Genomic DNA, 55,485 nt, shown 5'->3' with positions numbered 1-55,485 from the left:
CCGGAGACGAAGTCCCGGGAGTAGGCGCGCTGCCAGCGGAACGGGGGGTGCACGACGACGGTGCTCGCGCCGAGCTTCTCGGCGGCCGCCTGGGCGCGCTGGAGTTTGGTCCAGGGGTCGGTGGACCAGACGCGCTGGGTGATGAGGAGGCAGGGCGCGTGGATCGCGAGTATCGGGACGTGGTGGTCGTCGGACAGCCGGCGCAGGGCGTCGATGTCCTGGCTGACGGGATCCGTCCAGACCATCACCTCGACGCCGTCGTAGCCGAGGCGCGCGGCGATCTCGAAGGCGGTCGCCGTGGACTCCGGATAGACGGAGGCGGTGGACAGGGCGACCTTCGGGGTCGAGGCGCGGTGGGGCGGGGGCACGGGGGACAGGTTACCCACCCGCGCCGACCGCCCGCCGGGGGATGGCCCGGCCGAGCCCCCGGGCTGCGGGCCGGGGCCGTGGCGGGCGCGGCGGGTCCGGTCAGGTGGGGAGGTGGTCCAGGCGGCGCAGGATGACGCCCTCGCGCAGTGCCCAGGGGCAGATTTCGAGTTCCTCCACGCCGAGCAGGTCCATCGCGCCCTCCGCGACGAGCGCCCCGGCCAGGAGCTGTGACGCGCGCCCCTCCGAGACGCCCGGCAGCGCCGCCCGCTCGGCGGTCGTCATCGCCGCCAGGCGCGGGACCCATTCCTCCAGGGACTTGCGGGTCAGGTCCCGCTGGACGTACAGGCCGTCCGCCGACCGGGCCGCGCCCGCGATCCGGGCCAGCTGCTTGAACGTCTTCGACGTCGCCACCACGTGGTCCGGCGCCCCGAACCGGCTGAACTCGCCGACGGTGCGCGCGATCTGCGCCCGTACGTGCCGCCGCAGCGCCCGTACGTCCGAGGCCTGCGGCGGGTCGCCCGGCAGCCAGCCCGAGGTGAGGCGCCCGGCGCCCAGCGGCAGCGACGCGGCCGCGTACGGCTCCTCGTCGATGCCGTAGGCGATCTCCAGCGAGCCGCCGCCGATGTCCAGGACCAGCAGCTTCCCCGCCGACCACCCGAACCACCGGCGGACCGCGAGGAACGTGAGGCGGGCCTCGTCGGGGCCGCTCAGGATCGGCAGGTCGATGCCGGTCTCGGCGCGGACCCGCGCCAGCACCTCGTCCGCGTTGGTGGCCTCGCGCACGGCGCTGGTCGCGAAGGGGAGGACGTCCTCGCACCCCTTGTCCTCCGCGGCCTGCGCCGCGCCCGCGATGACCGCGACGAGACGGTCTATGCCCTCGGGGCTGACCGCGCCGTGCTCGTCGAGCAGCTCCGCCAGCCGCAGCTCCACCTTGTGCGAGTGCGCCGGCAGCGGGCGCGCGCCGGGGTGTGCGTCCACCACCAGCAGGTGGACCGTGTTCGAACCCACATCAAGGACACCGAGTCTCATACGGGGAAACGCTACTGTGCGCCGGGAGTATGGGTGACGTAAGGGGCGCTTAGGCTTGGGTTTGTGCCACATACGAAGAAGGCCAACAAGTCCAAGAGCCCGAAGAAGGTCAAGATCATGGCCGACGAGAAGGGGATCGACTTCCCGCGGGCCTGGGTGGAGTTCCCCGACCCCGCGGATGACGAACAGGTCTTCCGCTGCGACCTCACCTGGCTGACATCCCGCTGGACGTGCATCTTCGGCAGCGGCTGCCAGGGCATCCAGGCCGGCCGGGCGGACGACGGCTGCTGCACGCTCGGCGCGCACTTCTCCGACGAGGACGACGAGAAGCGCGTCGCGGAGAACGTGGCGCGGCTGACGCCCGAGCTGTGGCAGTTCCACGACGTGGGCACCGATTCGGGCTGGGTGCAGAAGGACGACGACGGCGAGCGGCAGACCCGCCGCTGGGAGGGGTCGTGCATCTTCCAGAACCGGCCCGGTTTCCCCGCCGGGGCCGGCTGCTCGCTGCACATCCTGGCGCTGCGCGAGGGCCGCGAGCCGCTGGAGACCAAGCCGGACGTCTGCTGGCAGCTGCCGGTGCGGCGCACGTACGAATGGATCGACCGGCCCGACGACACCCGGGTGCTCCAGGTGTCGATCGGCGAGTACGACCGCCGGGGCTGGGGTCCGGGCGGCCACGACCTGCACTGGTGGTGCACGTCGGCCACCTCGGCGCACGGCGCCGGTGACCCGGTGTACGTGACGTACCGCCCCGAGCTGACGGAGCTGATGGGCAAGGAGGGGTACGAGGCGCTGGTGAAGCTGTGCGAGGCGCGGCTGGCCTCCCTGCTGCCGATGGCCCCGCACCCGGCCGACCCGCCGGTGGCCTAGGCCCTGCCGGCCTCGGGGCGCTACGGGCCCGGAGCCGGTGCTCCGGTCGGCTGCTCCGGGGCCGGGGAAACCGTTCCTCCTGGCGGGTCCGGGGTCGGGGTGGGCGTGGGCGTGGGGGTCGGGTCGGGCGGCCGTGTCGGCGTGGGCGTCGGGTCGCCCGTGTCGGCCGGTGTGGGGGTCGGTGTCGGCGTGGGGGTCGGATCGGGCGTCGGCGCCGGGCGTCCGCGCCCCTTGACGGAGACCACGGCGGCGCCGGGGTCGACGCCGACGCGCGCGCTCCAGGCGCCCTCGGGCTGGCCGTCCGGGTCGACGGTGATGCGCAGGGTGACCGATTCTCCTGGGGCCAGCGTGCCCGCGGTGGCGCTGGCGCGCAGCCACGGGGCGTCGGACCAGAGCCGCCAGTCCACCGGGGCGCCGCCGGAGGCGATGAGGGTGAGCCAGGTGACGGCGCCGCGCGAGTACGCGGTGACGGTGAGCCGGCCGGGGGCGCCCGGGCCGCTGCTCTCGGGGGTGGCCGGCGGGCCGGCGCTGATCACCTCGACGGAGACGTCCGGTTCGGCGCTGCCCGTGACGAAGGCGGGCCGGCCGGGGGTGCGGACGGTGTTCCCGGCGTTCTCGTACGCGGCGAAGGGCCGCCCGGGGGCGGTCGGCGGGATCTGGGCGTCGCTCGCGGAGATCCGGGTCGCGGCGTCGACCCCGACGGATTCGCCGGTGGCGGGGGCGCCCCGGTAGGCCGCCCAGAGCGCGAGGACGGGCGCGGCGACGACGGTGGCGACGACGGTGGTGGTCACGGCCCGGGCCCGGAGCCGGTCGCGGCGGGCCGCGCGGTCCTTGGGGTCCATCGGGAAGCCAGTCCGGTCGAAGCGGGGGCCCGGCCCCCGGCCGCGGCCCCGCCCGGAGCGCAGCATCGCGGCGTGGACGGCGGTGCGCGGGGCGGGGACCAGTGGGAGCGCGGCGGTGTTGGTGCCGCCGGAGCCGGGCCACGGCGCGGCGGCCCCGACGCGCTCGGCGACGCGGCGGCAGCGCGGGCAGTCGTCGACGTGCCGGACGAGTTCGGCGCGCAGGGTGGCGGAGAGCAGGACCTGTCCGTCGCCGCCCTCGGCGGTGAGCCGGGACACGGTGGGGCAGCTGGCGGTCTCGACGACGGCGAGGGCGGCGCGGGTGCGCTCCACCTCGCAGGCGGCGCCGGACAGCAGTTCGCGGGCGGTGGTCTGGGGGGTGCCGAGGACGGCGGCGAGTTCGGGGACGCCGAGGCGGTGGCGGACGGCGAGTTCGAGGGCCTCGCGCTGTTCGGGGGTGGTTCCGGCGGCCTCGGGCCAGGCGAGGCGGGCGAGTTCGGTGCGGCGGTAGGCGTACGCGTCGGGGCCGTCGAGGTCAGCGGCCGCGGTGTGTGCGGCCTGTGTGGCGTGTGAGGAGTACGAGGCGTGCGAGTCCTGCGGGACCGTTGTGGCATGCTGCCCCGCCGCACGGGCCGGCTGGGCGGGTGTGCGCCCGCGCCCCTTGCGCTCCGGCGCGCGCCGGGCGGAATGCGCTCCCAGCCGGGTGCGCCGCTGTTCGGCGAGCCGGCGCAGGCAGGCCCAGCGGGCGAGGGCGTACAGCCAGGCCCGCCGGTCGCTCTCGTCGGGACACCGGCCGGGGTACCGCTCGGCCACGGCCAGGACGTCGCCGAGCACGTCCGTGGCGGTGTCGTGATCGCACAGGACCGACAGGCAGTACGTGAACAGGCCGTCCAGGTAGGGCTCGTGCCGGAACGGCGGCGGGGGCCGCTCCTCCGCGGCCGCCCCGGAGGAGGTGCGCCCGTGCGCCCGGTGTGCGCCGGTGCGCGGGGCGGGGTGTTGCTGGTTGCTGCTGCTCACGTGGGTGACCGTAGGGCGCACGCGCCTGACGGCCCGGAAGCCTTCAGCACTTTTAGCCCTTACGGGTGAACAGATCGGGCCCCCGCTGACACCCGCCCTGACGCCCCGCCCCCCGCCGGAGTCACGGCCCCGGCCGGGCTGTCGGTGGGGGCGGCTACGGTGGGCGCATGGCTGCCCGTACATCTCGTTCATCCGCCAAGGACCGGCCGTCCTACCGCTGTACCGAGTGCGGGTACACCACCGCCAAGTGGCTCGGGCGCTGCCCCGAGTGCCAGGCCTGGGGGACGGTGGAGGAGATGGGCGGCGCGCCCGCCGTACGGACCACCGCGGCCGGGCGGGTGTCCGCGCCCGCGCTCCCGATCGCGCAGGTCGACGGCCGGACCGCGACCGCGCGCAGCACCGGTGTGGACGAGCTGGACCGGGTGCTCGGCGGCGGGCTCGTGCCCGGGGCCGTCGTACTGCTCGCGGGCGAGCCCGGCGTCGGCAAGTCGACGCTGCTGCTGGACGTGGCGGCGAAGGCGGCCAGCGACGCGCACCGCACCCTGTACGTGACGGGTGAGGAGTCGGCGAGCCAGGTGCGGCTGCGGGCCGACCGGATCAACGCGCTGAGCGATCACCTCTACCTCGCCGCCGAGACCGACCTGTCGGCGGTGCTGGGACACCTCGACGCGGTGAAGCCCTCGCTGCTGATCCTGGACTCCGTACAGACGGTGGCCTCCCCCGAGATCGACGGGGCGCCGGGCGGCATGGCCCAGGTGCGGGAGGTCGCCGGGGCGCTGATCCGGGCCTCCAAGGAACGCGGGATGGCCACGCTGCTGGTCGGCCACGTCACCAAGGACGGGGCGATCGCCGGTCCCCGGCTGCTGGAGCACCTGGTGGATGTCGTGCTGAGCTTCGAGGGCGACCGGCACGCGCGGCTGCGCCTGGTGCGCGGCGTGAAGAACCGGTACGGCGCGACGGACGAGGTCGGCTGCTTCGAGCTCCACGACGAGGGGATCACCGGGCTCGCCGACCCGAGCGGGCTGTTCCTGACCCGGCGCGCCGAGGCGGTGCCGGGCACCTGTCTGACGGTGACGCTGGAGGGGAAGCGTCCGCTGGTCGCGGAGGTGCAGGCGCTGACGGTGGATTCGCAGATCCCCTCGCCCCGGCGGACCACCTCCGGGCTGGAGACCTCGCGGGTCTCGATGATGCTGGCGGTGCTGGAGCAGCGCGGCCGGATCACCGCGCTCGGCAAGCGGGACATCTACAGCGCGACCGTGGGCGGGGTGAAGCTGACCGAGCCGGCGGCCGACCTGGCGATCGCGCTCGCGCTGGCCTCGGCCGCGAGCGACGTCCCACTGCCGAAGAACCTGGTCGCGATCGGGGAGGTCGGCCTGGCGGGCGAGGTGCGGCGGGTGACGGGCGTACAGCGGCGGCTCGCGGAGGCGCACCGGCTGGGGTTCACGCACGCGCTGGTGCCGGTGGATCCGGGCAAGGTGCCGGCGGGGATGAAGGTGACCGAGGTCGCCGACATGGGTGACGCGCTACGGGCGCTGCCGCGCGGGCGTTCGCGTGCCAAGGCCCCCGAGCGGGACCCGAACTGAGGGCGCAGTCCCTGGTCAGAGGGGCCCTACGGGGTCCCGCCGGGGCCTTGCCGCCCAAGCCACGGCGGGGCCGCAGCGCGCGCCGGTAGACTTTGTGCTGGTCCGCCCGGCCGTACGCAGGCGGCGCAACCCGCGACCGGAGGAGTGCAGTGGCAGCCAAGGACGGGGCAGCAGCATCCGGCAAGTCGGGAGCGAGCTCCAAGCAGGAGGCCATGATGCGTGCCTCGCTGAGCGCGGTCGCACCTGGTCAGCCGCTGCGTGACGGCCTGGAACGGATCGTTCGCGGCAACACCGGCGGGCTGATCGTCCTCGGGATGGACAAGTCCGTCGAGGCGATGTGTACCGGCGGTTTCGTGCTGGACGTGGAGTTCACCGCGACGCGGCTGCGCGAGCTGTGCAAGCTCGACGGCGCGCTGATCATCGACAAGGACATCACCAAGATCCTGCGGGCGGGGGTGCAGCTCGTCCCCGACGCGTCGATCCCGACCGAGGAGACGGGCACGCGGCACCGGACCGCCGACCGGGTCTCGAAGCAGTGCGGGTTCCCCGTCGTCTCGGTCTCCCAGTCGATGCGGCTGATCGCGCTGTACGTGGACGGTGAGCGGCGCGTGCTGGAGGAGTCGGGGGCGATCCTGTCCCGGGCGAACCAGGCGCTCGCGACGCTGGAGCGGTACAAGCTGCGGCTCGACGAGGTCGCGGGGACGCTGTCCGCGCTGGAGATCGAGGACCTGGTCACGGTGCGCGACGTGACGGCGGTCGCGCAGCGGCTGGAAATGGTTCGCCGGATCGCAACGGAGATCGCGGAGTACGTGGTCGAGCTGGGCACGGACGGGCGACTGCTCTCCCTCCAGCTGGACGAGCTGACGGTGGGCATCGAGCAGGAACGCGAGCTGGTCATCCGCGACTACGTGCCGGAGCCGACGGCGAAGCGGTCGCGGACGGTGGACGAGGCGCTGCCGGCGCTGGACGCGCTGACGCATCCGGAGCTGCTGGAACTGGCCATCGTCGCGAAGGCGCTGGGGTACACGGGTTCACCGGAGACCCTGGACTCGGCGGTGTCCCCGCGGGGCTACCGGCTGCTGGCGAAGGTGCCGCGGCTGCCCGGGGCCATCATCGAGCGGCTGGTGGAGCACTTCGGGGGCCTGCAGAAGCTGCTGGCGGCGTCGGTGGACGACCTCCAGACCGTGGACGGCGTCGGCGAGGCCCGCGCGCGCAGCGTCCGCGAGGGCCTGTCCCGCCTGGCGGAATCCTCGATCCTGGAACGCTACGTCTGACCCTCCGGGGCGGGGTGGGGGCCGGAAGCCGGCCCCCGGGTCAGTCCTGCTTGAGGACGAACGAGGTGCGGGCCACCGGCATGCCGGGGGACTTGACCTCGACCACGTAGGTGTCGGGGGTCACCGCGTCCGCCGGAGGCGACTGGCACTGGGAGGCCGCGCTCGGCTTGCGGTCCCATTCCAGGGAGCGCTTCGTCTCGCCCTGCCCCGGTACCCGGAAGAAGACGTTCCCCGCGCCCGTCGGGCAGTCCGACGAGGACCAGACGGCCTTGCTGCCCGTCGCCTGGAGGATCGTCAGGACCGCCTGCTTCGGGCCGAGGTCGACCTTGCAGGTCGTGACCGAGGTGTTGCGGGCGATCAGTTCCAGCCGGGGCTTCTCGTTCGCCTCGTACTCGTTCTTCACGCTCTTGACCTCCCACTGCAGGGAGGCCGGCGCGCACGTCGGCAGCGGGGAGTCGGCCGGGAGCTGCCGGCCCGGTGACGAGGCGTCCCCGGAATCGGCGGCGCCGTCGCCGCCCGTGCCCGGGTCGATGGTCGAACCGCCGCCCGGTTCACCGTTCTTGCCGGAACCGGAACCGGAACCGGAGCCGGAGCCGGAGCCCGCGCCGGAGCCCGGGCTCGGCTCGCCGCGCCCGCCCGGGGCCTGGCTGATCGCCGGGCCCGTACCGGACGGCCCCGGGGTGATGGACTTGACCGGGTCGCGGCCGGCGCCGCCCTTGCCGTTCGTACTCGACCTGCCCCCGCCGGAACTGACGGTCCATACGGCGAGGAGCGCGAGCAGCGCGACGACGGAAGCCAGCACAGCCCTCCGTCGCCAGTAGATGGAGGAGGGGAGCGGCCCGACCGGATTGCGCAGAGATCCCACGAACGGAACCTTACGAGAGTCCGGGGCACGATCCGCGCCCCCCATGCCGCACATCCGGCTTGTTTTGCCGATGATCATCCTGCGGGAGGACACCGGACCGCCCGGAATCGGCCAAGAGCCGCATGCGGTACCTCATCGGACATCAGTACGCTCGGTGACCATGGACAGTTCCCGCCTTTATCTCGACATCACCGACTTCGCGCACTCCACACCCGGATGGGTGCAGTCGCTGTTCGAGGCGTGGACGACCTTCGGGCTGTTCGCCTTCGGTCTCCTCTTCATATCCGTGTGGTGGCGCTCCCGCCGGCAGGAGAGCCCCCGCGCCGTCGCACTCGCCGTCCTCGCGCCGCTGGCCACCGCCGTCGCGTACGTCGCCTCCGAGGCCCTGAAGTCCGTGGTGGACGAGGAGCGCCCCTGCCGGGCCGTCGCCGGGGCGGCCGTCCCGCTGGTGCCGTGCCCCGCCTTCGGGGACTGGTCGTTCCCCAGCAACCACTCCGCGATCGCCGGCGCCGCCGCCGTCGCGCTGGCCCTGGCCGTCCGCCGGCTCGCGCTGCTGACGGTGCCGCTCGCACTGCTGATGGCCTTCTCCCGCGTGTTCGTCGGGGTGCACTACCCGCACGACGTGACGCTCGGCCTGCTGCTGGGCGGGTCGCTGGCCGCGGTGTTCGTCCTCGGGCTCGCCGGTCCGATCAGTACGATCACCGCCGCCGCGCGGGCGGGCGGCGGCCGCGCCGCCGTCTGGTTCACCGGTCCGGGACCGGCGGCGAGGCCCCAAAACATGTCAGGATGCCGTCTGCCATGACTGCGACCCCCGTACCCCCCGCCCACGCCACCGTCCCCGTCACGACGGCCACCCCCGACGTCTCCCACGCGCTCCACTCCCCCGTGATCGCGTGGTTCGACGAGCACGCCCGCGACCTGCCCTGGCGCCGCCCCGAGGCCGGCCCCTGGGGGGTCATGGTCAGCGAGTTCATGCTCCAGCAGACCCCGGTCAGCCGGGTGCTCCCGGTGTACGAGCAGTGGCTCGCCCGGTGGCCCCGGCCCGCCGACCTGGCCACCGAGGCCCCCGGCGAGGCCGTACGGGCCTGGGGGCGGCTCGGCTACCCGCGCCGGGCGCTGCGCCTGCACGGGGCGGCCGTCGCGATAACGGAACGGCACGGCGGCGACGTCCCCCGGGACCACGCCCAGTTGCTCTCCCTGCCCGGCATCGGCGAGTACACGGCCGCCGCCGTGGCCTCCTTCGCCTACGGGCAGCGGCACGCGGTGCTCGACACCAACGTCCGGCGGGTGTTCGCCCGTACCGCCACCGGAGTCGAGTACCCGCCGAACGCCACCACGGCCGCCGAACGGCGCCTGGCCCGGGCGCTGCTGCCCGAGGACGAGGAGACCGCGGCGCGCTGGGCGGCGGCCTCCATGGAGCTGGGCGCCCTGGTGTGCACGGCCAAGTCCCCGGACTGCGCGCGCTGCCCGGTGGCCGGGCTGTGCGCGTGGCGGCTGGCGGGCAAGCCGGCTCACGACGGGCCGCCGCGGCGCGGTCAGACGTACGCGGGGACGGACCGGCAGGTGCGCGGGAAGCTGCTCGCCGTGTTGCGGGAAGCGGTCGGGCCGGTTCCGCAGGCGGTGCTCGACACCGTCTGGGACGAGCCCGTACAGCGGGCCCGGGCGCTGGACGGGCTGGTCTCGGACGGGCTGGTGGAGCCGCTGGCCCAGGGCATGTACCGGCTTCCGCAGAGCTGATACGTTCATGACTCAACCATTCCGGTTGTGTGGGTGAAACCCCAGCTCACGGCACTGTTACACAACCTATGGCTGTCCGTGCGTCCTCCGAAGGCTCACCCGCACAGCTCCGTGACAACGCCTCCGTAACTTCAAGTCCGCAAGACAGCGGATGAGCGGTTGGACGGAACGGAGGCGGTCTGATGATGGCGCACGGCGAGGTACTCGAATTCGAGGACTACGTACGCACTCGGCAGGATGCGCTGCTGCGCAGCGCACGGCGCCTCGTCCCGGACCCCACCGACGCCCAGGACCTCCTGCAGACGGCCCTGGTGCGCACCTACGGACGCTGGGACGGCATAGCCGACAAGTCCCTCGCCGACGCCTACCTGCGCCGGGTCATGATCAACACCCGGACCGAGTGGTGGCGCGCCCGCAAGCTCGAAGAGGTCCCCACCGAGCAGCTCCCGGACGCCTCCGTCGAGGACGGCTCCGACCAGCGCGCCGACCGCGCCCTGCTGATGGACATCCTCAAGGTTCTCGCGCCCAAGCAGCGCAGTGTGGTGGTGCTGCGACACTGGGAGCAGATGAGCACCGAGGAGACGGCCGCGGCGCTCGGCATGTCGGCGGGAACCGTGAAGAGCACCCTGCACCGCGCACTGGCCCGTCTCCGGCAGGAGCTGGAGAGCCGGGACCTGGACATGCGCGCGCTCGAACGCGGTGACCACACCAGCCGTTACGAGGGGCGGGAGCGGTGCGCGGCCTGACTGGCCAAAGTCTGAGCGGCAGAGGTTCGCTGGTGCTGATGTCGGCGGGGACGGTCGTCCTCGTCGGCACAGTGCTGTTCGCTGCCGGCTGTTCCACCGGCGGGACGGGACTGAAGGACGAGGGACCCGCCCACACCGACTCCGTGTCCAGGACGGGCCCGCCGCCCGCCCCCGAGCCCCACGCCTCCTCCGGCCAGTCCGCGCGGGCGGCTTCGCCCTCGGGGCGGCCCGTGACGAAGGTCGACCCGGTCGCGCTGCTCAAGGCCGACCCCAAGGTCAGCGCCGACATCAAACGGGAACTCAAGCCCTGCACGGGCAAGGAGTACCCGGTCGACGTCAGCTACGGGAAGGTCACCGGGAACGACGCCGTCGACATCGTCGTCAATGTGCTGTCCTGCGCCGACGCCCTCGGCCGCGGCTCGTACGTGTACAGGTCAGAGGGCGGCAGGTACGAGAATGTCTTCTCGGACGAGCAGCCGCCCGTCTACGCGGAGATCGACCGGGGTGACCTGGTCCTCACCAAACCCGTCTACGCGAAGACCGACGCGGTCGCCTACCCCTCCGGCGAGGACGTGATCACGTACCGCTGGAGCGGGGAGCGTTTCACCGAGCAGGACCGCGTATACACGGAATACAGCAACGTGGACGGCGGGGGCCAGCCCGCGCCGGCCGTCACGCACAAGAACTGACCGACACAGAACCGACGAGGAACCGAGGCGAGGCTGGGCATGGCCGAGACCCACGTGCTGTTTGTGGAGGACGACGACGTCATCCGCGAAGCCACGACCCTGGCGCTGGAGCGCGACGGGTTCGTCGTCACCGCCATGCCCGACGGACTGTCCGGACTGGAGTCCTTCCGCGCCGACCGGCCCGACATCGCGCTGCTCGACGTGATGGTCCCCGGCATGGACGGCGTCAGCCTGTGCCGCCGGATCCGCGACGAGTCCACCGTCCCGGTGATCATGCTGTCGGCGCGCGCCGACTCCATCGACGTCGTGCTCGGCCTGGAGGCCGGCGCCGACGACTACGTCACCAAGCCCTTCGACGGCTCCGTGCTCGTCGCCCGGATCCGCGCCGTGCTGCGCCGCTTCGGGCACGCGGGCGGCCCGAACGGCGGGGGCGGGGCCGACGACGACGCGGACGGCGAGCGCGGGGTGCTCACCTTCGGCGAGCTGGAGGTCGACACCGAGGGCATGGAGGTGCGCAAGGCCGGTGCCCCGGTCGCGCTGACGCCCACGGAGATGCGGCTGCTGCTGGAGTTCTCCTCCGCGCCCGGCACCGTCCTGTCGCGCGACCGCCTGCTGGAGCGGGTCTGGGACTACGACTGGGGCGGCGACACCCGTGTCGTGGACGTCCACGTCCAGCGGCTGCGCACCAAGATCGGACAGGACCGGATCGAAACGGTCCGAGGCTTCGGATACAAGCTCAAGGCATGAGGAGCGTCACCCTCCGTACCGGGATCCGCTGGAAGATCACGCTCGCCATCGCCGCCGTGGGCGCCCTCATCGCGGTCGCGCTGAGCCTGGTGGTGCACAGCGCTGCCCGGGTGTCGATGCTGGAGAGCGCCCGTGACTCCCAGCTGGAGAACGTGAAGTTCCTCTCCCGCTACGCCGAGGCCGGACGCAAGCTGCCCGCGACCGCCGCGATCAACGACCCCAAGGTGCCCGGCCAGCTGCGCAGGACGGCCGAGTCCGGACGCCTCGGCACCTACGTGCAGGACAACCCGAAGGGGCTGCCCGAGGTGTGGGCCGCCGTCCCCCTCGGCAACGGGCAGATCCTGACGCTGCACTCGAAGTTCGTCGAGAACGCGAAGGTGATGCGCGACCTCGACCGGGCCCTGGTGGTCGGCTCGCTCGCCGTCATCATCGGCGGCTCGGCGCTCGGCGTGCTCATCGGCGGGCAGATCTCGCGCCGGCTGCGCAAGGCCGCGGCCGCCGCGCAGCGGGTGGCGCACGGAGATCCCGACGTCCGGGTACGGGACGCGGTCGGCGGTGTCGTACGGGACGAGACCGACGACCTCGCGCGGGCCGTGGACGCCATGGCCGACGCCCTCCAGCAGCGCCTGGAGGCGGAGCGGCGGGTGACGGCGGACATCGCGCACGAGCTGCGGACCCCGGTGACGGGGCTGCTCACCGCGGCGGAACTGCTGCCTCCGGGGCGGCCGACCGAGCTGGTGCGCGACCGCGCGCAGGCGATGCGGGCGCTGGTCGAGGACGTCCTGGAAGTGGCTCGGCTGGACAGCGCTTCCGAGCGCGCGGAGCTCCAGGAGGTGGCGCTCGGCGAGTTCGTGACCCGCCGGGTGAGCTCGCTGATGCCGGAGGCGACGGTACGGGTGGTCGCGGACGAGATCGTCAGCACCGACCCGCGCCGGCTGGAGCGGATCCTCGGGAACCTGCTGGCCAACGCCGCCCGGTACGGTCGGGCGCCGGTCCAGGTCGACATCGAGGGCCGGGTCGTCCGCGTCCGGGACCACGGGCCGGGCTTCCCGGAGGCGCTGCTGCGCGAGGGGCCGAGCCGGTTCCGCACCGGGTCGACGGACCGCGCGGGCGTGGGTCACGGCCTCGGGCTGACCATCGCGGAGGGGCAGGCGCGGGTGCTGGGCGCCCGGCTGACGTTCCGCAACGTGGCGGCGCCCGGCGGCCGGGAGTCCCAGGGCCAGGCGGCGGGGGCGGTGGCGGTGCTGTGGCTGCCGGAGCACGCGCCGACGGCGACGGGGAGCTTCCCGGTCATCAAGCTGCCGGGATGACCGGCGGCGGCGCCGACGGCCGTCGTGGCGGTCGTCTTGGCGGTCGTCGTGGCAGCCGTCCCGGCGGCCGCGCGGCAGTGGCTGCCGGAAGCCCGGCTTCCCGCGTGATTTAGCATCCGGGCATGTCCTTTGGTACTCCTCCCCCGAGCAACGAGCAGCCCGAACCCGCCCCCGAGGGCGGCAGCGGCGGCTACGGCTACCCGCCCGGCCCGCCGGTACCCGGCTACGGGTACCCGCCCGGGCCTCCCATAGGCGCCGGCGGGTACGGCTACCCGCAGACGGCCGGGCCGAACCCGTACCAGGACCCGCCCCAGCAGGGCGTACCCAACCCCTACCAGGACCCGCCGGCCGCGGCGGCGGCTCCCGAGGCCTTCCCCGAGGCTTTCCCCGAGCCCTTCCCCCTGTCCGGCCCCTCGTCCACGGAGCCCGACTGGGAGGCCCTCAGCGAGCGCGCGGCGAAGGAACGCCGCCGCAAGCGGATGTGGGCGTGGGGCGGCGCGGTGACCGTACTGGCTCTGCTGGCCGGCGGCGGCGCGTTCCTGCTGGTCTCCGGATACGGCACGGAGGGGGAGGACGACAAGCCGGACACGACCGCCTCGGGCTCGCCGAAGCCGGGCACGTCGGGGACGGGGGAGAACTCCGCGCTGGTGGCGGGCGATCCGACGGTGATCCGCGACCTGAGCGGCAGCAGCGGCCTGCGGATGGGCGAGGACGCCTCGGTGGTGCCGCTCGGCGGGCGGCACGAGGTGAAGATGCGGGGGAACTCGAAGTCGTACGCCCAGGCCGCGGAGCGGGTCGTGGACACGACCAAGAGCTTCACGGTCACGGCCCGCCTGTACAACCTCGCCGAGAAGACCTCCCGCATCGCCGTCAGTCAGGGCGACGGGGAGTCCTTCACCTTCGAGCTGGGCGGGGACCAGGTGAACGGAAAGCTGACCTGGATGTTCCGCGTACAGACGGGCGACAAGGGGGCCGCGGCCACCGCGGTGACCGTCGCCGCCGGCCCGGCGCCGAAGAAGGACCGGACCACGCTGACGGCGACCTACGACGCCGAGAAGAAGACGATCGCGCTCTACGTGGACGGGAAGCCGGCCGGCAAGGCCGAGCAGGTTCCCGCGATCTGGCAGGGCCCCGGCCCGTTCCAGCTGGGGCGGGCCCGCCACCACGGGCTCTGGAGCGGCTCCTGGTCCGGGTCCATGGACCGGGTGCGGGTCTTCGACACCGCCCTGTCGGACGAGCAGGTGGCCGCGTACCAGGAGGGCAAGCTGGACTCGGCGGTGAAGCCGAGTCACTCGTGGCTGGTCAGCTGAGAGGCCGGTCAGACCGTGAGGCCGACGCCCCGCAGGAAGGAGACCGGGTTGACGGCCGAGCCGTAGTTGGCGGTGGTGCGGATCTCGAAGTGCAGGTGCGGACCGCTGGAGTTGCCGGTGTTGCCGGACAGGGCGATCAGCTGGTTCTTCGCGACCTTCTGGCCGATGTTGACCTTGATCTTCGAGAGGTGCGCGTACTGGGAGTACGTGTTGTTGGCGTGCTTGACCACGATGGCGTTGCCGTACGCCGGGCCGTCGCCGCCGCCGTTGGGGCCGGCCTTGACGATCACACCGGAGCTGGCGGCGTGGACCGGGGTGCCGACCGGAACGGCGAAGTCCTGGCCGGAGTGCTTGTGGGACCACATGGTGCCGCCCTTGCCGAAGGTGGCGGAGAGCGTGTAGCGGGCGACCGGCTTGGCCCACAGGGCCGACTTCTTGGCCTTCTCGGCCTTCTTCGCGGTGGCCGCAGCGGGAGCCTCGGCTGCGAAGGCGGCGGTCGTCCCCGCCCCGAGGGCCAGCGTGACACCGAGACCGGTGGCGACGAGGGCGGTACGGGTACGACGGGTGCTGACGCGCTTCGCGAACATGTGGTGACCTCCGGGGCCGGGGACAAGGACGTGTGGGGCAACAAGCGACCCGGCGCTCCGCCGATGCGGATGCCGGGCTTGCCCAACCTTGGTAACCCGTGTCCCCGGACTTCCCCAAACGTCCCGATTACTACGGGAGCTCGTAGCCGACGAAGGGCCGTCCACCCTGTTGACCCTTGCCCCGACTGGGTCCAGGGGTGGCACAAAACGGACACTTGATCTACGAAACGCCCTCGTAGGTCCGATTTGTCCTGTGCGGCTTGTCACCGGCGGAGGCCCCTGCGGAGGCCCCTTCGGGAGCCCGTGCGGCAGCCCCGGCGCCGCTGGAGCACAGCCCCGGGGCACACGAAAAGGGGCGGCCCCGGAGCCTTTCGGTTCCGGGGCCGCCCCTTCTGTACCGCTACGAGCGACCGGCGCTCAGCGCGCGCTCAGGCGCCCTTGGAGAGGTCCGGGCCGGAGCCCGTCGCCTCGATCGGGGGGAGGTCCGGCAGAGCCGACTTCTCCTCGCCGCGGAAGGTGAACTTGGCGGCCTCGCCCTCACCCTCCACACCGACGACCACGATGTGACCGGGGCGCAGCTCGCCGAAGAGGATCTTCTCCGACAGCATGTCCTCGATCTCGCGCTGGATGGTCCGGCGCAGCGGGCGCGCACCCATGATCGGGTCGTAGCCGCGCTTGGCCAGGAGCTGCTTCGCCTCACCGCTGAGCTCGATGCCCATGTCGCGGTCCTTGAGGCGCTCGTCCACCTTGGCGATCATCAGGTCGACGATCTGGATGATGTCTTCCTGCGTGAGCTGGTGGAAGACGACCGTGTCGTCGACACGGTTGAGGAACTCGGGCCGGAAGTGCTGCTTGAGCTCTTCGTTGACCTTCGCCTTCATCCGGTCGTATCCGGTCTTGGTGTCGCCCTGGGCCGCGAAGCCCAGGTTGAAGCCCTTCGAGATGTCCCGCGTACCCAGGTTGGTCGTCATGATGATGACCGTGTTCTTGAAGTCCACGACCCGGCCCTGGGAGTCGGTCAGGCGGCCGTCCTCCAGGATCTGGAGAAGGGAATTGAAGATATCCGGGTGCGCCTTCTCGACCTCGTCGAAGAGGACGACGGAGAACGGCTTCCGGCGGACCTTCTCGGTCAGCTGGCCGCCCTCTTCGTAGCCCACGTAACCGGGGGGCGAGCCGAAGAGGCGGGAAACCGTGTGCTTCTCGCTGAACTCCGACATGTCGAGGGAGATCAGCGCGTCCTCGTCGCCGAAGAGGAATTCGGCGAGCGTCTTGGAGAGCTCGGTCTTACCGACACCGGACGGACCGGCGAAGATGAACGAGCCACCGGGACGCTTCGGGTCCTTCAGACCCGCACGGGTACGGCGGATGGCCTGGGAGAGCGCCTTGATGGCGTCCTTCTGGCCGATGACGCGACGGTGGAGCTCGTCCTCCATGCGCAGGAGGCGGGAAGACTCCTCCTCCGTGAGCTTGAAGACGGGAATGCCGGTCGCGGTCGCGAGGACCTCGGCGATGAGCTCGCCGTCGACCTCGGCGACGACGTCCATGTCGCCGGCCTTCCATTCCTTCTCGCGCTTGGCCTTCGCCGCCAGCAGCTGCTTCTCCGAATCACGGAGGGAAGCCGCCTTCTCGAAGTCCTGGGAGTCGATGGCCGACTCCTTGTCGCGACGCACGTTCGCGATCTTCTCGTCGAACTCGCGGAGGTCCGGCGGCGCGGTCATCCGGCGGATGCGCATCCGGGAGCCGGCCTCGTCGATCAGGTCGATCGCCTTGTCCGGGAGGAAGCGGTCCGAGATGTACCGGTCGGCCAGGGTGGCCGCCTGCACGAGGGCCTCGTCCGTGATGGAGACGCGGTGGTGGGCCTCGTAGCGGTCGCGCAGGCCCTTGAGGATCTCGATCGTGTGGGGGAGGGAAGGCTCCGCCACCTGGATCGGCTGGAAGCGGCGCTCAAGGGCCGCGTCCTTCTCAAGGTGCTTGCGGTACTCGTCGAGCGTCGTGGCACCGATGGTCTGGAGCTCACCACGGGCCAGCATGGGCTTCAGAATGCTCGCGGCGTCGATCGCGCCCTCGGCGGCGCCCGCACCCACGAGGGTGTGGAGCTCGTCGATGAACAGGATGATGTCGCCGCGGGTGCGGATCTCCTTCAGCACCTTCTTGAGGCGCTCTTCGAAGTCACCGCGGTATCGGGAACCGGCGACCAGGGCACCGAGGTCAAGCGTGTAGAGGTGCTTGTCCTTGAGGGTCTCGGGGACCTCGCCCTTGACGATCGCCTGGGCCAGGCCCTCGACGACGGCGGTCTTGCCGACGCCGGGCTCGCCGATGAGGACCGGGTTGTTCTTGGTCCGGCGGGAGAGCACCTGCATGACCCGCTCGATCTCCTTCTCGCGCCCGATGACCGGGTCGAGCTTGGATTCGCGAGCGGCCTGCGTGAGGTTGCGGCCGAACTGGTCCAGGACGAGCGAGGTCGAGGGGGTTCCCTCGGCCGGGCCGCCGGCGGTGGCCGACTCCTTGCCGCCTCCGGAGTACCCGGAGAGCAGCTGGATGACCTGCTGCCTGACTCGGTTGAGATCGGCGCCCAGCTTCACGAGGACCTGGGCGGCGACGCCCTCGCCCTCGCGGATCAGGCCGAGCAGGATGTGCTCGGTGCCGATGTAGTTGTGGCCGAGCTGGAGGGCCTCTCGGAGCGAAAGCTCCAGGACCTTCTTCGCCCGCGGGGTGAAGGGGATGTGGCCGGACGGGGCCTGCTGCCCCTGACCGATGATCTCCTCAACCTGCTGGCGAACAGCCTCGAGCGAAATCCCGAGGCTCTCCAGGGCCTTAGCGGCGACACCCTCACCCTCGTGGATCAAGCCCAGGAGGATGTGCTCGGTGCCGATGTAGTTGTGGTTGAGCATCCGGGCTTCTTCCTGAGCCAGGACGACAACCCGCCGCGCGCGGTCGGTGAACCTCTCGAACATCGTTTATCGCTCCTCAGAGCGGTCGGGCAGTTCGGGGTCGGTCCCCGCCCTGTCCTTCCGCATGCTAGTCCCGCGGGGCGGGACAGCTCATTCCAACTGCCGACATCCGCTCGCGGCTCACCCCGACATCGGTAGGGAAAACCGGCTTGAAGAGCCGACAACTGCTCCAACCCGATGGTGCGAGACGATGTTCCCGCAGGCCAGGCAGATACCCGTCACAGGTGTACGCCGATGGCGAACGGAAGGCGCTCAAATCAGCGTGTCGCCCCGTACCACTAGGAATGTCTTACCCGTAAGCACTGACACTCCATGCTCTCAGCCCCGGTTCCCTCCGCTAAGGGCGAACACGCTTCCGTCTCGAATGTGGGACACCCGGCTCGCGGATGTTTACGTTCCGTATCGAGGACGGTGCGGTGCGTAACCCTGTGGCGTTTCGGGAGTTGCTCCGGACATGGCTGTCAACGTGCCGCCCCTCGCTCCCGTTCCCTCCGCCACCGTCCCGCCGCCGCGGAGCGCTCCCGGGGGGCCGCGCGGAGCGGCCGGGGCGCCGGACGGGGCCTACGCCCGCTGGTACGGGCGGGAGCTCGGCTGGAGCCTCCTGGGAGGGCCGCCCGGACAGCTGGCGACCGGGACGCGGTTCGACGTGCTGGAGCTGCCGTCCGACGCCGGAGGACAGCTGCTGCGCCGGCCGGTCGCCACGGGCCCGGTGGCCCTCATGGGCCGCCGGATGCGGTTCCTGGTGGCTCCGGGGAGCGCGGAGGAACTGGACGGGCTGCTCGACTGGCTGGAGTGGGGCGGGGTCGCCCTGGATCTCGCCGCCCTGGGGACGGGAGGCCGGATCACCGCCCCGGTGCCGCCGGGAAGCCCCGGGGCGCAGGGGAGTCCCCGGGGAGCCGCCGTGTGGCTGCGGCCCCCCGAGCAGGGGTGCGAGGCACTGCTGCCCGCCCTGGCCGGTCCCGGGCGCGCGAGCACCGGAGCCGATCTCGTCCGCCTGGTCGCCGCGGCGGCGACGGAATGCCACCGGGCGCGGCTGAGGCGCCGGACGCCCCCGCGGAGCGCCGTGGCCGGGCCCTTCACGGGCCGGCCGGGTCAGGCCCTGCCGGGTCAGGCCCGGTTCTCGTAGGCCTCGCGGATCTCCTGCGGGACGCGCCCGCGGTCGTTGACGCTCATGCCCTGGGACTTCGCCCAGGCGCGGATCTCGGCGGTGTCCGGGTTGCCGGACGCCGCGGCGGCCCGGCCCTTGGCACGGCCGGTGGAAGCGCGCCCACCGGTGCGGCGGCCGCCCTTGGTGTACGGGTCGAGCAGACCGCGGAGCTTTTCAGCGTTGGCGGTGGTGAGGTCGATCTCGTAGGTCTTGCCGTCCAGAGCGAACGTCACGGTCTCGTCCGCCTCGCCGCCGTCGAGGTCGTCGACAAGAAGGACCTGAACCTTCTGTGCCACCGGATTTCCTTTCATCGAAAATGCAGTACGCGGAAAGGAAACCGCTTTTGCCTGGAAAACACAAACCCCCGGCGAGAGGTTCAGGATCACAACAGGGCGGGAAACGTGCGCGATTCGGACATAGGTCACAGGTGCGCGGAGCCCGGGAAAAGCCCGTGCCATCGATCACAGGTGCAGAAGCATCCGGCTGTTGCCCAAGGTGTTCGGCTTCACTCGTTCGAGACCGAGGAACTCGGCGACGCCCTCGTCATAGGAACGCAGGAGCTCCATGTAGACATCGGTCTCGACCGGGGTCTCGCCGATCTCGACGAAGCCGTGCTTGGTGAAGAAGTCCACTTCGAAGGTCAGGCAGAAAACCCGGCTGACCCCGACGAGGCGGGCCGTCTCCAACAACTGAGCCAGCACCTGGTGGCCCACGCCGGCGCCCTTGCTCTCGCGGTCGACCGCGAGAGTGCGGACTTCGGCGAGGTCTTCCCACATCACGTGGAGAGCGCCGCAGCCGACCACTTGCCCGTCGGAGTCGCGTTCCGCGACCCAGAACTCCTGGATGTCCTCGTAAAGGACCACGGGGGCTTTGTCGAGCAGGATCCGCTGCTGTACGTACTGGTCGAGCAGGCGGCGCAGCGCGGGAACATCACCGGTGCGCGCGCGGCGGATCGTCACTGATTTTGCGTCTGGCGCGGAAATCTCACCCATGCCCGGACGCTATCGCCCCGGCTCGGGCCCGTGCCCGGCGGAGTCCTCTTCCGCCTCGGCGGCCGGCGGGGGGGCTTCGCCGTCATGGCCGACGATACGGATGGCGTCCCGTAGGGCTTCGCGCTGTTCCGCCGACATCATGCCGAAGAAGGCGACGAGAGCGGCCGCGGGGTTGTCGCTCCTCGACCACGCTTCGTTCATCAGTGCGGCCGAGTAGGCGGCGCGGGTGGAGACCGCCGTATATCGATAGGCGCGGCCTTCGGCTTCCCGGCGGACCCAGCCCTTCTGATGGAGATTGTCCATAACGGTCATGACCGTGGTGTACGCGATGGACCGTTCCTGCTGGAGGTCTTCCAGGACTTCACGAACAGTGACCGGGCGGTTCCACTGCCACACCCGCGTCATGACCGCGTCTTCGAGTTCTCCCAAGGGGCGAGGCACAACAGCACGATAGTGCGAGTTGTACGGAATTGCCCGGCCATTCGCGCGGCAAGGCGCAACAAAAACCGGGGGCGCCGCCCCCGATCAGGTCGGAGGGCGTGCGGCCCCGGCTTCAACCGCGGCTGCTGCCGCGGCTACTTCTGCGGCTGGCGGGCGGACTCGGCGCTCGCGAGCACGGCGTCCACCGCCGCGTCTTCCTTGGCCTTGTTGGCGCCGCCCTGGCTCTTCACGATCGTCATGACGAGGGCGATGAAGAACACGGCCATCACGACGGGGGGCACGAGCGCGGAGACGTAGTCCATGCCCCCCAGCCTAGCTACCCGGCGGCGCGCCCGGCCTTCGGGGGCGGGGTGGGCTTGCGGCGCGGCGGGAACACCTCGCCGGGCGTCGGAATGGGCTTCTCCGGGTGCGCCGGCTGCGGCGCGGGGCGCGGCGCGGGCTTCGGTTCGGGCTTGGGCTCCTCGGCCGGGCTCTCTTCCTTGCCGCCCGCCAGGGCCAGCAGTCTGGTCCGGGGCGCCGGGGTGGTCGAGAGCCTGCGGCGTACGGAGCGCTCCGCGACGATCTGGGCGCGCTCCAGCAGCGCGGCGGCGACCGCGTTGGCGCGGAGCGCGCGCAGGGCGGCGAGATCGTCGGGCACCGGCTCGTAGCCGGCCGCCAGGGCGTCCTGGAGGAGCTCCAGGTAGCCGGAGAGGCTGCCGGGCAGCGCACCCCGGTAGCGGGCCAGGTCCGCGAGGAGGAACTCTCTGAGCCGCCCCGCCTCCCGGACCGCCTCGTCCACCGTCTGCGCGAGGCGCAGGCAGTCCGAAACCTCGGCGGCCGCCAGGGGGGCCGTGGAGGACTGAAGGGCGTGGGCGAGCGAACGCCTGAGCACGTGCAGCTCAGCGGCGCTGAACGCCATGCCGCCGCGGGATCCGTAGGGCGTGGGCATGGGCCGAAGATACGCGCTAATCGGACAAAATCCCCCGAAGTGGGCTGCGCGCGGCGCGGCGGTACGCCCAGTCGGCCGCCGGGGCCGGCCCGCGGGCCGCCGCGCGCCGGGTCGCCGGCCGCCGCGTCAGCCGGCTTCCTTGACCGCCCGCAGGAAGTCGGTCCAGGCGGCCTGGGTGGTGGCCATCACGAGGTGCGCCGGGTCGACCCGGTCGGCGACCCGGACGAGGGAGCCGGGCGAGGAGGAGACGTACACACAGGCCTCCCCCTCGCCGCAGAACGAGGACTTCTGCCAGTCGGTCGCAGCGGTCATGGTGTTCTCTCCTCCGGTCGCGGGCGCGCGCGGGGTCGCGGTGGTTCCGTGGGCGACGGTAACCCCCGGACGGACCCGATCAGGTCATTTCCGCGGAAAATCACATGCTTCCCGGGCCGCCCTGCTAGACGGGAAAGGTGTACGCGATCTCGTAGCGGGCGTCGGGGACCACGAGGTCGGCGGTCTCCACCGGGCGTCCGTCGGCGTCGAAGTAGGTGCGCTCGATCTCCGTGATCAGGTCACCGACGCTGATGCCGAGCAGGTTGGCCTGAACCTGGGTGGCGCGGGACGGGCGGGGGACCTCCAGCACGTTGGTCACCGTGACGCCGATGGACCGCATGCGCGCGACGACGCCGGCGCCGCGCAGTTCGCCGACCTCGGGCAGGACGATCGCGGTGCCCTCGGTGACGGCCAGCGGCTCCCAGGACTCGGAGAGTTCGACGGGGCTGCCGTCGGCCATGAACTCGTAGCGCGTCAGGACGCAGGGGTCGCCGGGCGCGATCGCGAGGCGTTCGGCGATCCGCTCGGGCGCGGGAACCCGGGCGTCGGTCTTGGAGTCCCAGGTTCCGGCCAGGCCGTGCACGGTGCTCTCGGTACGGAAGGGGCTGCCGGCGCGCGGATCGCTGCGGCGGGTGCGGAGCATCCGCATCCGGCGGCGCGGGGTGCGGACGTAGGTGCCGGAACCGGCGCGCCCTTCGAGGAAGCCCTCGATGATCAGCCGCTCCATCGCGCGCTGGGTGACGCTCTGTCCGACGGCGTACTCGCGGGCGAAGCGCGCCCGGGACGGGAGTTTGTCGCCGACCGCCCACTCCCCCGCTTCGACGCGGGCCCGGATCGACTCGAACACCTGCAAGTACGAGGTTTCACGGGGCATTTGGGCCGTCCTGTACACGTCTGTCCTACGTTGGCCGACGTTGACAAAGCTAACCCATCAGGTTAAAGCTGACTGTTCAGCATCACGACGGGTGACCGACCGCTCGCCCTGAGCTCGCCCTGAGGGGGACCCGTGTGTTCCGCCGAGACACAAGCAGCGGCCCTCGCCGCCCTGCTCAGCGCGGCGCTCGGCGGCGCCGAGACCCGTATCGAGGCGACGTGCGACCGCATCCGGATCGAGGCGGACCTGCCCGGCGAGCTGGCCGCGGCCGCGCACGCGGCGCTGCTCGGCGCGCTGGCCGCGGGGGCCCGGTTCGGCCACGAGCGCGTCGGCGGCGGCGCCGAGACGGTCTGGGTCGAGATCGACGTCGAGATCGACAAGGACGGCGCCCGGCAGCCGGATTCACCCCGCACGCCCCGCACCCCCCGCGCACCCCGAACCCCCCGAGCACCCCGGTCGAAGTGAGGTCGAGCGAGTGATCACAGCCGAGTTCGAGACCACCGTGACGGACGTCGTGACCTGCGAGGCCTGTTGGCGGGAGCCGGTACAGGCCGCCCGTACGGCGTCCCGCGGCGCCCGGCGCGACCTGCTGTGCGCCTCCTGCGCCGAGCAGGGCTACCCGGTGCGCGTCGAGCTGTTCCCGCCGCTGGGCGTCTACGGGCTCACCTGGGACAGGGTGACCATGGACAAGCACCGCAACCCCGGTTACCCGGAGCAGCCGCCCAACCCGGGCCCGCCGCTGCCCAGTCCCGCGCCGACGCCCACCCCGGGCAGGCCGCCCGTATGACGGACCGGCCCCGGCCCCCGCGGGGGCCGGGGCCGGGAGACGGGGCCGTCGGTCACTCGAAGTTGGGCACGTTGCGCTCGTAGACCAGCCGCAGCCCGATCAGCGTCAGCCAGGGCTCGTGGTCGTCGATGACCGAGGCCTCGCCGAGCACGATCGGCGCGAGGCCGCCGGTGGCGATGACGCGGACGTCGTCCGGGTCGCCCTGCGCGCCCGCCAGCTCCTTCGCCATCCGGGTCACGATCCCGTCGACCTGCCCGGCGAACCCGTAGACCACGCCCGCCTGCATCGCCTCGACCGTGGACTTGCCGATCACGTTGCGCGGCCGGGCCAGCTCGATCTTGCGCAGCTGGGCGCCCCGTACGCCGAGGGCCTCCATGGAGATCTCGATGCCCGGGGAGATCACCCCGCCCACGTATTCGCCCTTGGCGGAGACCGCGTCGAAGGTGGTCGCCGTGCCGAAGTCGACGACGATCGCGGGGCCGCCGTAGAGCTCGACGGCCGCGACCGCGTTGATGATGCGGTCCGCGCCGACCTCCTTCGGGTTGTCCATGAGGATCGGGACGCCCGTCTTGATGCCCGGCTCCACGAGCACCGCGGGGACGTCGCCGTAGTAGCGGCGGGTGACCTCGCGCAGCTCGTGCAGGACGGACGGCACCGTCGCGCAGATCGCGATGCCGTGGATGCCGTCGCCCAGCTCGTTGCCGAGCATCGGGTGCATGCCCATCAGGCCCTGCATCAGGACGGCCATCTCGTCGGCCGTCCTGCGCGGGTCGGTGGAGACGCGCCAGTGCTCGACGATCTCGTCACCGTCGAACAGGCCCAGGACCGTGTGGGTGTTGCCCACGTCGATGGTGAGGAGCACGGGTTACACCGCCTCGCGCAGATCGAGGCCGATGTCCAGGATCGGGGAGGAGTGGGTGAGCCCGCCCACCGCGAGGTAGTCGACGCCCGTCTCCGCGTAGGCGCGGGCGTTGGCCACGGTCAGGCGGCCCGAGGACTCCAGCACCGCGCGGCCGCGGACCAGGGCGACGGCCTCCTCGGTCTCGATCGGCGTGAAGTTGTCGAGCAGGATCAGGTCGGCGCCCGCCTCCAGGGCCTCGCGGACCTGCTGGAGGGTGTCCACCTCGACCTCGATGGCCAGGTCCGGGAACTGCTCGCGGACGGCCTGGAACGCCTCGCGGACGCCGCCCGCGGCGATCACGTGGTTGTCCTTGACCAGCGCCGCGTCCGAGAGCGACATCCGGTGGTTGACGCCGCCGCCGCAGCGGACCGCGTACTTCTCCAGGCAGCGCAGCCCGGGCGTGGTCTTGCGGGTGTCGCGGACCTTCGCCTTGGTGCCCTCCAGCTCGTCGGCCCACTTGCGCGTCGCCGTCGCGATGCCCGACATCAGGCACAGCAGGTTCAGCGCGCTGCGCTCGCCGGTCAGCAGGTCCCGGGTACGGGCCCGGACCGAGAGCAGCACCTGGCCGGCCTCGACGCGGGCGCCGTCCTCGACGTGCCGCTCGACCTCGAACGTGTCGGTGAAGACGACCGACAGGACGGCCTCGGCGACCCGCAGGCCGGCGACCGTGCCCGCCTCGCGCGCCGTGAAGTCGGCGGTGGCGACGGCGTCCTCGGGGACGGTGGCGACGGTGGTCACGTCGACCCCGCCGTCCAGGTCCTCGGAGATCGCCATGTGCGCGATGTCCTCGACCTCCACCGGGTCCAGGCCCGCGTCCGCGAGGAGCTGGGCCAGCGCCGGGTCGAGGCCGCTCTCCTCGCCCTCGCCGCAGGCGCAGTCGTCGCCGCAGCCGCCTGTGGACTCGTCGAGGAGGGGAAGCTCGGCGTGCTCGTGCGATTCGGGGGTGCTCACGATGACTGCTCCTGGCTCAGGGGGTGCCGTACGGACGGAAAGTCCGCGGTGTCGGTGGGGGTGACGACCAGGGCCCGCTTCTCGGTGGCGGACAGCCTGACGACGAGGTGGCGGCGCCAGTGCGCGTCGTCCCGGTCGGGATGGTCCTCGCGCCAGTGGCAGCCGCGGGTCTCCGCGCGCCGCTGGGCGGCGGCGACCAGGACCCGGGCCACGCACAGCAGGTTCGTGGCCTCCCAGGTCTCGGTGCCGGGCACCGCGGTCCTGCCCTGGGTCTCCAGCTCGGTCAGGGCCCGCGCGTAGAGGCCTTCGAGGGCCTCGGCCGCCGTGCGCAGGGACTCGGCGGAGCGCAGGACGCCCGCGCCGTCCGTCATGATGCGCTGGACCTCGTACCGCGCCTCGGCGGGCTGGAGCGGGCCGGTGGCGGGCACCGGGATGCCCGGACCGCTGCCGGCGGGCGCGCCCGAGGCGATGTCCTCGGCGATCCGCTCGGCGAAGACCAGGCCCTCCAGCAGGGAGTTGGAGGCGAGCCGGTTCGCGCCGTGCACGCCGGTGCAGGCGACCTCGCCGCACGCGTACAGGCCGGGCACGGTGGTGCGGCCGTGCAGGTCGGTGCGTACGCCGCCGGAGGCGTAGTGCGCGGCGGGCGCGACCGGGATGGGCTCGGTGACCGGGTCGATGCCGTGGGAGCGGCAGGCGGCCAGGATGGTCGGGAAGCGCTGCTCCCACATCCGGGCGCCGAAGTGCCGGGCGTCCAGGTACATGTGCCGCGCGCCCTGCTCCTGCATGCGGCGCATGATGCCCTTGGCGACGATGTCGCGGGGGGCGAGCTCGGCCAGCTCGTGCTGCCCCAGCATGAAGCGGACGCCGTCCGCGTCGACGAGGTGCGCGCCCTCGCCGCGGACCGCCTCCGACACCAGGGGCTGCTGCCCTTCGGCGTCGGGGCCGAGGAAGAGCACGGTCGGGTGGAACTGGACGAATTCGAGGTCGGAGACCTCGGCGCCGGCGCGCAGCGCGAGGGCGACGCCGTCGCCGGTGGACACCGACGGGTTGGTGGTCGCGGAGAAGACCTGGCCCATGCCGCCGGTCGCGAGGATCACGGCGGGCGCGTGGACGGCGCCGACGCCGCCCGGCTGGCCCTCGCCCATGACGTGCAGGGTGACGCCGGCCGTACGGCCCTCGGCGTCCTGGAGCAGGTCCAGGACGAGGGCGTTCTCGACGGTCTCGATGCCGGCCGCGTGGACGGCCTCGACGAGCGCCCGGGAGATCTCCGCGCCGGTGGCGTCGCCGCCGGCGTGCGCGATCCGGCGGCGGTGGTGGCCGCCCTCGCGGGTCAGCTCTATCTCGCCGGTCTCGGCGGAGGTGTCGAAGACCGCGCCGGTCGCCATGAGGCGGCGCACCGCGTCCGGGCCCTCGGTGACGAGGAGGCGCACGGCTTCCTCGTCGCACAGGCCGGCGCCCGCGACGAGGGTGTCGCCCTGGTGCTGCTCGGGGGTGTCGCCGTCGCCGAGGGCGGCGGCGATGCCGCCCTGGGCCCAGCGGGTGGAGCCGTCGTCGAGCCGGGCCTTGGTGACCACGACGGTACGACGGCCCGCGGCGGCGCAGCGCAGGGCGGCGGTCAGGCCCGCGACGCCCGAGCCGACGACCACGACGTCGGCGTCGACGGCCCAGCCGGGGGCGGGGGCGTGCAGCCGTATGCCGGTGCCGGGGGCGCCTGTGCCGGTGCCGGTGCCTGGGGTGCTCACGTGTGTGCTCCGAACTCCAATGGGATGTTGTCGATCAGCCGGGTCGCGCCGACCTTTGCGGCGACGGCCAGCACTGCCTGCCCGGTGAAACCGGGGCCGGCGTCGGTGAAGTCCTGGGGGTCGACCAGCGCGAGGTAGTCCAGTACGAGGGGCGGCTCGTAGCGGCCCGCCTCCTCCAGGACGTGCCGGGCGGCGGCCCGTACGGCGTCCGGCAGGCCGCAGCCGGGCAGTCCGGCGCCCGCGGCCGACACGGCGTGCGCGTCGGCGGAGGCGCGGATCTCGCCGAGCCGGGCCAGGGCGGTGGCCCGCTCGTCGCTCGCCGGGGCGGCCTCGGCGCGGGCGACGAGCGCGGCCTGGGCGGCGAGACGGTCCCGGCCCGCGAAGAGGGCGCGGGACAGGGCGAGGGCGGTGCGGCGCTCCGCGGCGGAGAGGTAGCGGTTGCGGGAGGACAGCGCGAGGCCGTCCTCCTCGCGGACGGTCGGTACGCCGACCACCTCGACGGGGAAGTTCAGGTCGGTCACCATCCGCCGGATCAGCGCGAGTTGCTGCGCGTCCTTCTGGCCGAAGAGGGCCAGGTCGGGGGCGGTGAGGTGGAGCAGCTTGGCGACGACGGTCAGCATGCCGTCGAAGTGGCCGGGGCGGGTGGCGCCTTCGAGGAGGCCGCCCATGGGGCCGGCGGCGAGCCGGACCTGGGGGTCGCCGCCCGGGTAGACCTCGTCGACGGACGGGGCGAACACGGCGTCGGCGCCGGCCGCCGCGGCGAGACGGAGGTCCGCGTCGAGGGTGCGGGGGTAGCGGTCGAGGTCCTCGTTCGCCCCGAACTGGAGGGGGTTGACGAAGACGGTGACGACGACCTGGCCCTCGGGGCCGGCCAGCTCGCGGGCGGCGCGGACCAGGCTGGCGTGGCCCTCGTGGAGGGCGCCCATGGTCATGACGACGGCGCGGCGGCCGGTGCGCGGGAGCGCGCGGAGCTCCTCGGCGGTGTGGAGCGGCAGCTCGGCGGTCATCGGTCGGTGCTCCCTTCGGCGCCGTCCGCGCCGTCCGCGCCGTCCGCGCCGCCCGGGCCGGTCGGGCCGTCGGCCCCGCCGTCCGCGAGTACGCCGAGCAGGTCCTCGGCGAGTTCGGGCTTGAGCAGGCCGTGGGCGAGGGCGCGGTCGGCGGTGGTGCGGGCCATGGCGAGGTATCCGGCGACGGTGGCGGGGGCGTGCTTGCGCAGTTCCGAGACATGGGCGGCGACGGTGCCGGCGTCGCCGCGGGCCACGGGGCCGGTCAGGGCGGCGTCGCCGGAGCGCAGCGCGTTGTCGAGGGCCGCGCCGAGCAGCGGGCCGAGCATCCGGTCGGGGCGTGCGACACCGGCCGTGTGGAGCAGCTCCATCGACTGGGCGACCAGGGTGACCAGGTGGTTCGCGCCGAGGGCGAGGGCCGCGTGGTAGAGCGGACGGTTCTCCTCCGCGATCCACTCGGGTTCCCCGCCCATCTCGATGACCAGGGCCTCGGCGGCGAGCCGCAGCTCGTCGGGGGCGGTCACGCCGAAGGAGCAGCCGGCCAGGCGCTGGACGTCGACCATGGTCCCGGTGAAGGTCATCGCGGGGTGCAGGGCCAGCGGGAGCGCGCCCGCGCGGCGGGCGGGGTCGAGCACGGCGGTCCCGTAGCGCCCGGAGGTGTGGACGAGGAGCTGCCCCGGCCGGATCGCGCCGGTCTCGGCGAGGCCCTCGGCGAGCGCGGGCAGCGCGTCGTCGGGGACGGTGAGCAGGACGAGGTCCGCGCGCTCCAGGACCTGCGCGGGCGATACGAGGGGTACGTCGGGCAGCATCTCGGCGGCGCGCCGGCGGGAGGCGTCGGAGACGCCGGACACGGCGACGGGCCGGTGCCCGGTCTGCTGCAGGGCGCGGGCCAGCGCGGGGCCGACCCGTCCGGCCCCGACGACGCCGACGTCGAGCCGGGCGGGTCGCGGTTGCTGGGATGAGTTCACGCGGGGAGTGCCTTCCGTTCCAGTCCGCGGGGGGTACCGGACGATACGCCGCCATGCTAGCTCCTGGGCGTGATGGCCGGTCGGCGATGATTTCGGGCATGACGGATGACCTGGAGCGCAAGAAGCGGCTGGTGGCGGCGTGGCGGGGGGCCGAGCGGGCGCTGTCCCGGAGCCTGCTGGAGCCGACCGTCGGGGAACTCCTGGCGGAGCTGACGGCCGCCGCGGGCGAGGGGCCGGACGAGCCGGCCGACCTCTACGGGGACGGGGTGGTGACCCGGCTGGAGCGGCGGGTCGCGGAGCTGCTGGGGATGGAGGACGCGGCGTTCTTCCCCTCGGGGACGATGGCGCAGCAGGTCGCGCTGCGGTGCTGGGCGGGCCGGACGGGCAACCCGGTGGTGGCGCTGCACCCGATGAGCCACCCGGAGCGGTGGGAGGGCGGCGCGGTGTCGCTGGTCTCGGGGCTGCGGACGGCGGCGGTGACGGACGAGCCCCGGCAGCCGACGGCCTCGGAGGTCCGGGAGCTGGCGGAGCCGTTCGGGACGCTGATGCTGGAGCTGCCGCTGCGGGACGCGGGGTTCCTGCTGCCGTCGTGGGAGGAGCTGGAGGAACTGGTCGCGGCCGGCCGGGAGCGCGACGCGGTGATCCACTTCGACGGGGCGCGGCTGTGGGAGTCGACGCGGTGGTTCGGGCGGGGCCTGCCGGAGATCGCGGGGCTGGCGGATTCGGTCTACGTGTCGCTGTACAAGTCGCTGGGCGGCATCAGCGGGGCCTGTCTGGCGGGGCCGGCGACGCTGATCGCGGAGGCGAGGGTGTGGCGGCACCGGTACGGGGGACAGGTCTTCCGGCAGTTCCCGCAGGCGCTGTCGGGGCTGGCGGGGCTGGAGCGGGAACTCCCGATGCTCCCGTCGTACGTGGCGCAGGCGGGGGTCGTCGCCGAAGCGCTGCGCTCGGCGTTCGCGGCGGCCGGGGTCCCGTGGTTCCGGATCAACCCGGAGGTGCCGCACACGCACCAGTTCCAGGTGTGGCTGCCGTACGAGGCGGAGCGCCTGACGGAGGCGGGGCTGCGGCAGGCGGAGGAGACGGGGACCGTCCTCTTCCGGCGCTGGCACCCGCAGGGCCCTGCGGGGCTGGCGATGACGGAACTGGAAGTGACCCGCCCGGGCCTGTCCTGGACCCCCGATGACGTCACGGAGGCGACCACGGCGTTCCTGGCCCGCCTGTAGCCGCCGGCGGTACTTCCGGCCCCCCTGTGCCCGTCTGCGACGGACGGCGGGGGCGGCCGGGGCCGCCGGTGGGTCGGGCGGCGCTCAGCAGGCTCCGGGGCGGGGTCGGCGCAGCAGCCGGCGCAGGGCGGCGGTCCAGGGGTGCCGGGCCGGGCGCCCGTCGAGGACGGCCCGGAACCGGACGTGGGCGCGGGCCGCGCGGAAGGCCGCCATGTCGTGCTCGCCGGGGAGCGGGGGCATGGGGGAGGCGTGCTGGGCCGCGCGGTAGGTGTCGATGAGGTACTGCTCGATCGCTGTCATGCGTCCACCCTCACCCCGTTGGCCGCCCCCGCCCCGACAATTGACGTTCCCCGTCAATCGACCCCCTCCCCCGCGCTGACCAGCCACCTTCCTCCTTCCAGCCTCGCCTGCGTTTGAGGCGAGGCTGGAGTTGCGCAGGTGGGGGCGGGAAGGACGCGCGGCCGGCGCAGCGGCAGAATGGGGCGATGAGCGTCACCATCGACATCGCCGGGCTCCCCGTCGAGCGGATCCGCTTCGCGCCGTCCCCGCTCTCAGAGCTCTGCATGACGCTGCACGCGCTCTCGCAGCCCGCCCATCACCCCCACCTCGCCTCCTGGGCCTCCGCCACCGCCGCCGGGCTGGACCCGAGCCTCGCGGACCGGCTGCTGGAGGGCGACTTCATGTGGCGGAGCTCCTTCTCCGACATCTTCATGGCCTTCGCCGGCATCCCCGGCGGCCCCGGGCTGCCCGCCGCGACGCTGGCCGAGGAGCTCGACGTACTCGACCGGATGGACGACGAGCGGTTCGTGATGGCCGCCCTGGAGCACTGCTGGCTCGCGCTCTACAACGAGGGCGGCGGCCCCTCCCCCCTCAAGAACCCGGCGGCCCGCGCCAAGGCGCTGGAGACCGCCGCCGCCCGCGGCCCCCGCCAGCTGGAGTTCTCGCTGCGGCTGCTGGACGACACCGCCGCCGTCCGCGTGTGGATGCGCCGGCTCCTGGAGGACTGCGAGGAGGCCTTCTTCGGCGAGACCTGGAAGCGGATCGGCCCCCAGCAGGCCGCCGACGCCCGCCACAAGGCGGAGGTGCTGCGCCGCAAGGGGCTGCCCGCCGCCCTCAAGGAGGTCTCCGCCGCGCTGAGCGTGGACGAGGCCGGAACGCTGATCACCGTCGACAAGATGGTCAACGGGTCCGCGACCGCCACCGATCCCCGGATCGGGACCGGGCTGGTCTTCGTACCGACCCATTTCGGCTGGCCGCACCTGCTCGTGCTGCACGCCCCCGGCTGGCGGCCGGTGGTCCACTACCCGCTGAACTCCCGCGAGCTGGCCGCCGAGCCCGCCTCCGTGGACACCGTGGTCCGCCGGATGGAGGCACTGGCCCATCCGATGCGGATGATGCTGTGCCGGAGCCTGGCCCGGGCCCCGTACACCACCAGTGAACTGGCCACCGTGCACGGGATAACCGCGCCGGAGGTGTCGCGGCACCTGGCCGTGCTGAAGCGGGCCGGACTGCTGCGCACCTGGCGCCAGGGCCGGTACGTCCAGCACCAGTTGGACCTGACCCTGGTCGCCCGGGTCGGCTCCGACTTCATAGAGGGCATCCTCCGCTAGCCGGGGCATGGCCTGAACCGAACGGCCGAATTCACCGATATCCGGAATTCACGAACCGGAAACAGTGAAAGCTCTGGCCAGAGTGGCGAGTTGCTGTTTAACGTGCCTCCACCACTCCCCCACGCAGTGCGCACGTCTCTTTCGCATGTCCGCATGTCCGCATGTCCGCCCGCACCTGCCGTGAAAGGACCTTCATGCCCTCTCGCCGTATAGCCGCCGTCGCCGCCCTGGCGGCCATGGCCCTCGCGTCGCCGCTGCTGCTCGCCGGACCCGCCGGAGCCACCGGCCCGCAGAGCGACGCCGCCCTGGGTGACGCCCTCGCCAAGAAGCTGGTCAAGGAGGCGACCGGCAAGGGCGCCAACAACCACCTGAAGGTCTTCCAGTCCCTCGCGGACTACAACAAGGGCACCCGCGTGGCCGGTTCGAAGGGCCACGTGCAGTCCGCGCAGTACGTCGAGTCCGTGCTGAAGGCGGCCGGCTACAAGGTCACGCGGAACGAGTTCGACTTCGTCTACGTGGAGACGGTCGCCGAGAAGCTGACGGTCAACGGCGCGGCCGGGCGGGACGTCCCGGTCAACCTGATGACGTACACCAAGAGCGGCCCGGAGGAGGGCGTGACGGCGCAGGTGGCCGTCGCCCCGGTCGACGCGGACGGGACGAACGGCTGCGAGCCCGGCGACTTCGCGGCCGGCGCCTTCACGGGCAAGATCGCGCTGGTCAAGCGCGGCGGCTGCACCTTCGCGGTGAAGCAGCAGAACGCGGCGGCGGCCGGCGCGGTCGGCGCGATCATCTACAACAACACCGCGGGCTCCCTGAACGGCACCCTGGGCGCCCCGGACGCGGGCAAGGTCCCGACGGGCGGCGTCTCCCAGGCCGACGGCGAGAAGCTCGCCGCCGAGGCCGCGGCGGGCCCGGTGGAGGTCACCCTCGACATCCGCGAGTTCCGGGAGAACCGCAAGACGTTCAACGTCATCGCGGAGACGAAGGGCGGCGACGAGAACAACACCGTCTTCCTCGGCGCGCACCTCGACTCGGTCGCGGCGGGCCCCGGCATCAACGACAACGGCTCCGGCTCGGCCGGCATCCTCCAGGTCGCGCAGCGCCTCGCGAGCAGCCAGACGAAGATCAAGAACAAGGTCAAGTTCGCCTGGTGGTCGGCGGAGGAGTTCGGCCTGCTCGGCTCCGAGGCGTACGTCGGCGGGCTGACGGACGCCCAGAAGAAGCAGATCAAGCTCTACCTGAACTTCGACATGATCGCCTCGCCGAACGCCGCGTACTTCGTCTACGACGGCGACGACTCCGACCACGTCGGCTCGGGCCCCGGCCCGGAGGGCTCGGCGCAGCTGGAGAAGGGCATCACCGACTTCCTCGACGCGCAGAAGATCCCGCACGAGGGCTCGGACTTCACCGGCCGCTCGGACTACGGCCCGTTCATCGAGGCGGGCATCCCGTCCGGTGGTACGGACACGGGCGCCGAGGGCATCAAGACGCCGGCGCAGGCCGCGAAGTTCGGCGGCACGGCGGGCATCGCCTACGACGTGAACTACCACGGCGCCGGTGACGACATCAACAACATCGACCAGAAGGCGCTCGACATCAACGTCGACGTCATCGCGAACGCGGTCGGCCACTACGCCTACGACCTGGCCCCGCTGGCGCAGCCGGTGACCTCCGCGCCGACCGGCGGTTCCGCCGGCAGCGGCGGCGGTCTGCGCGAGGGCCACGACCACGAGGCCGCCGAGTAACCGAAGGCCACCTGGCACCGGGAAGGGGCCGGCGTCCCGTGACGGGTCGCCGGCCCCTTCCCCGTGCCCGGCTACGGCAGCGACTGTGACTGCGACTGCGCCTTGGACCAGCCCGTCGTGACGACCGTGATCGCCTCGGCGGCCCCCGTCATGCGGCGGGGGCTGGCCCGGACGGAGCGGCTGAGCTCCACATGCAGGAAGCGCGTGTCCTGTTCGGCGGCCAGCCGGCCCTGCTTGTTGGTCTGGCCCGACAGCTTGCAGTGGTTCGTCCACGCCCGGCACACCTTGACGTTCCGGTCGCGCAGCTTCCCGGCGAGGAGTCCGGCGTCCTTGACGGCCGTCTCGCCCGCGCCGGTGGAGACGACCGAGTCGGTGCCGGGGATGGAGTCGTCCGCGAAGCCGTGCAGCTGGATGCCGGGCAGGCCCCGGCGGGTGAGTTCGGCGATCACGGAGTGGAACACCGAGTCGGTGCGGTGCGCCATGTCGGCCGCGTCACCGGCGCCCGGATCCTCGGACCCCTCGTCGACCGAGTCCTCGCCCGCCTTGCGGTGGGCTCCCGCGAGCACCATGACACCGCCCGGGGCGCCGCGCAGCACCTTGACCCCGAGCCGCTCCGTGTCCCGGTCGGCGACGGGGTGCGGGACCTGTACCGACCAGCGGGGCGGCGTACCGAGTTCCATGTAGACGCGCCCCCAGCCCCGGTTGGCCGAGCCGCGGCGGGCGGCCGCGTCGGAGACCTCGGCGAACCGGCGACCGCTGGCCTTGTCGGTGAAGGTGTCGAGGGCGTAGTCCAGCTCGGCGAGGCGGGTGCGCGCGTCTTCGGCGTTCCCGTCGAAAAGGGGCGAAACGGCGTCAACCAGGGCCGTCCGCTCGGCCGGACCGGGTGGGCGGTAGCCGCCCGTCGTTCCGAATTCCGACGTGAATCGGGTCACGCGCTGCAAAAGATCATCTTCCTCCGCAGCGGGCGGAACTGAAGATTCCGATTCCGGGGTCTTTACGGACGAATCCCCGGAACCCGGGGTGACGTATGCCACGGCTGCGAGGATCGCCGCACCGATCGCAGCCGCAATCGTTACGGTCCTTGTGAAATTCGGCCTCATCGTTGACAGAAAATAGCCCAGTGATGACCAGTCCCACCCGCCCGGCGTCCACCCGCACCCGCTTCCCCGCACTGCTGGCCCTCCCGCTGGGCCTCGCGCTCGCGGCGTGCGGCCCGTTCGGCGACCCGAAAGCGGCATCGGACGCGGAGGGCAAGGCGGGCGGCGCGGGCCGCTCGTTCACCGTGGCCGCGGCGGGCGACATCCTCATCCACCCCCAGCTGACCGACCAGGCCGCCCGGGACGCCAAGGCGGCCGGGCACAAGGGCTACGACTTCGACCGGATCATGGCCGGGGTCAAGCCGGTCATCAGCAAGGCGGACCTCGGCATCTGCCACATGGAACCCGTACTCGGCCAGCCGAACGGCCCGTTCCAGACCTACCCCAACTTCCTGGTGCCGCCCCAGATAGCCAAGACGATCAAGAACGTCGGCTACGACACCTGCTCGACGGCCTCCAACCACACCCTCGACCACGGCGAGGACGGGGTCCGCAACACCCTGGACACCCTGGACCGCGAAGGCCTGAAGCACACCGGCTCCGCCCGCAACCAGGCCGAGGCCGACAAGCCGCTGATCCTGGACGTGAAGGGCGTGAAGGTCGCCCAGATCTCCTTCGCCTTCGGCTTCAACGGGCGCGAGGTCCCCGCCGACAAGCCCTGGCTGGCCAACCTCACCAGCTTCCGGGCCATCGCCGACGCCGAGAAGAAGGCCCGCGCTGCCGGCGCCGAAGTGGTGATCCTCTCCATCCACTGGGGCCGCGAGCACCAGCCCAACCCGAGCAACCCGCAGCTGGACCTGGCCCGCCGGATCGCCAAGGAGACCGGGATCAACCTGGTCATCGGCCACCACGCGCACGTGGTCCAGCCGATGGAGAAGGTGGACGGCACCTGGGTCGCGTACGGACTCGGCAACCAGCTCGCCCGCCACGACGTGCCCACCGGTCTGACCGAGGAGGGCGCCATCGGGTGGTTCGACTTCACGGAGAAGAACGGCACCTGGGACGTCCGGGCCCGGTTCGTGCCCACCTTCACCGACATCCCGCCGGACCCCGGGGCCACCGCGGGCACCGCCGGCACGGAGACGCCCGGCACGGGCTCCCAGCCGGTCCGCGACCACCGCCTGGTCAACGTCGCCGAGGCCCTGCGCGACGACAAGAACCTGCTGCCCGAGCAGAAGGCCCGCTACCGGCTGGCCTTCGAGCGCACCCAGGGCACCATGCTCAACCGCGGCGCCGCGAAGGACGGACTGCGGCCCTTGCAGGACCTGCCCGACTGACACCGGCGAGCGCGCGCGTCCGCCCGTACGGCGGCCCGTACGCCGCCCGTACGCCCCTGCGCACCGCAGCGCGCCGCCCCTCGGCCCCCCATCTTCCCGCCCACCCCCCGCCTCCAGGAGAGGAGCCCCCGCTGTGGCCGCATCGCGCACGTCGCGGCGGCGCAAGGCCCGCCGCAGGGCCGACATGTCACTGCTCGGCGGGATCAGACCGCCGATCACCGTGCTGTCGGTACTGCTGCTGGCCCTCGCCGGGTTCACGGCCCTGAGCCTGGGCAGCGTCCGCGAGGACAAGCTGCCCGCGGCCGTGCTCACCTCGCAGCAGCACTTCGCCGAGGACGGTGCGATCGCGCTGCGCGCCTCGCTCGACGAGAGCGTCACCGACCTCGACCGGGTCGCCGCCCTGTTCTCGGCCGGGAAGCCCGTCGCCCCGGACGCCGTCCTCGACCGCATCGGCAGCGTCTACCAGAAGTGGCGCGGCACGGCCGTCGTCGAGATCGCCTCGGGCCGGCTGCTCGCCGCCCGCGGCGAGAACCTCCCGCTGACCGCCGTCGACCGCACCAAACTGGCCGGCGAGGGCGGCCTGGCCCCGCGCATGGTCAAGCTGGCCAACGGCGAGACCCGACTGCTCACACTCTCCCTGCTGTCCTGGAAGGACCAGCCGCAGCAGTTGCTGGTCGCCTCCAGCAGCCTGCGCTTCCCCGGCATCAGCCTCGGCAACTTCCGGTCCATCGCCGTGGTCGGCCCGGACGGCGACGTGCTCAGCAACGACGGCATCCCCGAGCCCGAGATGGTGCTCACCGACCTCCAGCGCGACGACGTCAAACGCGACACCAAGCAGCTCAAGTCCTTCGCGAAGACCGCCGCCAAGCGGGCCAGGGCGAACCCCCTGACCGCGAAGGAACCCGGCTCGGGCGGCTTCCTCGGCGTCAGCGGCAGCCTGATGGGCGGCGAGTTCGGCGGCGACCGCGCCGCCGCCGGCTACGCGCGCCTCGCCGGCCCCGAAGCGGGGGTCGGCACCGAGGCCACCAGCCTTCAGCTGACCGTCGTCGCGATGGTCAACGTCGCGCAGAGCGCCGGGCGCACCTCCGACGCCTTCGCCGGGCTGGTCCTGGCCGGCGCCCTGCTGCTGGTCGGCGCCCTCGTCATCGCCGTGCTGATCGGCACCGTGCAGCGCCCGCTGATCACCCTGTTCCTGGACAGCCGCCGGCTCACCCGCGGCGACCTGGCCCGGCCCGTCACCGTCCCCCGGGGCGGCGAGGCCGCCCGGATCGGGACCGCGCTGGAACGGCTGCGCCACCAGCTCCTGGAGGGGACGGACGAGGCGGACGGCGCGGACGGCGACACGGCCGGCTCCGGCTCCGGGCGCCGCGGCGGGCCGCTGCGGCGCACGGGCGCCCGTACGCTCGTCGCCGTGTGCGCCGTGCTGCTGCTGGCGTGGTGCGTCCCGCTGGGCCTGCTCGTCAACCGCGCCGGGGACGACGTCGTCGTACCGCAGCAGCTGGTCAGCGACCAGCGCGAGCGCACCGACACCCTCAACGACCGGATCCGGCGCGCCCTCAACGAGGGCCACGCCGACCTGCTGTCCGTGGCCTCCCTGATGGGCGAGGACACCGACTCCGCGCACATGCGCACCCTCCTGGACCGCACGCTCCAGGAGCACCTGCGCTACCAGTCCCTGTACGTCCTCGACCGCTCCGGGAAGGTCCTCGCCCAGGCGGGCGGCGGCCCCCAGGCCATCGAGGGCAAGGGCCCCCGCGAGGAACCGATCACCGTGCACTCCGGCGGCAAGGAGCCCGTCGTCGTCGGCACCGCCGAGATACCCGGCCGCGACGGCACCGCGGTGGTCGGCGAGTTCCGCATCGACTTCCTCAACTCCCTGCTGCGCCGGCCCGGCCTCGGCGAGATCCGGGTCGTCGACTCCAAGCACCGGATCATCGCCTCCAACAGCGGGTACCGGGCCTTCCAGAAGCTGGGCGACGACCGGCTCGACGCCCTCGTCGAGGGCTCCTCCCTGAAGGTCGGCATGTCCCCCCGGCCCGGCAGCGTCCTCTACCGCAGCGGCGGCGACCACGTCATCGCGGCCGCGGCCCCGTTCGTCGGCGGCGGCGCCGCGAAGGAGATGGACTGGACGGTCGTCAGCTGGCAGTCCGTCAAGGGGCTGGCCATCCACGAGTACAGCCTGCAGAACCGCACCGTCCTCGCCGGACTGCTCGGGCTCGCGGTCGGCGCCGCCAGCCTCGGCTGGCTCTGGATCGTCGTGATCGGCCCGCTCCGCGAGCTCGCCCGGCGCGCCGAGTCCCTCGCCGACGGCGACCGGCGCACCGTGCTCTACCCGCGCAACCACGACGAGGTGGGGGCCGTGACCCGCAGCCTGGAGATCATCCGCCAGCAGCTCCAGCAGCGACAGCAGCAGCGCAAGCAGGCCGGAGCGGGCGGGAAGCCGTCCTCCGCCCCGGCCGGAAGGAACTGATCCGCCGTGCTCTTCCTCTACTGCGTCCTGCTCGTCTGCTGCCTGGTCATGCTGATCGCCGGCATCCTGGAACAGCGGCGGCACTTCGCCAACCTCGACCACATACCCCACCGGGTCCTGGTCAACGGCATCCGCGGCAAGAGCTCCATCACCCGGCTGTGCGCGGGCGCCCTGCGCGGCGGCGGTCTGACGACGGTCGCGAAGACCACGGGCACGGCGGCCCGGTTCATCCACCCGGACGCCACCGAGGAGCCCGTCTACCGCAAGTTCGGCATCGCCAACGTCGTCGAGCAGATCGGCATCGTGCGGCGCGCCGCCGCCTACCGGCCGCACGCGCTGGTCATGGAGTGCATGGCGGTCATGCCGGCGCTCCAGGAGATCAACCAGTCCAAGCTGATCCAGTCGACGATCGGCGTGCTGTGCAACGTCCGTGAGGACCACGTCGCCGAGATGGGCCCGACCCTGGACGACATCGCGCGGTCCCTGTCGCGCTCGATGCCGCACGACGGCATCTGCGTGACCGCCGAGAAGGAACGGTTCGACGTCCTCCAGGAGGAGGCCGACGCGCGCAACTGCCGGCTCGTCTACGCCGATCCCGACACGGTCAGCGACGAGGAGCTGCGCGGCTTCAGCTGGTTCACCTTCAAGGAGAACGTGGCCATCGCGCTCACCGTCGCCGAACTGCTCGGCGTGGACCGCGAGACCGCCCTCCAGGGCATGTACGACGCCCCGCCGGACCCGGGCGTGCTGTCGGTCGAGCGGTACCTGGCCCCGGGCGGGAAGCGGCTGCGCTTCGCGAACGTCTTCGCGGCGAACGACCCCGAGTCGACGCTGATGAACATCAACCAGCTGCTCGACCTCGGGGCGGTGGACCGCCCGCTCAACGTGGTGATCAACTGCCGGCCCGACCGCGTCGAGCGCAACGGCCAGATGGGCTCGATCATCCCCGAGCTGCGGCCCGACCGGGTGTTCGTGATCGGGCACCCGGCGCGCAGCGCCATCGACGCGATCCCGGCCGAGTGGCGCGACCGCGCGGTGGACCTGGGCGGCGACCACCGCGACGGCGAGGAGTTCGTGCACGAGCTGCTCGGGCACCTGGACGCGAGCAGCTCGCTCGTGGCCATCGGCAACATCCACGGGCAGGGCGAGGTCCTGCTGGAGCACCTCGCGGAGCTCCCGGCGGACGAGACGGACGAGGCGGACGGCCCCGCCGCCGCAGCGCCGGCCGCGCCGGACCCGTACGCGGGCGCCCCGTACGAGAACGACCCGTACCAGGACGCGGCGTACGCGGACGCGGGGTACGAGGGCGGCGGCGGGTACGAGAACGCCGGGTACGAGAGCGCCCCGTACCAGAACGCCGCCCCGCAGGCCGGTGACCCGTACGCCGCCGGGCCGTACGCGGATCCCTACGCGCAGGTCCCGTACCCGGCCGGGCTGTACCAGGACGGCTCCCACCCGGACGGGCCCTCCCCGCAGGGGGCCGTCGGCATCGAGGCCGCGACGCCCGTACCGGCCTGGCCGCAACCGCAACCGCAGGTCCGTCCGTTCCCGGGGCAGGGGCACCAGCACCGGCAGAACCCAGGAGAACCCCGTTGATCCCCGCCGTCCTCACCCCCGAGATCGCCGCGATCGGCATCGCACTGGGCCTGATGTTCTCGCTCGTCTGCTACCTCACGACCAACCTCTCCCCCGGCGGCATGATCACCCCCGGCTGGCTGGCGCTGACGCTGCTGGAGGACCTCCAGCGCGCCGCCCTGGTCGTCGGCGTGACCGTGCTGACGTACGTGCTGACGCTGCTCCTCCAGCGGTTCGTGATCCTCTACGGCAAGCGCCTCTTCGCCGCCGTCGTCCTGCTCGGCGTGCTGCTCCAGGCCACCGTGGTGATCGTGCTCCAGGTGGAGTTCCCGCTCCTCTACACGAACCAGACCCTCGGCTTCATCGTGCCCGGCCTGATCGCCTACCAGCTGGTCCGCCAGCCCAAGGGCGCCACCCTCATGGCCACCGGCAGCGCCACGCTCATGACCTACGTCGTCCTGACCGCCGGCATCCTGCTCGGCGTCATGCCGGCCGCCTGACCGCACCCGCGCCCCTGCCCGTACCCCCTTCCACCGCCTCGGAGCATCCCGAATGACCGCCAAGTCGAAGAGCCGCCTCCGCCCCGTGCTGAACACGGTCACCGTGCTCTCCCTGCTGGGCGGCAGCGCGTACCTCACGTACGCCCTACGCGCGGAGGAGCAGGCCAAGGCGCCCGCCGTCCAGATGGTCGACGACAAGAACATCGCGGCGGGCCTGAAGGCGGGCGAGGCGGGCGCCCAGAAGTGGGAACGCCTCAAGGGCCCCGACCGGTCGGTGATGCGCGACGGCACCGGCCAGGTACTGGCCACCTTCACCGACGGCGCCCGCACGGCCACCCTCACCGGGCCCAGCCGCACCTTCACCGAGCCCGCCAACACCAAGACCCGGGTCGTGACCGAGAACTGGGTCCGGCTGATGCCCGAGGCGTGGAAGGAGGGCGCGGAGAACGAGCAGTGGTTCAAGGAGTGGTTCAAGAAGTACTTCGGGAGCCAGGAGGACGACGTCTTCGCGATGGCCTTCCAGTACGGCGACCAGGCCCCGGTGAAGAAGGACGCCCAGGGCGTCGCGTACGCGGGTGACGCCTCCTTCGGCCCCATCAACCCCAACGGCTCCGAGGGCAACGACCTGCGCCTGGAGCAGTCGGACTTCTACGACTACCTCGGCACCCCGTACACCTTCCGCAACGGCACGAAGAAGGCGGCCCAGAGCGCCCGCTACCGGTCGATGGACTGCTCGGGCTTCGTCCGCACCGTCTTCGGCTACCGGGCGCGCTACCCCCTGCTGCCCGACGACAAGCCCGGCGCCGGGCTGCCGCGCACCGCGAACGGGATGGCCCGCTCCTCCCTGGGCGCGGACGTGCTGGCGCTCAAGGGCGTCACCCCTGAGGACCGGCCCACCGCGATCGACGTGATCCAGCCGGGCGACCTGCTGTTCTTCAAGCTCGACGCCCGCACCAAGGACCGTCTGGACCACACCGGCATCTACCTCGGCACCGACACCGACGGCCACAAGATCTTCATCTCCAGCCGGGAAGAGGCCAACGGGCCGACCATCGGCGACAAGGGCGGCACCTCGCGGCTCGACGGCAACGGCTACTACGCGACGACGCTGCGCAGCGCCAAGCGGCTGTAGCCGCCCGCGCTACGGCCGCCAGGCCGGGATGCCGACCGGCTGCACCAGCCAGCCGAAGTCGCCGAGCCCGCCCCGCGCCGTCAGCTCGGCCGCCTCGCCCGCGCCCGCCAGGGCCCGGACGTACGCCGCCGGGTCCGTCCGGGCCAGGGCCAGCGGGGGCCGGCCGCCGCTGACGCCGAGGGCGGTGAGCGCCTCGCGCTGGCTCAGCAGCACCGCGCCCGGCCCGGCGCAGGCGTCCAGGGCCACGTGGGCGGTGACGTCGCAGCTCCCGTCCGGGACCGGCGGGACCTCCCGGCCCGCCCGGAAGCCGGTGAGCGTGCCGAACGGGGGCCGGGCCGCGCGGGTGTGGGCGTAGTCCACGGCCACGGCGAGCCCCCGCTCCAGGCACGCCACGGCCGAGGCCCAGGCCTCGTCGCGCGGGCGGCCGATCTCCGCGCGGCCCGGGTCCGGCCACCACCGCTCCAGCCAGGCCAGGTCCTCGCCTTCGAGGGCGCCGCCGCCGCTCTCCGAACCGTCGGGCGCGACCAGGACGTAACGGCCGTCCTCGGCGATCTCCAGCGGTACGTTGTCGAGCCACTCGTTCGCGAACAGCAGTCCCGTCACCCCGCGGGGCGGCTCCGCGACCCACCGGATCCGCGGATCCAGCCCCTGCGGCGCCGCCGCGCGCTCCACGGCGTACGGGCGCACCCGGGCCGCCGTCCCCGACTCCAGCGCGGCCAGCACCCCGGCCAGCAGTTCGCCCCGCCCGGCCCCCACGTCGACGAGGTCCAGCCGGTCCGGGTGCCCGAGCCGCTCGTCGACCCAGCCCAGCAGCCGGGCCACGGCCCCCGCGTACAGGGCCGAGGCGTGCACCGAGGTGCGGAAGTGCCCCGCCGGGCCGGGGCCGCCGGGGCGCACGTAGAAGCCGCCGGGGCCGTACAGCGCGGCCTCCATCGCCGCCCGCCACCGGAGCGGACCTCGGGTTTCGTCCTGGATGCTCACCCACCAAAGGCTAAGCTCGGCCTCCACCTTGCGGAGTACTCCCCCGGGGGCAGGTTCGCCCCTGTGGTTGACTCCAGCACCTATTTCCTTTGCCTACTCTGGGTTACGTGCAGCGCCTTTACGACTTCCTCCGCAGACACCCGACGGGCGTCGACAGCTTCTGGGCTGTCCTCCTGTCCGGGATCGCGCTGCTGCAGGTCGCCGACAGCAGCTTCGGCGGCACCCGCGCGCAGTTGATCGCCGTACCCGCGGTCGTGGCGATGGGCGTCGTCGTCGCCCTGCGCCGCAAGTGGACCCCGCAGATGTTCTGGCTCGCCGTCGGCGCCGGCGTCTACCAGCTCGTGACCCACTCCGAGGCGAACACCTCCAACCTGGCCATGCTGGTCATCCTGTTCACGGTGGCGGCCTCGTCCGAGGTCTCGCGGCGGCTGTCCCGGCTGGCGCTCGCCATCGGGCTGACGGCCTCCCCGCTGTACGCGGTGCGCTTCACCGTGGACAAGGGCAGCCTCGCCGACAACGTGGGCTTCGTGCTGTTCGCCTGCGTCCCCTTCGCCCTCGCCTGGGTGACGGGCGACTCGCTGCGCACCCGCCGGGCCTACTACGCCCAGCTCGTCGAGCGGAACCAGCGCCTGGAGAAGGAGCGCGAGGCCCAGGCCAAGGTGGCCGTTGCCGCCGAGCGCGCCCGGATCGCCCGCGAGCTGCACGACGTCGTCGCGCACAACGTCTCGGTGATGGTGGTCCAGGCCGACGGCGCCGCGTACGTCATGGACGTGGCCCCGGAGCAGGCCAAGGAGGCCCTCCAGACCATCTCCGGCACGGGGCGCCAGGCGCTCGCCGAGATGCGGCGGCTGCTGGGCGTCCTGCGCACCGGAGAACCCCAGGAGTCCGAGGACTACGTGCCGCAGCCCGATGTCGAGCAGATCGAGGTCCTGGTCGAGCAGGTCCGGGCGGCCGGGCTCGACGTGGACTTCGAGGTCGAGGGCGCCCCGCGGCGGCTGCCCAGCGGCGTGGAGCTGACGGCGTACCGCATCGTGCAGGAGGCGCTGACGAACACCCGCAAGCACGGGGGGCCCGAGGCGAAGGCCAGCGTCCGGCTGGTCTACTTCGACGACGGGCTCGGCCTGCTCGTCGAGGACGACGGCCGCGGCTCGCCGCACGAGCTGTACGAGGACGGCGGCGTGGACGGCGCCGGGCACGGACTGATCGGGATGCGGGAGCGCATCGGCATGGTCGGCGGCACCCTGGACGCGGGCCCGCGGCCCGGCGGCGGCTTCCGCATCAGCGCACTGCTCCCGCTCAAAAAAAGATGATGATGACGAGTACGAGGACGAGGTAACAGGATGTCCATCCGAGTGATGCTGGTCGACGACCAGGTGCTCCTGCGCACCGGCTTCCGGATGGTGCTCGCCGCCCAGCCGGACATGGAGGTCGTCGCCGAGGCCGGCGACGGCCTGGAGGCACTGGAGGTGCTGCGGGCCACCAAGGTGGACGTGGTGCTGATGGACGTCCGCATGCCCAAGCTGGACGGGGTCGAGGCGACCCGGCGCATCTGCGAGCCCGAAGAGCACCCCAAGGTGATCATCCTGACCACCTTCGACCTGGACGAGTACGCGTTCTCGGGCCTGAAGGCGGGCGCGAGCGGGTTCATGCTGAAGGACGTCCCGCCGGCGGAGCTGCTGGCCGCGATCCGCTCGGTGCACAGCGGCGACGCGGTGGTCGCCCCGTCGACGACCCGGCGGCTGCTGGACCGCTTCGCCCCGATGCTGCCGACGACCACCTCCGAGCCGCAGAACAAGGAGATCGAGCGGCTGACGGAGCGCGAGCGCGAGGTCATGCTCCTCGTCGCCCAGGGCCTCTCGAACGGCGAGATCGCGGCCCGCCTGGTCCTGTCGGAAGCCACGGTCAAGACCCACGTGGGCCGCATCCTGACGAAGCTGGGCCTGCGCGACCGCGTCCAGGTGGTGGTCCTGGCCTACGAAACGGGCCTGGTCCGCGCCGGCGGCGGCGCCGGCTGACCCGCCCGGCTACGCGCCCTCGCGGCCGCCCCGGCCCTCCCTCCACACCACCAGCTCGGCCTCGACGTCGTACTCGGTGAGCCCCAGCGGCGGCCCGGGCGGCGGCATGCGCAGCGCCGCGCGGATCTTCTCGTTGACCGCGGTCAGCACCTCCCGCGCGGCGCGCTCGGTGCGCGCCGCCCGGGCGGCCTCCAGCGCGTCCTCGGCCTCCTTGCGGAGCGCGAGCGCGGGCGGCAGCACCGCGAACCCCTCGCGGTGCAGCTTGTCCTTGACCCACCACATCTCGTCGTACGGGGTGTCGAGCGAGGCCAGCGGCTTCCCCCACCCCGGCAGGTTCTCGAACTCCCCGCGCTCGGCGGCCTCCCGGATCTGCCGGTCCACCCAGGACTCGACACTGACCCCAGCCGGTTTCCGCTCGGTCACGACGCCTCCTCACCAGCCACCCCACTCCCTCCGAGCCTAGCCCCGGACCCCAACGTTCCGGCCCCGGCCGAAGGGATCAGGCCGGTCCGGAGGCACGGAGATGGCTCAGTATGGTCTCCGGTGCCTCCCAGGCACCCGCTTCGGCCGTCGCCTTCACATCGGCCCGCCCGGCCACGGGATCTCCGGGGTTCCCGCCGAGCTCGACGAGCGCGGCGGTGGGAGACAGACCCCGGTCGTACGCCTCCCGCAGCCGGTCGAGCCAGACCAGGCCGGCCCGGTATCCGTCGAGGTCGGCCGCCTCACACGGCTCGAAACTGGCGGCGCCCCCGGCATCCGAGGCCCACAGGTATCCCAGTACCTCCGTGGATCCGAGAACCGGGACGCACCGCACGCGCCCGGAGGCCCGCCGCCCGTACCCGGCCGTGAACCTCGGGGTCTGGCTGAAGATGCGGTTCCGGTAGGGGATCTCGAAGCTTCCCCACACATCGGACGCGGAGCCGTCGTCCTGGTAGTGGTTCTCGACACCCGATTCCGTCGGAAAGCCGAACCAGGTGGCGGCCTCGGGATCGATCTCCACGTCGAGCTCCCCGGCGATCTCCGCGAGAGCCGAGGCCAAGCGGGGCCGGTTCGCCTCGAACAGGGCCTCCTGCGCACGTCCCCGCAGATCGAACGGCATCCAGGCATCGCAGAACGTCGTCAGCCCCACGTGGAAGTACTCCTCGCACACCATCGTGGTGAGTGCGAAGGGCCCCTCCACCGCCTCGGCGCCGCCGGTCCCCGTCTCCACGACGCCGTCGCAGACGGCGTACAGATCCACGCCGCCCACCTCGCCGGGCACGAGGCCGTCCTCGATCCGCGCCACCAGCGCCTCGGCGCCGACGGGGAATTCGGCGCGGAGCAGAGCGCTCCGGGTGCCCGCCCCGGAGACCACCACGGCGACGCGCCCACCGTGCGGCGACGCCAGCCCGTACCGGTCGAGAACCCTCAGCGCCAGGAAGAACCGGCGGACCGCCTCACGGACCAGGTCGGTCTCACGGCCGGTCTCTCCCCACGACCATCACGCGACGGGTGTGCTGGCGATCAAGGCCGTCCTCCTTCGGTGGCTTCGGCTTTTCACATCAGGTCGGTGAGGTCGGGGCCGCGGCCGTCGAGGAGTTCCGCGTCCTCAAGCCCGTAGGCCTTCGGCATGCCGAAGTACGTGGGTTCCCCGGGCTCGGCCTCGACCCCCAGCACCGCGTCGAGTTCCCGCAGGGCGGCCGCGAGGCGGGGTGCGTTACGGGCGTACACGGCGGGGTGCGGGTTGCCGCGGAAGTCGCAGGTGGCCCAGACATCGTGGTGCACCGACAACTCGGCCGAAGGCCCGATGGAGTCCGGCGACACCCGGAGCTCGACCAGGCGTCCCTCGCTGCGAGCGGTTCCCCCGGCGTCGAACCACGTCCCCGATCCGACGACCACGAACCCCGTCATCTCCGCGCGGGGGTGGCCCACCGGCCGGCAGCCACGGATCTCGTCCGCCAGCTCCTCGTCTCCCAGGGACCTGCTCAGGAGGCTCAGCCCGCTGTCGATGCCCAGCCCGCCCTTGCCGACCTCGAACCAGCTCCACTCCAGGGCCTGCGGATCGAGGAGACCGTGCGCGGACAGCACGTCGGACATCCGCGCCGCCGTCGTGAGCGCCGACTCAAGCCCGGGCTCGGTCGCGTCGTCGAGATCCCAGAACCACGAACCGCTCTCCCTCGGCGCACGCATCAGAAGCGACACGGCTCCTCCTTACTCCTTGGCGTCCTCAGAACCTTCCCGACAGTTCCTCCAATGCGTCCAGCGAAGCCGCCTCACTGGCCGTGGATTCGACGGCCGAAGCCTCCGGGCCGTCCTCCCGGTCACCGAGCAGCTCTTCCAGCGCCTCCGGCGCCCCGAAGCCCCTCGCCCGCAGGGAACGGAGCCTCAGCAACCACGGCACACCGGCCGCGAAGGCCGCGTCACCCGCCGCGTTGCGGGGCTCGTACCCGGCTGCCGCATCACCGACGGACGCCCAGAGGAAGCCCAGAACGCGCCCTCCGCGCCGTACGCGTGCGTAGCGGACGGGATTTTCCGTACTGCTCTCGTAGTCCTGGCCCTCGGCGCTTCCCGGGACCAGGGCCATGAGTCGCTTCCAGCGGCCGGGAACCTCGAAGGTGCCCCACGAGTCGTCGTACTCCGCCCCCTCCGCCAGCAGGTCGCCGAAGCCCTCCGCGGTGGGCCGGGCGTGCCGGGTCGGGTCACCCGGGTCGGTCTCCGAACCCGTCAGCTCGGAGATCTGCTTCAGGGCGGTGGCCAGGCGCGGCGCGTTCTCCGCGGCCACCTCCGGTTGCGGGCGCTCCCTGAGGTCCAGCGTCAGCCAGGCGTCCGCGTAGGTGGCCAGCGCCAGCAGCACCGCGCCCTCGCCCCATACGTCGACCCGTACGGTGAACAGCTTCTCCGCCCGGCGTCCGGCGCCGGATTCCGTCCACTCCCCGGGCAGCTTCAGACTCAGCGTCAGCAGCCGGTCCGGCAACAGCGGAAGGGCGGCGGCCCCCGGGCCGAAGCCGTCACCGGCTTCGACCGGGACGTCGTGGAGTTCGTACAGGGGCCTGGCCATCGCGCGCCGGTCGCTGAGTACGACCGAACCCGTTCCCGCACCCGTGACCAGGCCGAGGGAGGCCAGAGTGTTCCTGACGTCAGTCAGCAGACCGAAAGCCCGCGTAATGCGGCTCTCGGCGGCACCGGACACGGGGGTCGGTTCCCAGAACCATTCACCCACGGGCTCCGATGTGATCACTCCTCAGTTTCCCACGGCAGAGCGACCGGACGTCGGCGCCAATACCAGGGCCCGGACGCGAAGCCCTCGGATCCGCCTTCGAGCGCTTCCGCGAGCGCCCGGCCGCCGTCGTCCGCGGTGCCTTCCCGGAAGGCGGCGTCAAGGGACTCCACGACGGCCTCCGCCTGCGCCCGTTCATCCGCGGGCAGCGCCTCCACGGCCGCGGCCAGCCGATCACGGTTCTCCAGGTCCTCCCACTTTTCCACCACTGCCCGGGGGAACACCGCAAGAGCGGTCTGCGTCGCCGTCACGAGGCAGCCCTCTCCTTCCCCCTCCAGGAATTCCACCCGCGCGAAGGTCGTCCCGCCCTGCGGAGTCACCACCTTGCGGATCGAGGGCATCGTTCCCCAGGAAATGAGCACCACCGTGTCCAGCCCACGCGCCAGAGCCCTCGTCAGTTCCTCCTCTGACGGTTGCGGGACCACTTCCTTGGCGCCGTACACGCTCAGGTTGCAGGCGAGGTCACCACTCAAGTACTCGTAGTCGCAGGTGACCGACGCATCCCCCTTGCGGTTTTCCATCTCGCTATCCAGGGAGACGTCCACGGACCGCAAAGGAACACCGAACGCCGCGGCAAGCACGCGAGCAATACCTTCCGGCTCCGGCTTCTCCACGGTGAAGCATCCGTACATCACGAGCAGCGCCCCCTTTGGTTCCACCGGCTCGGTTTTCGGCCGGGGCGGGTCAGGTCATCCAGCGGTCCGGGCGGGAGGTGGCGCGGGAGGTGCGGGAGCGGGTGGACTGGGTGTGGAGGAGGGTGGTGGCTTCGGGGGTCGGGCGCAGGCGGGCCGTGACCGTGCCGTTCGCGCCCGTGTCGACGGATACGTCGGCCACGCCGCGGGCGCGCTGCCAGGGGCCCTGGGTCAGCCGGACGCTTTGCACCTTGGCGTGCGGAACGATCTCCGTGCGCCGGCACAGCCGGCCGTGCCGGGCCGCGAACACCTCGTCCGAGACGGCCAGGGCGTAGCCCTTCCACCACACCGGGACCACCCAGCGCGATCCGGCCCGGGGCGAGGGGCTGAACTCCAGCGCCGCCAGGTCCGCGCCCGGCAGTACCCGGGTGATCACGGCCTGGGCGGCGGCCCGCGAGGCCACCGGGACCAGGACCTCGTTCTTCGAGCCCGCCACCGCGAGCTCCACCCGGACCAGGCCGCGGCGGCGCCACAGCAGCGGCTCCACCAGCTTCACGGTCTGGACCCGGCCCGGCGGGACCGTCTCGTGCGCCCGGTCCAGCAGCCCGTGGTCCAGCCGCAGCCCGTCGGGGGACTCCGCGACGGTCCAGTCGTACTCGGCGAGGAACCGCCCGGCCGTACCCGCCCAGACGCCGCCGAGGATCGGCAGCAGGGTGACGGCCGCCGCCCAGGGGTTCGCGCTGAGCCACCACACCACGACCGGCGCGACGAGGCCGCCGGCCAGCGCCGCCCACACCGAGAGGGTGAGCAGCAGCGAGAGCGCCAGGTCCCGGGGGCCGACCCGGAGCAGCTCGCGCTCGGGGGCCTCGCCGACCGCGACGGCCTCGGCCGGGGCGAAGCCGGCCGCCCGGGCGAGCAGCTCGGCGCGCAGCGCCACCGCGTCCCGCTCGTCGAGGAAGGCCAGCTCGTCCTTGTCCTCGGTGCCGATCACGTCGAGCCGCAGTTTCGCGACCCCGGCCAGCCGGGCCAGCAGCGGGCGGGTCACGTCCACCGCCTGGATCCGGTCGAGCCGGATGTGCGCGGTGCGGCGGAACAGCAGCCCGGTGCGGATCCGCAGCTCGGAGTCGGTGACCGCGTAGTGGGTGAACCACCAGCTCAGGAACCCGTACGTGCCGAACACCACGACCAGGGCGGCCATGGCCAGCGCCTGCAGGAGGTGCGACAGCCCGCTCGCCCACTCGGCGACCCGGTCGCCCTGCTGGGCGACGACGCCGACGGTCGCGGCGATCGGCACCCACGCCCGCCGCAGCGGGGTCAGGACGTGCAGCCGCCGCTCGCCCGCGACGACCGGCGGCTCCTCGACGCTCACAGCCCGGCCGACCTTGCCTCGCCGAGCTCCGTCAGCCGGTCCCGCAGCCGCTCCGCCTCGGCCGGCACCAGCCCCGGGATCTTCGCGTCGGTGGCGGCGGCCGCCGTGTGCAGCTGTACGGAGGCCAGCCCGAAGCGCCGCTCCAGCGGGCCGGACGTCACCTCGACCAGCTGCATCCGCCCGTACGGGACGACGGTCTGCTCCTGCCACAGCACACCCCGGCTGATCAGCAGGTCGTCGGCGCGCTCGGCGTACTTCCAGGAGCGCCAGTTGCGCCCGAGCAGCACCCACCCCCAGGCGAGGACCGCGAGCCAGAGCGCCCCGAACGCCGCCCAGCCGGGCCCGGCCGTCAGCCCGAGGACGAGCGCCGTCCCGAGGGTGAGGAGCGTCGTCCAGATCACCAGCAGCAGCCGCCGCAGCCTGAGCAGCCCGCCGGGCAGGCCCACCCACTGGGCGCGCCCCGTCCATCCGTTCGTGCCCGTTTCCATGCCCCCAGCGTAGGGCTGAGACAATGCGCGCATGACGGAGACCACGGTCGGCATCGGCGGTGCGGCGGAGAGCACCGACATGGTGCTCAACATCGGACCGCAGCACCCTTCCACGCACGGCGTGCTGCGCCTGCGGCTCGTCCTGGACGGCGAGCGGATCGTCAGCGCCGAGCCGGTGGTCGGCTACATGCACCGGGGCGCCGAGAAGCTCTTCGAGGCCCGCGACTACCGCCAGATCGTGATGCTCGCGAACCGCCACGACTGGCTGTCCGCGTTCTCCAACGAGCTGGGCGTGGTCATGGCCGTCGAGCGGATGCTGGGGATGGAGGTCCCCGAGCGCGCGGTGTGGATGCGTACGCTCCTGGCCGAGCTGAACCGGGTGCTGAACCACCTGATGTTCCTCGGCTCGTACCCCCTCGAACTGGGCGGGATCACCCCGATCTTCCACGCGTTCCGTGAGCGCGAGGAGCTCCAGGCCGTCATGGAGGAGATCTCCGGCGGCCGGATGCACTACATGTTCAACCGGGTCGGCGGCCTCAAGGAGGACCTCCCGGCGGGCTGGCTCGGCCGGGCGCGCGCCGCGGTCGCCGACGTCCGCACCCGGATGGACGTGTACGACAAGCTGGTCCACGGGAACGAGATCTTCCGGGGCCGTACCCGCGGGGTGGGCGTGCTGTCCGCCGAGGCGGTGCACGCGTACGGGGTCTCCGGGCCGATCGCCCGTGCCTCCGGCGTCGACTTCGACCTGCGCCGCGACGAGCCGTACCTGGCGTACGGGGAGCTCCAGGACGTCCTGAAGGTGGTCACCCGTACCGAGGGCGACTGCCTGGCCCGCTTCGAATGCCTGCTGGAGCAGACGCACAACGCGCTGGACCTGGCCGTGGCCTGCCTGGACCGGATGGCGGACCTGCCGCCGGGGCCGGTCAACCAGCGTCTGCCGAAGGTGCTGAAGGCGCCCGAGGGGGCCACGTACGCGTGGACCGAGAACCCCCTCGGCATCAACGGCTACTACCTCGTCTCCAAGGGCGAGAAGACCCCGTACCGGCTGAAGCTGCGCTCGGCCTCCTTCAACAACATCCAGGCGCTGGCGGTGCTGTTGCCCGGGCAGCTGGTCGCGGACATGGTGGCGATCCTGGGCTCGCTGTTCTTCGTCGTCGGCGACATCGACAAGTAGCGCCCGCTGTCGCTGTCGGTGCGACAGGGCAGACTGGGGGCATGTCCCACTCCCCCCGACGGGCCTGCCCCTCCTGCGGCCGCGACTGCGCCGTGACCGCCGGCCGGATCGCCCGCCACGACCCGCCGGGCGGCCGCCGCGAACTGGTCTCCTGCCCCGGCTCCCGGGCGCGCGTGGTCCTCGGCGCGAGCGCGCCGACCCTGGACGGCTTCGTCCTGCCCGCCCTGCCGGGCCAGCTGCCGCTGTTCTGAGGCCGCGCCCCGCCGCGGCCGCCTTGCCGGGGCCGCCTCGCCGGGGCCGCCTCGCCGGGGCCGCGCGGTGAGTACGCGGGCGGGCGCGGCTGAGTAGCCGCGCGGATGCCCGGACGGCCGGGGCGGGCGAGGATCGCCGCATGTCCTGGAACCACTCCACCCCACAGCCCCGCGCACCCCGGTCGGGGACCCGCGTCTGCGCGGTGGTCTGCGCCGTGCTGCTCCTGCCCGCCCTGGTCCTCGCGAAGATCGCGGTCCTGAGCACGGAGACGGGCTCGCGGTGCCTGGTCTACGGCGGCTGTACGCCGTTCCCGGGGGTCGCGTTCTGGGCGCTGCTCGGCGTCGCGCTGGCGGCCATGGTGGCGGCCCTGGCCGCCCCGGAGGTCGCGGCCAGGCCCGCGCTCGCCGTTCAGATCCTGCTGGAGACGATGGCGGCGGGCCTGGTCCTCGCGTACCCCTGAGCCCCGCCTACGAGATCGCGGTGCGCAGCCGCACCACGTCGATCGGCTCGGTCTCGTCGTGGGCCGTCAGGTCGATGACCTGGCCCACCGCGCGCTGCTCCGGCGTCGCCCGCTTGAACTCCGGCTCGGCCGGGCCGCCCTGGGCGGACTCCGCCTTGTGGACCGCGAGCACCTCGGCGCCCACCACGTCGGCCAGGTCCTCGTTCTGCACGGCCTCGATCACGGCGCGGGCCTGCTCCGCGTTCTTGGTGCCGAAGAAGTCGAAGCCGCCCTCGACGCGCGAGGCCGTCCGGCGCGGAGGCGAGTACGGGGCCATCGTCGCGGCCGGGCGGCGGGCCGGCACCGCGGCGGCCGCCGGGCGGGAGTGCGTCACCTCCGCCTTGCGGACCAGCGCCGACATGGCCACGTTGGCCCGGGCGTAGCCGACGGCGGTCGGCGCGCCGGCCGAGGTGCGCTCCTCGGTGACCGGCGCGAGCTCCCTCGGCCCGGACCCGGAACCGGAACCGGACGGGGCCGCGGAGGCCTCGATGGCCAGCAGCCGGCGCCGCTCCAGGGCGCTCGCCCGCTCGGTCTCGGCGGTCGCGTACCGGCGCAGCAGCGCGGCGTGCTCCCCGCGCAGAGCGGCGAGCTCGACCCGCTTGGCGCGCAGCTTGGTGTCGAGCCTGGCGCGCATCACCCGGGCCTCTTCGAGGTCGGACTCCAGCTCGGCTATGCGTTCTTCGGTCTTCCACTCGTCCTTGACGCGCTCGCGGGCCAGCTCCGCCACCCGGCGGCCGGCCGCGCGGTCCCAGGACCGCATGACGAAGGCGCCGGCCACGCCCGCGGCCGCCGTGAGGGCCACGAGGATGCGCAACGGGAGGGGTTCCGCCGGCAGCCAGGCCGCGGCGGCACCGGCGACGGAGACACCGGCGACGGTCGTCGGCGTGAGCAGCCGGTGCAGGGGTTCGGGATTGCGGTGGCGTCCACGGGGCATGGCCTGAAATTTACAGGGCGTGGGCGGGGTGTGGGGTAGCCGCCCGGCAATCTCTTGCCGGGCAGTTACCCGTCATTTCCGCACCAACCGCGCCACCGCTACTTCTTGATGAGTCCCTTGGACGCCAGATAGGCCTTCGCGACGTCCGCGGGCTTCGCGCGCTCCGCGTCGACCTTGCGGTTGAGGTCGGCGAGATCGGCCGTCGTGAGCACCTTGGTCAGCTTGTCCAGGGCGGCCGCGACCTCCGGGGCGCCCGCGTCCTTGGCGTTGACCACCGGCAGGACGTTGTCGGCGTTCTGGAGCTTCTTGTCGTCCTCCAGCAGGACCAGGCCGAAGCTGTCGAGGGTGGCGTCCGTGGTCGTGGTCAGCACCAGCTGGTCCGCGCCGTCCTTGACCGCCTGCTTCGCCTGGGGGGTGCCGACGCCCTTGGGGTCGATGCCGGAGACGTCGATCCCGTACGCCTTCTTCAACCCGGGGGCGCAGAAGGGCCGTACGGCGCACTCGTCGCCCGCCGCGATCTTCACCTTCAGGCCGGACTTGCCGAGGTCGGACAGGGTCTTCAGGTTGTTCTTCGCAGCGAAGTCCTTGCTGACCGCGAAGGCGTTCTGGTCGACGGCCGCGCCCACCGGCAGGGCCTTCAGGCCGAGCGGGGCGGCGAGCTTCTCCAGCGCCGCCACCGTCGCCGCCGGGTCGCTGGAGGCGACCGGCTTCTCCTCGGGGGCCTTCGGGCCGTTCACCTTGGCGTTGAGGAATTCCGCGAGGGTGGCCGCGTACTCCGGGACGACGTCGATCTCGCCCTTCTCCAGCGAGGGTTCGTACAGCTCGCGGTTGCTGACGGTGGTGATCGAGGTGCCGTATCCGGCGTCCCCGAGCAGCTGCGCGTAGAGCTCCGCCAGCACGTTGGACTCGGTGAAGCCGGCCGCGCCGATCACCAGCTTGCCCTTGGCGCCGCCGGAGGCCCCGGCGGACGAGGAGGTCGAGCCGCCGTCCTTGGACTTCTCCAGGCTGTCGCCGCCGCACGCGGTCAGCGAAGCCGTCAGGGCCACCGCACCCAGTGCCGCGCCGAGGACACGCGTGGACTTGCTCATGGTCACTCCAGATTCAAGGGACGGAAAGGGACGAAAACGGATGGAGAGGGAGGAGAGAGCTCAGCGGTCCGCCGGCGCCGGGCGCCGCGGCAGCAGCCGGTCCGCCGCCACCAGCGCGCCCTCCACCACCAGGGCCAGCAGCGCCACCAGCAGCGCGCCCGCGAAGACCTGCGCCGTGTTGTACGTGTTGAACCCGGCGGTGATGATCCGGCCCAGGCCGCCCTGGCCGACCATCGCCGCGATCGTGGCCGTGGCGATGACCTGGACGGCCGCCGAGCGCACGCCCGTCATCACCAGGGCGCGCGCGAGCGGCAGCTCCACCCGCAGGAACAGCTGGCCGCCCGACATGCCCATGCCCCGGGCGGCCTCGACCACGGAGCGGTCCACCTCCCGCATGCCCACGTACGCGTTGGTCAGCAGGGGCGGCAGGGCGAACAGGACCAGCGCGACGATCGTCGGTACGTTGCCCCAGCCGCGCAGCGGGGAGACCATGAACAGCGCCAGCACCGCGAAGACGGGGATCGCCCGGCCCACGTTGGAGATGTTCACCGCGAGGGCGCCGCCCTTGCCGAGGTGCCCGAGCCACAGACCGACGGGCAGCGCGAGCGCGCAGGCGATCGCCAGGGCCACGCCGCTCACGTAGACGTGCTCGGCGAGCCGGTGCCAGACGCCGTTCTCCCCGGCCCAGTTGGCTCCGTCGGCCAGCCAGTCCCAGGCCCCGCTCAGTACGTCCATGCCCTCAAGCCCCCTTGCCGGACGCGCCGGACGCGCCGGACGCGCCGGACGCGACCGCCGCCCCGGCCCGCGCCGGGTCCGCAGCCCTGTCCGCAGCCCGGCCCGCCACCCGGCCCGCGCGCCGCGGCGCGCGCGTCGCCCGCGTCCACGGGGTGAGCAGCCGCTCCACGCCGAGCAGCAGCAGGTCCGCGGCCAGCGCGAGCAGCACGCACAGCACCGAGGCGGTGAGCACCTGGGCCTTGAAGGAACTGCTCACGGCGGGGGCGATCAGGTTCCCCAGGCCGCCCTTGCCGACGATGGAGCCGATGGTGGTCAGCGCGATCGTGGAGACGGTGGCGATCCGGATCCCGGCGAGCACCGAGGGCAGCGCCAGCGGCATCTCCACCTGCCACAGCAGCCGCCGGGGCCCGTACCCCATGCCGCGCGCGGCCTCCCGTACGTCCTCGGGGACCGCCTCCAGGCC

58 protein-coding genes (2 of these 58 cut by a window edge) are annotated in these 55,485 nt (G+C 72.7%); 26 read left to right on the top strand and 32 right to left on the bottom strand.

The genetic code is table 11. The features are described from left to right. Both IE248_RS16210 and IE248_RS16205 read right to left on the bottom strand, forming a co-directional pair. Positions 1–368, bottom strand: partial view of a sugar phosphate isomerase/epimerase family protein gene (locus tag IE248_RS16210; protein ID WP_037794906.1) — the start only. It extends 439 nt beyond the left edge of the window; 368 of the gene's 807 nt are visible here — the first part of the coding sequence; it begins with the start codon at positions 366–368; the stop codon falls past the left edge of the window. 100 nt (positions 369–468) lie between these two features. Continuing rightward, the gene (locus IE248_RS16205) at positions 469–1,398 is read right to left on the bottom strand and encodes a Ppx/GppA family phosphatase (RefSeq protein ID WP_008743315.1); all 930 of its coding nucleotides are present in this window, start codon (positions 1,396–1,398) and stop codon (positions 469–471) included. Positions 1,399–1,461: 63 nt separating this feature from the next. Between IE248_RS16205 and IE248_RS16200 the strand changes: the two genes are divergently transcribed. Next, positions 1,462–2,268 carry a DUF3109 family protein gene (locus tag IE248_RS16200; protein ID WP_008743314.1) on the top strand — a complete coding sequence of 269 codons (807 nt, stop codon included), beginning with the start codon at positions 1,462–1,464 and terminating at the stop codon, positions 2,266–2,268. Positions 2,269–2,288: 20 nt separating this feature from the next. Here the strand turns inward: IE248_RS16200 and IE248_RS16195 are convergent, their stop codons facing one another. After that, complete coding sequence (locus IE248_RS16195) at positions 2,289–4,124, bottom strand: BACON domain-containing protein (RefSeq protein ID WP_073797973.1); 1,836 nt, start codon at positions 4,122–4,124, stop codon at positions 2,289–2,291. Between the two features lie 167 nt (positions 4,125–4,291). Between IE248_RS16195 and radA the strand changes: the two genes are divergently transcribed. After that, entirely contained in the window at positions 4,292–5,707 is a 1,416-nt protein-coding gene (gene radA, locus IE248_RS16190; RefSeq protein ID WP_073774337.1) for a DNA repair protein RadA, read from the top strand. Positions 5,708–5,856: 149 nt separating this feature from the next. Continuing rightward, positions 5,857–6,981: a DNA integrity scanning diadenylate cyclase DisA gene (gene disA / locus IE248_RS16185; protein WP_008743311.1), complete on the top strand. Its 1,125-nt coding sequence runs from the start codon at positions 5,857–5,859 to the stop codon at positions 6,979–6,981. A gap of 40 nt (positions 6,982–7,021) precedes the next feature. On the opposite strand, the gene IE248_RS16180 is transcribed toward disA, so the two are convergent. Continuing rightward, positions 7,022–7,783 carry a hypothetical protein gene (locus IE248_RS16180; protein ID WP_308438151.1) on the bottom strand — a complete coding sequence of 254 codons (762 nt, stop codon included), beginning with the start codon at positions 7,781–7,783 and terminating at the stop codon, positions 7,022–7,024. A 223-nt stretch (positions 7,784–8,006) separates the two neighbouring features. Here IE248_RS16180 and IE248_RS16175 point away from each other — a divergent pair, with 223 nt between their 5' ends. The 7 genes from IE248_RS16175 (at position 8,007) to IE248_RS16145 (ending at position 14,385) form a co-directional block, all read left to right on the top strand. Then, entirely contained in the window at positions 8,007–8,648 is a 642-nt protein-coding gene (locus IE248_RS16175; RefSeq protein ID WP_047960648.1) for a phosphatase PAP2 family protein, read from the top strand. Further along, complete coding sequence (locus IE248_RS16170) at positions 8,645–9,583, top strand: iron-sulfur binding domain-containing protein (protein ID WP_229895343.1); 939 nt, start codon at positions 8,645–8,647, stop codon at positions 9,581–9,583. Before IE248_RS16175 ends, IE248_RS16170 begins: the two co-directional genes overlap by 4 nt. A 185-nt stretch (positions 9,584–9,768) precedes the next feature. Further along, the gene (locus tag IE248_RS16165; RefSeq protein ID WP_037794920.1) at positions 9,769–10,329 is read left to right on the top strand and encodes a SigE family RNA polymerase sigma factor; all 561 of its coding nucleotides are present in this window, start codon (positions 9,769–9,771) and stop codon (positions 10,327–10,329) included. A 38-nt stretch (positions 10,330–10,367) separates the two neighbouring features. Then, positions 10,368–11,018 (top strand): hypothetical protein, encoded by a 651-nt coding sequence (locus IE248_RS16160; RefSeq protein ID WP_008743306.1) that lies wholly within the window; start codon positions 10,368–10,370, stop codon positions 11,016–11,018. A 39-nt stretch (positions 11,019–11,057) separates the two neighbouring features. Then, complete coding sequence (gene cseB / locus IE248_RS16155; RefSeq protein ID WP_008743305.1) at positions 11,058–11,765, top strand: two-component system response regulator CseB; 708 nt, start codon at positions 11,058–11,060, stop codon at positions 11,763–11,765. Then, the gene (gene cseC, locus IE248_RS16150; protein WP_073797969.1) at positions 11,762–13,075 is read left to right on the top strand and encodes a two-component system sensor histidine kinase CseC; all 1,314 of its coding nucleotides are present in this window, start codon (positions 11,762–11,764) and stop codon (positions 13,073–13,075) included. The genes cseB and cseC overlap by 4 nt, the downstream gene beginning before the upstream one ends. A 122-nt stretch (positions 13,076–13,197) precedes the next feature. Then, complete coding sequence (locus IE248_RS16145) at positions 13,198–14,385, top strand: LamG domain-containing protein (protein WP_008743303.1); 1,188 nt, start codon at positions 13,198–13,200, stop codon at positions 14,383–14,385. An 8-nt stretch (positions 14,386–14,393) separates the two neighbouring features. Here the strand turns inward: IE248_RS16145 and IE248_RS16140 are convergent, their stop codons facing one another. Together IE248_RS16140 and IE248_RS16135 are read right to left on the bottom strand one after the other, a co-directional pair. After that, positions 14,394–14,972: a M23 family metallopeptidase gene (locus tag IE248_RS16140; protein ID WP_073774329.1), complete on the bottom strand. Its 579-nt coding sequence runs from the start codon at positions 14,970–14,972 to the stop codon at positions 14,394–14,396. Between the two features lie 428 nt (positions 14,973–15,400). Then, positions 15,401–17,926 carry an ATP-dependent Clp protease ATP-binding subunit gene (locus IE248_RS16135; RefSeq protein WP_008743301.1) on the bottom strand — a complete coding sequence of 842 codons (2,526 nt, stop codon included), beginning with the start codon at positions 17,924–17,926 and terminating at the stop codon, positions 15,401–15,403. 451 nt (positions 17,927–18,377) lie between these two features. Here IE248_RS16135 and IE248_RS16130 point away from each other — a divergent pair, with 451 nt between their 5' ends. After that, positions 18,378–19,049 carry an SCO3374 family protein gene (locus IE248_RS16130; RefSeq protein WP_073797967.1) on the top strand — a complete coding sequence of 224 codons (672 nt, stop codon included), beginning with the start codon at positions 18,378–18,380 and terminating at the stop codon, positions 19,047–19,049. Here the strand turns inward: IE248_RS16130 and IE248_RS16125 are convergent. From IE248_RS16125 to IE248_RS16095, 7 genes are all read right to left on the bottom strand, one after another. Then, on the bottom strand, positions 19,031–19,366 hold the full coding sequence (locus IE248_RS16125; protein WP_008743299.1) for a histone-like nucleoid-structuring protein Lsr2: 336 nt from the start codon (positions 19,364–19,366) through the stop codon (positions 19,031–19,033). The two genes, IE248_RS16130 and IE248_RS16125, sit on opposite strands and share 19 nt — an antisense overlap. 165 nt (positions 19,367–19,531) lie before the next feature. After that, the gene (locus IE248_RS16120; RefSeq protein WP_008743298.1) at positions 19,532–20,062 is read right to left on the bottom strand and encodes an amino-acid N-acetyltransferase; all 531 of its coding nucleotides are present in this window, start codon (positions 20,060–20,062) and stop codon (positions 19,532–19,534) included. A 9-nt stretch (positions 20,063–20,071) separates the two neighbouring features. Next, positions 20,072–20,503, bottom strand: a complete 432-nt coding sequence (locus IE248_RS16115; RefSeq protein ID WP_037794899.1) for a BlaI/MecI/CopY family transcriptional regulator — start codon at positions 20,501–20,503, stop codon at positions 20,072–20,074. 134 nt (positions 20,504–20,637) lie between these two features. Next, positions 20,638–20,805: a hypothetical protein gene (locus IE248_RS16110; RefSeq protein ID WP_037794898.1), complete on the bottom strand. Its 168-nt coding sequence runs from the start codon at positions 20,803–20,805 to the stop codon at positions 20,638–20,640. A 14-nt stretch (positions 20,806–20,819) separates the two neighbouring features. Beyond that, positions 20,820–21,431: a hypothetical protein gene (locus tag IE248_RS16105; RefSeq protein ID WP_190031016.1), complete on the bottom strand. Its 612-nt coding sequence runs from the start codon at positions 21,429–21,431 to the stop codon at positions 20,820–20,822. A 126-nt stretch (positions 21,432–21,557) separates the two neighbouring features. Then, positions 21,558–21,743: a DUF397 domain-containing protein gene (locus tag IE248_RS16100; RefSeq protein WP_073774324.1), complete on the bottom strand. Its 186-nt coding sequence runs from the start codon at positions 21,741–21,743 to the stop codon at positions 21,558–21,560. Positions 21,744–21,867: 124 nt separating this feature from the next. Continuing rightward, positions 21,868–22,617 carry a GntR family transcriptional regulator gene (locus IE248_RS16095; protein ID WP_190031015.1) on the bottom strand — a complete coding sequence of 250 codons (750 nt, stop codon included), beginning with the start codon at positions 22,615–22,617 and terminating at the stop codon, positions 21,868–21,870. Positions 22,618–22,749: 132 nt separating this feature from the next. Between IE248_RS16095 and IE248_RS16090 the strand changes: the two genes are divergently transcribed. Together IE248_RS16090 and IE248_RS16085 are read left to right on the top strand one after the other, a co-directional pair. Beyond that, a complete protein-coding gene (locus IE248_RS16090; RefSeq protein ID WP_190031014.1) occupies positions 22,750–23,082 on the top strand; it encodes a hypothetical protein in 333 nt (110 codons plus the stop codon). 10 nt (positions 23,083–23,092) lie between these two features. Continuing rightward, positions 23,093–23,404 carry a hypothetical protein gene (locus IE248_RS16085; RefSeq protein WP_073797964.1) on the top strand — a complete coding sequence of 104 codons (312 nt, stop codon included), beginning with the start codon at positions 23,093–23,095 and terminating at the stop codon, positions 23,402–23,404. Between the two features lie 52 nt (positions 23,405–23,456). Here IE248_RS16085 and IE248_RS16080 read toward each other — a convergent pair whose 3' ends face one another. From IE248_RS16080 to IE248_RS16060, 5 genes are read right to left on the bottom strand one after another with little or no spacing between them, the layout of a single operon-like run. Further along, positions 23,457–24,266 (bottom strand): type III pantothenate kinase, encoded by an 810-nt coding sequence (locus IE248_RS16080; protein WP_008743290.1) that lies wholly within the window; start codon positions 24,264–24,266, stop codon positions 23,457–23,459. 3 nt (positions 24,267–24,269) lie between these two features. Beyond that, positions 24,270–25,256, bottom strand: coding sequence for a carboxylating nicotinate-nucleotide diphosphorylase (nadC, locus tag IE248_RS16075; protein WP_073774321.1), 987 nt, complete (start codon positions 25,254–25,256; stop codon positions 24,270–24,272). After that, positions 25,253–26,998: an L-aspartate oxidase gene (locus tag IE248_RS16070; RefSeq protein ID WP_100581104.1), complete on the bottom strand. Its 1,746-nt coding sequence runs from the start codon at positions 26,996–26,998 to the stop codon at positions 25,253–25,255. The genes nadC and IE248_RS16070 overlap by 4 nt, the downstream gene beginning before the upstream one ends. Next, on the bottom strand, positions 26,995–28,005 hold the full coding sequence (gene panC / locus IE248_RS16065) for a pantoate--beta-alanine ligase (protein ID WP_008743287.1): 1,011 nt from the start codon (positions 28,003–28,005) through the stop codon (positions 26,995–26,997). Before panC ends, IE248_RS16070 begins: the two co-directional genes overlap by 4 nt. Continuing rightward, complete coding sequence (locus tag IE248_RS16060; protein ID WP_100581105.1) at positions 28,002–28,970, bottom strand: Rossmann-like and DUF2520 domain-containing protein; 969 nt, start codon at positions 28,968–28,970, stop codon at positions 28,002–28,004. Before IE248_RS16060 ends, panC begins: the two co-directional genes overlap by 4 nt. Positions 28,971–29,068: 98 nt before the next feature. Between IE248_RS16060 and IE248_RS16055 the strand changes: the two genes are divergently transcribed. After that, entirely contained in the window at positions 29,069–30,193 is a 1,125-nt protein-coding gene (locus IE248_RS16055) for a threonine aldolase family protein (RefSeq protein ID WP_079196229.1), read from the top strand. Between the two features lie 84 nt (positions 30,194–30,277). Here the strand turns inward: IE248_RS16055 and IE248_RS16050 are convergent, their stop codons facing one another. Beyond that, positions 30,278–30,493, bottom strand: a complete 216-nt coding sequence (locus IE248_RS16050; protein ID WP_073797959.1) for a hypothetical protein — start codon at positions 30,491–30,493, stop codon at positions 30,278–30,280. Between the two features lie 185 nt (positions 30,494–30,678). Here IE248_RS16050 and IE248_RS16045 point away from each other — a divergent pair, with 185 nt between their 5' ends. Together IE248_RS16045 and IE248_RS16040 are read left to right on the top strand one after the other, a co-directional pair. After that, entirely contained in the window at positions 30,679–31,803 is a 1,125-nt protein-coding gene (locus IE248_RS16045) for a DUF5937 family protein (protein ID WP_008742483.1), read from the top strand. 194 nt (positions 31,804–31,997) lie between these two features. Beyond that, entirely contained in the window at positions 31,998–33,548 is a 1,551-nt protein-coding gene (locus IE248_RS16040; protein ID WP_037794134.1) for a M28 family metallopeptidase, read from the top strand. Between the two features lie 71 nt (positions 33,549–33,619). On the opposite strand, the gene IE248_RS16035 is transcribed toward IE248_RS16040, so the two are convergent. Beyond that, positions 33,620–34,480 carry a hypothetical protein gene (locus IE248_RS16035; RefSeq protein ID WP_143196335.1) on the bottom strand — a complete coding sequence of 287 codons (861 nt, stop codon included), beginning with the start codon at positions 34,478–34,480 and terminating at the stop codon, positions 33,620–33,622. 191 nt (positions 34,481–34,671) lie between these two features. Between IE248_RS16035 and IE248_RS16030 the strand changes: the two genes are divergently transcribed. The 5 genes from IE248_RS16030 (at position 34,672) to IE248_RS16010 (ending at position 41,599) form a co-directional block, all read left to right on the top strand. Next, positions 34,672–35,922, top strand: coding sequence for a CapA family protein (locus tag IE248_RS16030; RefSeq protein ID WP_086025419.1), 1,251 nt, complete (start codon positions 34,672–34,674; stop codon positions 35,920–35,922). Between the two features lie 184 nt (positions 35,923–36,106). Further along, on the top strand, positions 36,107–38,392 hold the full coding sequence (locus tag IE248_RS16025; RefSeq protein ID WP_190031047.1) for a HAMP domain-containing protein: 2,286 nt from the start codon (positions 36,107–36,109) through the stop codon (positions 38,390–38,392). A 6-nt stretch (positions 38,393–38,398) separates the two neighbouring features. Continuing rightward, positions 38,399–39,988, top strand: a complete 1,590-nt coding sequence (gene pgsB, locus IE248_RS16020) for a poly-gamma-glutamate synthase PgsB (RefSeq protein WP_190031013.1) — start codon at positions 38,399–38,401, stop codon at positions 39,986–39,988. Continuing rightward, positions 39,985–40,467 carry a poly-gamma-glutamate biosynthesis protein PgsC/CapC gene (locus IE248_RS16015; RefSeq protein WP_008742489.1) on the top strand — a complete coding sequence of 161 codons (483 nt, stop codon included), beginning with the start codon at positions 39,985–39,987 and terminating at the stop codon, positions 40,465–40,467. Before pgsB ends, IE248_RS16015 begins: the two co-directional genes overlap by 4 nt. Positions 40,468–40,519: 52 nt before the next feature. Then, positions 40,520–41,599, top strand: a complete 1,080-nt coding sequence (locus IE248_RS16010) for an NlpC/P60 family protein (protein WP_190031012.1) — start codon at positions 40,520–40,522, stop codon at positions 41,597–41,599. Positions 41,600–41,608: 9 nt separating this feature from the next. On the opposite strand, the gene IE248_RS16005 is transcribed toward IE248_RS16010, so the two are convergent. Further along, a complete protein-coding gene (locus IE248_RS16005) occupies positions 41,609–42,532 on the bottom strand; it encodes an SAM-dependent methyltransferase (RefSeq protein WP_190031046.1) in 924 nt (307 codons plus the stop codon). Positions 42,533–42,687: 155 nt separating this feature from the next. On the opposite strand from IE248_RS16005, the gene IE248_RS16000 reads away from it, so the two are divergent. Next, positions 42,688–43,890, top strand: coding sequence for a sensor histidine kinase (locus IE248_RS16000; RefSeq protein WP_073797956.1), 1,203 nt, complete (start codon positions 42,688–42,690; stop codon positions 43,888–43,890). A gap of 30 nt (positions 43,891–43,920) precedes the next feature. Beyond that, positions 43,921–44,595 (top strand): response regulator transcription factor, encoded by a 675-nt coding sequence (locus IE248_RS15995; RefSeq protein ID WP_073797955.1) that lies wholly within the window; start codon positions 43,921–43,923, stop codon positions 44,593–44,595. Between the two features lie 9 nt (positions 44,596–44,604). Here IE248_RS15995 and IE248_RS15990 read toward each other — a convergent pair whose 3' ends face one another. From IE248_RS15990 to IE248_RS15960, 7 genes are all read right to left on the bottom strand, one after another. Further along, positions 44,605–45,018: a DnaJ family domain-containing protein gene (locus IE248_RS15990; RefSeq protein ID WP_008742494.1), complete on the bottom strand. Its 414-nt coding sequence runs from the start codon at positions 45,016–45,018 to the stop codon at positions 44,605–44,607. Positions 45,019–45,094: 76 nt separating this feature from the next. After that, complete coding sequence (locus IE248_RS15985; protein WP_229895342.1) at positions 45,095–45,952, bottom strand: hypothetical protein; 858 nt, start codon at positions 45,950–45,952, stop codon at positions 45,095–45,097. A gap of 179 nt (positions 45,953–46,131) precedes the next feature. Then, positions 46,132–46,776, bottom strand: coding sequence for a hypothetical protein (locus tag IE248_RS15980; RefSeq protein ID WP_308438150.1), 645 nt, complete (start codon positions 46,774–46,776; stop codon positions 46,132–46,134). Between the two features lie 25 nt (positions 46,777–46,801). After that, positions 46,802–47,632 carry a hypothetical protein gene (locus IE248_RS15975; protein WP_229895341.1) on the bottom strand — a complete coding sequence of 277 codons (831 nt, stop codon included), beginning with the start codon at positions 47,630–47,632 and terminating at the stop codon, positions 46,802–46,804. 176 nt (positions 47,633–47,808) lie between these two features. Then, positions 47,809–48,465 (bottom strand): hypothetical protein, encoded by a 657-nt coding sequence (locus IE248_RS15970; protein WP_190031010.1) that lies wholly within the window; start codon positions 48,463–48,465, stop codon positions 47,809–47,811. 70 nt (positions 48,466–48,535) lie between these two features. After that, positions 48,536–49,852 carry a PH domain-containing protein gene (locus IE248_RS15965; RefSeq protein WP_037794139.1) on the bottom strand — a complete coding sequence of 439 codons (1,317 nt, stop codon included), beginning with the start codon at positions 49,850–49,852 and terminating at the stop codon, positions 48,536–48,538. Next, positions 49,849–50,340, bottom strand: a complete 492-nt coding sequence (locus IE248_RS15960) for a PH domain-containing protein (protein WP_073797949.1) — start codon at positions 50,338–50,340, stop codon at positions 49,849–49,851. Before IE248_RS15960 ends, IE248_RS15965 begins: the two co-directional genes overlap by 4 nt. A 31-nt stretch (positions 50,341–50,371) precedes the next feature. Here IE248_RS15960 and IE248_RS15955 point away from each other — a divergent pair, with 31 nt between their 5' ends. From IE248_RS15955 to IE248_RS15945, 3 genes are all read left to right on the top strand, one after another. After that, positions 50,372–51,514: an NADH-quinone oxidoreductase subunit D gene (locus IE248_RS15955; protein WP_008742500.1), complete on the top strand. Its 1,143-nt coding sequence runs from the start codon at positions 50,372–50,374 to the stop codon at positions 51,512–51,514. A 41-nt stretch (positions 51,515–51,555) separates the two neighbouring features. Further along, positions 51,556–51,765, top strand: coding sequence for a hypothetical protein (locus IE248_RS15950; protein WP_073797948.1), 210 nt, complete (start codon positions 51,556–51,558; stop codon positions 51,763–51,765). A gap of 140 nt (positions 51,766–51,905) precedes the next feature. Beyond that, positions 51,906–52,226, top strand: a complete 321-nt coding sequence (locus tag IE248_RS15945) for a hypothetical protein (RefSeq protein ID WP_190031009.1) — start codon at positions 51,906–51,908, stop codon at positions 52,224–52,226. Between the two features lie 7 nt (positions 52,227–52,233). Here IE248_RS15945 and IE248_RS15940 read toward each other — a convergent pair whose 3' ends face one another. The 4 genes from IE248_RS15940 to IE248_RS15925 all read right to left on the bottom strand — a co-directional run. Next, positions 52,234–53,199: a hypothetical protein gene (locus tag IE248_RS15940; protein ID WP_190031008.1), complete on the bottom strand. Its 966-nt coding sequence runs from the start codon at positions 53,197–53,199 to the stop codon at positions 52,234–52,236. Between the two features lie 98 nt (positions 53,200–53,297). After that, entirely contained in the window at positions 53,298–54,287 is a 990-nt protein-coding gene (locus IE248_RS15935) for an ABC transporter substrate-binding protein (RefSeq protein WP_190031007.1), read from the bottom strand. 60 nt (positions 54,288–54,347) lie between these two features. After that, positions 54,348–55,022: an ABC transporter permease gene (locus IE248_RS15930; protein ID WP_008742505.1), complete on the bottom strand. Its 675-nt coding sequence runs from the start codon at positions 55,020–55,022 to the stop codon at positions 54,348–54,350. A 4-nt stretch (positions 55,023–55,026) separates the two neighbouring features. Beyond that, positions 55,027–55,485: the 3' portion of an ABC transporter permease gene (locus IE248_RS15925; protein ID WP_190031006.1), read on the bottom strand. The gene runs 336 nt beyond the window's last position; 459 of the gene's 795 nt are visible here — the last part of the coding sequence; its start codon lies off the right edge, out of view; the stop codon is at positions 55,027–55,029.

The organism is Streptomyces goshikiensis (assembly GCF_014650555.1).
Lineage (GTDB): Bacteria > Actinomycetota > Actinomycetes > Streptomycetales > Streptomycetaceae > Streptomyces > Streptomyces goshikiensis.
This window is presented reverse-complemented; position numbering and strand designations above follow the sequence as displayed.

Coding starts and splice junctions, on each gene's coding strand:
- IE248_RS16205 (WP_008743315.1), bottom strand. CDS start 1,398: ATGAGACTCGGTGTCCTTGATGTGGGTTCGAACACGGTCCACCTGCTG.
- radA (WP_073774337.1), top strand. CDS start 4,292: ATGGCTGCCCGTACATCTCGTTCATCCGCCAAGGACCGGCCGTCCTAC.
- IE248_RS16175 (WP_047960648.1), top strand. CDS start 8,007: ATGGACAGTTCCCGCCTTTATCTCGACATCACCGACTTCGCGCACTCC.
- IE248_RS16170 (WP_229895343.1), top strand. CDS start 8,645: ATGACTGCGACCCCCGTACCCCCCGCCCACGCCACCGTCCCCGTCACG.
- IE248_RS16165 (WP_037794920.1), top strand. CDS start 9,769: ATGGCGCACGGCGAGGTACTCGAATTCGAGGACTACGTACGCACTCGG.
- IE248_RS16160 (WP_008743306.1), top strand. CDS start 10,368: ATGTCGGCGGGGACGGTCGTCCTCGTCGGCACAGTGCTGTTCGCTGCC.
- cseB (WP_008743305.1), top strand. CDS start 11,058: ATGGCCGAGACCCACGTGCTGTTTGTGGAGGACGACGACGTCATCCGC.
- cseC (WP_073797969.1), top strand. CDS start 11,762: ATGAGGAGCGTCACCCTCCGTACCGGGATCCGCTGGAAGATCACGCTC.
- IE248_RS16145 (WP_008743303.1), top strand. CDS start 13,198: ATGTCCTTTGGTACTCCTCCCCCGAGCAACGAGCAGCCCGAACCCGCC.
- IE248_RS16140 (WP_073774329.1), bottom strand. CDS start 14,972: ATGTTCGCGAAGCGCGTCAGCACCCGTCGTACCCGTACCGCCCTCGTC.
- IE248_RS16135 (WP_008743301.1), bottom strand. CDS start 17,926: ATGTTCGAGAGGTTCACCGACCGCGCGCGGCGGGTTGTCGTCCTGGCT.
- IE248_RS16130 (WP_073797967.1), top strand. CDS start 18,378: ATGGCTGTCAACGTGCCGCCCCTCGCTCCCGTTCCCTCCGCCACCGTC.
- IE248_RS16120 (WP_008743298.1), bottom strand. CDS start 20,062: ATGGGTGAGATTTCCGCGCCAGACGCAAAATCAGTGACGATCCGCCGC.
- IE248_RS16110 (WP_037794898.1), bottom strand. CDS start 20,805: ATGGACTACGTCTCCGCGCTCGTGCCCCCCGTCGTGATGGCCGTGTTC.
- IE248_RS16105 (WP_190031016.1), bottom strand. CDS start 21,431: ATGCCCACGCCCTACGGATCCCGCGGCGGCATGGCGTTCAGCGCCGCT.
- IE248_RS16100 (WP_073774324.1), bottom strand. CDS start 21,743: ATGACCGCTGCGACCGACTGGCAGAAGTCCTCGTTCTGCGGCGAGGGG.
- IE248_RS16095 (WP_190031015.1), bottom strand. CDS start 22,617: ATGCCCCGTGAAACCTCGTACTTGCAGGTGTTCGAGTCGATCCGGGCC.
- panC (WP_008743287.1), bottom strand. CDS start 28,005: ATGACCGCCGAGCTGCCGCTCCACACCGCCGAGGAGCTCCGCGCGCTC.
- IE248_RS16055 (WP_079196229.1), top strand. CDS start 29,069: ATGACGGATGACCTGGAGCGCAAGAAGCGGCTGGTGGCGGCGTGGCGG.
- IE248_RS16050 (WP_073797959.1), bottom strand. CDS start 30,493: ATGACAGCGATCGAGCAGTACCTCATCGACACCTACCGCGCGGCCCAG.
- IE248_RS16045 (WP_008742483.1), top strand. CDS start 30,679: ATGAGCGTCACCATCGACATCGCCGGGCTCCCCGTCGAGCGGATCCGC.
- IE248_RS16040 (WP_037794134.1), top strand. CDS start 31,998: ATGCCCTCTCGCCGTATAGCCGCCGTCGCCGCCCTGGCGGCCATGGCC.
- IE248_RS16030 (WP_086025419.1), top strand. CDS start 34,672: ATGACCAGTCCCACCCGCCCGGCGTCCACCCGCACCCGCTTCCCCGCA.
- IE248_RS16025 (WP_190031047.1), top strand. CDS start 36,107: ATGTCACTGCTCGGCGGGATCAGACCGCCGATCACCGTGCTGTCGGTA.
- IE248_RS16010 (WP_190031012.1), top strand. CDS start 40,520: ATGACCGCCAAGTCGAAGAGCCGCCTCCGCCCCGTGCTGAACACGGTC.
- IE248_RS16005 (WP_190031046.1), bottom strand. CDS start 42,532: ATGGAGGCCGCGCTGTACGGCCCCGGCGGCTTCTACGTGCGCCCCGGC.
- IE248_RS15995 (WP_073797955.1), top strand. CDS start 43,921: ATGTCCATCCGAGTGATGCTGGTCGACGACCAGGTGCTCCTGCGCACC.
- IE248_RS15975 (WP_229895341.1), bottom strand. CDS start 47,632: ATGGCCAGGCCCCTGTACGAACTCCACGACGTCCCGGTCGAAGCCGGT.
- IE248_RS15960 (WP_073797949.1), bottom strand. CDS start 50,340: ATGGAAACGGGCACGAACGGATGGACGGGGCGCGCCCAGTGGGTGGGC.
- IE248_RS15955 (WP_008742500.1), top strand. CDS start 50,372: ATGACGGAGACCACGGTCGGCATCGGCGGTGCGGCGGAGAGCACCGAC.
- IE248_RS15950 (WP_073797948.1), top strand. CDS start 51,556: ATGTCCCACTCCCCCCGACGGGCCTGCCCCTCCTGCGGCCGCGACTGC.
- IE248_RS15945 (WP_190031009.1), top strand. CDS start 51,906: ATGTCCTGGAACCACTCCACCCCACAGCCCCGCGCACCCCGGTCGGGG.
- IE248_RS15940 (WP_190031008.1), bottom strand. CDS start 53,199: ATGCCCCGTGGACGCCACCGCAATCCCGAACCCCTGCACCGGCTGCTC.
- IE248_RS15935 (WP_190031007.1), bottom strand. CDS start 54,287: ATGAGCAAGTCCACGCGTGTCCTCGGCGCGGCACTGGGTGCGGTGGCC.
- IE248_RS15930 (WP_008742505.1), bottom strand. CDS start 55,022: ATGGACGTACTGAGCGGGGCCTGGGACTGGCTGGCCGACGGAGCCAAC.